Source organism: Pseudomonas silensiensis, assembly GCF_050434865.1.
In the GTDB taxonomy this organism is placed as follows: Bacteria; Pseudomonadota; Gammaproteobacteria; order Pseudomonadales; family Pseudomonadaceae; genus Aquipseudomonas; species Aquipseudomonas fluorescens_W.
The window spans coordinates 1-56,939 of sequence record NZ_JBNDJH010000019.1 but is presented as its reverse complement, the minus strand read 5'-3'; the positions used below and the strand labels follow the sequence as shown (position 1 = coordinate 56,939).

At 58.6% G+C, this 56,939-nt stretch carries 53 protein-coding genes, 1 tRNA gene and 1 pseudogene (1 of these 55 running past the window's edge); 32 read left to right on the top strand and 23 right to left on the bottom strand.

From position 1 onward, the window contains the following. A protein-coding gene (locus QF010_RS23950) for a Tc toxin subunit A-related protein (protein ID WP_429534078.1) crosses the window boundary here: on the top strand, positions 1 to 1,303 show its final stretch. It extends 2,771 nt beyond the left edge of the window; only the last 1,303 of its 4,074 coding nucleotides appear in the window; its start codon lies beyond the left edge, outside the window; its stop codon occupies positions 1,301 to 1,303. Then, positions 1,296 to 5,333, top strand: coding sequence for a hypothetical protein (locus QF010_RS23945; protein ID WP_429534077.1), 4,038 nt, complete (start codon positions 1,296 to 1,298; stop codon positions 5,331 to 5,333). Before QF010_RS23950 ends, QF010_RS23945 begins: the two co-directional genes overlap by 8 nt. Before the next feature lie 8 nt (positions 5,334 to 5,341). Here the strand turns inward: QF010_RS23945 and QF010_RS23940 are convergent, their stop codons facing one another. Genes QF010_RS23940 through QF010_RS23915 form a run of 6 tightly spaced genes read right to left on the bottom strand, consistent with a single transcriptional unit; the run spans position 5,342 to position 12,058 of the window. Further along, positions 5,342 to 6,673, bottom strand: a complete 1,332-nt coding sequence (locus tag QF010_RS23940) for a DUF58 domain-containing protein (protein ID WP_429534076.1) — start codon at positions 6,671 to 6,673, stop codon at positions 5,342 to 5,344. Next, positions 6,670 to 7,671 carry an AAA family ATPase gene (locus QF010_RS23935; protein ID WP_033057568.1) on the bottom strand — a complete coding sequence of 334 codons (1,002 nt, stop codon included), beginning with the start codon at positions 7,669 to 7,671 and terminating at the stop codon, positions 6,670 to 6,672. The genes QF010_RS23940 and QF010_RS23935 overlap by 4 nt, the downstream gene beginning before the upstream one ends. After that, positions 7,668 to 8,831, bottom strand: coding sequence for a DUF4350 domain-containing protein (locus tag QF010_RS23930; RefSeq protein ID WP_429534075.1), 1,164 nt, complete (start codon positions 8,829 to 8,831; stop codon positions 7,668 to 7,670). Before QF010_RS23930 ends, QF010_RS23935 begins: the two co-directional genes overlap by 4 nt. After that, positions 8,828 to 10,372, bottom strand: coding sequence for a DUF4129 domain-containing protein (locus QF010_RS23925; protein ID WP_429534074.1), 1,545 nt, complete (start codon positions 10,370 to 10,372; stop codon positions 8,828 to 8,830). The genes QF010_RS23930 and QF010_RS23925 overlap by 4 nt, the downstream gene beginning before the upstream one ends. Further along, the gene (locus tag QF010_RS23920) at positions 10,359 to 11,336 is read right to left on the bottom strand and encodes a stage II sporulation protein M (protein ID WP_033057573.1); all 978 of its coding nucleotides are present in this window, start codon (positions 11,334 to 11,336) and stop codon (positions 10,359 to 10,361) included. The genes QF010_RS23925 and QF010_RS23920 overlap by 14 nt, the downstream gene beginning before the upstream one ends. Further along, a complete protein-coding gene (locus tag QF010_RS23915; RefSeq protein ID WP_429534073.1) occupies positions 11,333 to 12,058 on the bottom strand; it encodes an RDD family protein in 726 nt (241 codons plus the stop codon). The genes QF010_RS23920 and QF010_RS23915 overlap by 4 nt, the downstream gene beginning before the upstream one ends. A gap of 183 nt (positions 12,059 to 12,241) precedes the next feature. On the opposite strand from QF010_RS23915, the gene sbcB reads away from it, so the two are divergent. After that, a complete protein-coding gene (sbcB, locus tag QF010_RS23910; RefSeq protein ID WP_033057575.1) occupies positions 12,242 to 13,672 on the top strand; it encodes an exodeoxyribonuclease I in 1,431 nt (476 codons plus the stop codon). Positions 13,673 to 13,771: 99 nt separating this feature from the next. On the opposite strand, the gene mvaT is transcribed toward sbcB, so the two are convergent. Beyond that, complete coding sequence (mvaT, locus tag QF010_RS23905; RefSeq protein ID WP_007945872.1) at positions 13,772 to 14,149, bottom strand: histone-like nucleoid-structuring protein MvaT; 378 nt, start codon at positions 14,147 to 14,149, stop codon at positions 13,772 to 13,774. 340 nt (positions 14,150 to 14,489) lie between these two features. On the opposite strand from mvaT, the gene purU reads away from it, so the two are divergent. After that, positions 14,490 to 15,338, top strand: a complete 849-nt coding sequence (purU, locus tag QF010_RS23900; protein WP_008147434.1) for a formyltetrahydrofolate deformylase — start codon at positions 14,490 to 14,492, stop codon at positions 15,336 to 15,338. 86 nt (positions 15,339 to 15,424) lie between these two features. After that, a complete protein-coding gene (locus QF010_RS23895; protein WP_197281742.1) occupies positions 15,425 to 15,601 on the top strand; it encodes a hypothetical protein in 177 nt (58 codons plus the stop codon). Here the strand turns inward: QF010_RS23895 and gpgF are convergent. The 5 genes and pseudogenes from gpgF to QF010_RS23870 form a co-directional block, all read right to left on the bottom strand. Next, positions 15,588 to 16,583, bottom strand: coding sequence for a glucosaminyl phosphatidylglycerol flippase (gpgF, locus tag QF010_RS23890; RefSeq protein WP_429510920.1), 996 nt, complete (start codon positions 16,581 to 16,583; stop codon positions 15,588 to 15,590). The genes QF010_RS23895 and gpgF overlap by 14 nt on opposite strands. Further along, positions 16,580 to 17,356 (bottom strand): N-acetylglucosaminyl phosphatidylglycerol deacetylase, encoded by a 777-nt coding sequence (gpgD, locus tag QF010_RS23885; RefSeq protein WP_429510919.1) that lies wholly within the window; start codon positions 17,354 to 17,356, stop codon positions 16,580 to 16,582. Before gpgD ends, gpgF begins: the two co-directional genes overlap by 4 nt. Next, entirely contained in the window at positions 17,349 to 18,470 is a 1,122-nt protein-coding gene (gpgS, locus tag QF010_RS23880; protein ID WP_429534072.1) for an N-acetylglucosaminyl phosphatidylglycerol synthase, read from the bottom strand. Before gpgS ends, gpgD begins: the two co-directional genes overlap by 8 nt. Positions 18,471 to 18,713: 243 nt before the next feature. Beyond that, positions 18,714 to 19,478: a methyl-accepting chemotaxis protein gene (locus QF010_RS23875; protein ID WP_409077343.1), complete on the bottom strand. Its 765-nt coding sequence runs from the start codon at positions 19,476 to 19,478 to the stop codon at positions 18,714 to 18,716. A 93-nt stretch (positions 19,479 to 19,571) separates the two neighbouring features. Beyond that, a pseudogene (locus QF010_RS23870) lies at positions 19,572 to 20,603 on the bottom strand (HAMP domain-containing protein); the annotation flags it as partial. Positions 20,604 to 20,792: 189 nt separating this feature from the next. On the opposite strand from QF010_RS23870, the gene QF010_RS23865 reads away from it, so the two are divergent. Continuing rightward, the gene (locus QF010_RS23865; RefSeq protein ID WP_033057615.1) at positions 20,793 to 22,280 is read left to right on the top strand and encodes a helicase HerA-like domain-containing protein; all 1,488 of its coding nucleotides are present in this window, start codon (positions 20,793 to 20,795) and stop codon (positions 22,278 to 22,280) included. 115 nt (positions 22,281 to 22,395) lie between these two features. Here QF010_RS23865 and QF010_RS23860 read toward each other — a convergent pair whose 3' ends face one another. Then, the gene (locus QF010_RS23860; protein ID WP_008147416.1) at positions 22,396 to 22,851 is read right to left on the bottom strand and encodes a DUF721 domain-containing protein; all 456 of its coding nucleotides are present in this window, start codon (positions 22,849 to 22,851) and stop codon (positions 22,396 to 22,398) included. Between the two features lie 307 nt (positions 22,852 to 23,158). Between QF010_RS23860 and secA the strand changes: the two genes are divergently transcribed. From secA to QF010_RS23840, 4 genes are all read left to right on the top strand, one after another. After that, the gene (gene secA, locus QF010_RS23855) at positions 23,159 to 25,894 is read left to right on the top strand and encodes a preprotein translocase subunit SecA (RefSeq protein WP_033057581.1); all 2,736 of its coding nucleotides are present in this window, start codon (positions 23,159 to 23,161) and stop codon (positions 25,892 to 25,894) included. A gap of 122 nt (positions 25,895 to 26,016) precedes the next feature. Further along, the gene (gene argJ / locus QF010_RS23850) at positions 26,017 to 27,234 is read left to right on the top strand and encodes a bifunctional glutamate N-acetyltransferase/amino-acid acetyltransferase ArgJ (RefSeq protein ID WP_008147411.1); all 1,218 of its coding nucleotides are present in this window, start codon (positions 26,017 to 26,019) and stop codon (positions 27,232 to 27,234) included. A gap of 92 nt (positions 27,235 to 27,326) precedes the next feature. Next, on the top strand, positions 27,327 to 27,959 hold the full coding sequence (locus QF010_RS23845) for a glutathione S-transferase family protein (protein WP_033057582.1): 633 nt from the start codon (positions 27,327 to 27,329) through the stop codon (positions 27,957 to 27,959). Then, complete coding sequence (locus tag QF010_RS23840) at positions 27,956 to 28,900, top strand: Nudix family hydrolase (protein ID WP_429534071.1); 945 nt, start codon at positions 27,956 to 27,958, stop codon at positions 28,898 to 28,900. The genes QF010_RS23845 and QF010_RS23840 overlap by 4 nt, the downstream gene beginning before the upstream one ends. A 109-nt stretch (positions 28,901 to 29,009) precedes the next feature. Here QF010_RS23840 and QF010_RS23835 read toward each other — a convergent pair whose 3' ends face one another. From QF010_RS23835 to QF010_RS23825, 3 genes are read right to left on the bottom strand one after another with little or no spacing between them, the layout of a single operon-like run. Beyond that, positions 29,010 to 29,591 carry a cob(I)yrinic acid a,c-diamide adenosyltransferase gene (locus QF010_RS23835; protein ID WP_429534070.1) on the bottom strand — a complete coding sequence of 194 codons (582 nt, stop codon included), beginning with the start codon at positions 29,589 to 29,591 and terminating at the stop codon, positions 29,010 to 29,012. A 2-nt stretch (positions 29,592 to 29,593) separates the two neighbouring features. Continuing rightward, a complete protein-coding gene (locus QF010_RS23830) occupies positions 29,594 to 31,630 on the bottom strand; it encodes a sensor histidine kinase (protein ID WP_033057617.1) in 2,037 nt (678 codons plus the stop codon). A 45-nt stretch (positions 31,631 to 31,675) separates the two neighbouring features. Continuing rightward, positions 31,676 to 32,593 (bottom strand): putative 2-dehydropantoate 2-reductase, encoded by a 918-nt coding sequence (locus tag QF010_RS23825; RefSeq protein ID WP_429534069.1) that lies wholly within the window; start codon positions 32,591 to 32,593, stop codon positions 31,676 to 31,678. 141 nt (positions 32,594 to 32,734) lie between these two features. Here QF010_RS23825 and QF010_RS23820 point away from each other — a divergent pair, with 141 nt between their 5' ends. Together QF010_RS23820 and QF010_RS23815 are read left to right on the top strand one after the other, a co-directional pair. After that, the gene (locus QF010_RS23820) at positions 32,735 to 33,220 is read left to right on the top strand and encodes a YajQ family cyclic di-GMP-binding protein (protein ID WP_007906601.1); all 486 of its coding nucleotides are present in this window, start codon (positions 32,735 to 32,737) and stop codon (positions 33,218 to 33,220) included. A 187-nt stretch (positions 33,221 to 33,407) separates the two neighbouring features. Then, entirely contained in the window at positions 33,408 to 34,250 is an 843-nt protein-coding gene (locus QF010_RS23815) for a mechanosensitive ion channel family protein (protein ID WP_033057589.1), read from the top strand. Positions 34,251 to 34,314: 64 nt separating this feature from the next. Here QF010_RS23815 and QF010_RS23810 read toward each other — a convergent pair whose 3' ends face one another. After that, complete coding sequence (locus QF010_RS23810) at positions 34,315 to 35,655, bottom strand: OprD family porin (protein WP_033057590.1); 1,341 nt, start codon at positions 35,653 to 35,655, stop codon at positions 34,315 to 34,317. Between the two features lie 913 nt (positions 35,656 to 36,568). On the opposite strand from QF010_RS23810, the gene QF010_RS23805 reads away from it, so the two are divergent. Both QF010_RS23805 and QF010_RS23800 read left to right on the top strand, forming a co-directional pair. Continuing rightward, positions 36,569 to 36,994, top strand: coding sequence for an HIT family protein (locus QF010_RS23805; protein ID WP_033057591.1), 426 nt, complete (start codon positions 36,569 to 36,571; stop codon positions 36,992 to 36,994). 3 nt (positions 36,995 to 36,997) lie between these two features. After that, positions 36,998 to 37,204 carry a SlyX family protein gene (locus QF010_RS23800; protein WP_033057593.1) on the top strand — a complete coding sequence of 69 codons (207 nt, stop codon included), beginning with the start codon at positions 36,998 to 37,000 and terminating at the stop codon, positions 37,202 to 37,204. 70 nt (positions 37,205 to 37,274) lie between these two features. Here the strand turns inward: QF010_RS23800 and QF010_RS23795 are convergent, their stop codons facing one another. Then, complete coding sequence (locus tag QF010_RS23795) at positions 37,275 to 37,877, bottom strand: cold-shock protein (RefSeq protein ID WP_008147390.1); 603 nt, start codon at positions 37,875 to 37,877, stop codon at positions 37,275 to 37,277. Positions 37,878 to 38,443: 566 nt separating this feature from the next. On the opposite strand from QF010_RS23795, the gene QF010_RS23790 reads away from it, so the two are divergent. From QF010_RS23790 to nadA, 18 genes are all read left to right on the top strand, one after another. Then, positions 38,444 to 38,803, top strand: a complete 360-nt coding sequence (locus QF010_RS23790) for a ribbon-helix-helix domain-containing protein (RefSeq protein ID WP_033057594.1) — start codon at positions 38,444 to 38,446, stop codon at positions 38,801 to 38,803. A 115-nt stretch (positions 38,804 to 38,918) separates the two neighbouring features. Beyond that, positions 38,919 to 39,140, top strand: coding sequence for an FmdB family zinc ribbon protein (locus QF010_RS23785; RefSeq protein WP_010457489.1), 222 nt, complete (start codon positions 38,919 to 38,921; stop codon positions 39,138 to 39,140). 122 nt (positions 39,141 to 39,262) lie between these two features. Further along, positions 39,263 to 41,038 carry an aspartate--tRNA ligase gene (gene aspS / locus QF010_RS23780; protein WP_033057595.1) on the top strand — a complete coding sequence of 592 codons (1,776 nt, stop codon included), beginning with the start codon at positions 39,263 to 39,265 and terminating at the stop codon, positions 41,036 to 41,038. 123 nt (positions 41,039 to 41,161) lie between these two features. Beyond that, positions 41,162 to 41,908: a YebC/PmpR family DNA-binding transcriptional regulator gene (locus tag QF010_RS23775; protein ID WP_033057597.1), complete on the top strand. Its 747-nt coding sequence runs from the start codon at positions 41,162 to 41,164 to the stop codon at positions 41,906 to 41,908. Between the two features lie 127 nt (positions 41,909 to 42,035). Further along, positions 42,036 to 42,560, top strand: a complete 525-nt coding sequence (ruvC, locus tag QF010_RS23770; protein ID WP_008147379.1) for a crossover junction endodeoxyribonuclease RuvC — start codon at positions 42,036 to 42,038, stop codon at positions 42,558 to 42,560. 115 nt (positions 42,561 to 42,675) lie between these two features. Continuing rightward, complete coding sequence (gene ruvA, locus QF010_RS23765) at positions 42,676 to 43,293, top strand: Holliday junction branch migration protein RuvA (protein WP_059182263.1); 618 nt, start codon at positions 42,676 to 42,678, stop codon at positions 43,291 to 43,293. After that, positions 43,294 to 44,355, top strand: coding sequence for a Holliday junction branch migration DNA helicase RuvB (gene ruvB, locus QF010_RS23760; RefSeq protein ID WP_008147374.1), 1,062 nt, complete (start codon positions 43,294 to 43,296; stop codon positions 44,353 to 44,355). A 127-nt stretch (positions 44,356 to 44,482) separates the two neighbouring features. After that, positions 44,483 to 44,950, top strand: a complete 468-nt coding sequence (gene ybgC / locus QF010_RS23755; protein WP_008147372.1) for a tol-pal system-associated acyl-CoA thioesterase — start codon at positions 44,483 to 44,485, stop codon at positions 44,948 to 44,950. Continuing rightward, the gene (gene tolQ, locus QF010_RS23750) at positions 44,940 to 45,635 is read left to right on the top strand and encodes a protein TolQ (protein ID WP_008147369.1); all 696 of its coding nucleotides are present in this window, start codon (positions 44,940 to 44,942) and stop codon (positions 45,633 to 45,635) included. The genes ybgC and tolQ overlap by 11 nt, the downstream gene beginning before the upstream one ends. A 23-nt stretch (positions 45,636 to 45,658) precedes the next feature. Continuing rightward, positions 45,659 to 46,111: a protein TolR gene (gene tolR, locus QF010_RS23745; RefSeq protein ID WP_161807482.1), complete on the top strand. Its 453-nt coding sequence runs from the start codon at positions 45,659 to 45,661 to the stop codon at positions 46,109 to 46,111. After that, a complete protein-coding gene (gene tolA / locus QF010_RS23740) occupies positions 46,111 to 47,190 on the top strand; it encodes a cell envelope integrity protein TolA (RefSeq protein WP_429534068.1) in 1,080 nt (359 codons plus the stop codon). Before tolR ends, tolA begins: the two co-directional genes overlap by 1 nt. 17 nt (positions 47,191 to 47,207) lie before the next feature. Continuing rightward, positions 47,208 to 48,488 (top strand): Tol-Pal system beta propeller repeat protein TolB, encoded by a 1,281-nt coding sequence (gene tolB / locus QF010_RS23735; RefSeq protein WP_166675809.1) that lies wholly within the window; start codon positions 47,208 to 47,210, stop codon positions 48,486 to 48,488. A 52-nt stretch (positions 48,489 to 48,540) separates the two neighbouring features. Further along, entirely contained in the window at positions 48,541 to 49,038 is a 498-nt protein-coding gene (gene pal, locus QF010_RS23730; protein WP_003178634.1) for a peptidoglycan-associated lipoprotein Pal, read from the top strand. A 6-nt stretch (positions 49,039 to 49,044) separates the two neighbouring features. Further along, positions 49,045 to 49,884: a tol-pal system protein YbgF gene (ybgF, locus tag QF010_RS23725; protein WP_033057602.1), complete on the top strand. Its 840-nt coding sequence runs from the start codon at positions 49,045 to 49,047 to the stop codon at positions 49,882 to 49,884. Between the two features lie 165 nt (positions 49,885 to 50,049). Next, a complete protein-coding gene (queE, locus tag QF010_RS23720) occupies positions 50,050 to 50,697 on the top strand; it encodes a 7-carboxy-7-deazaguanine synthase QueE (RefSeq protein WP_033057618.1) in 648 nt (215 codons plus the stop codon). A 1-nt stretch (position 50,698) separates the two neighbouring features. Further along, positions 50,699 to 51,391, top strand: a complete 693-nt coding sequence (gene queC, locus QF010_RS23715) for a 7-cyano-7-deazaguanine synthase QueC (protein WP_033057619.1) — start codon at positions 50,699 to 50,701, stop codon at positions 51,389 to 51,391. A gap of 63 nt (positions 51,392 to 51,454) precedes the next feature. Further along, positions 51,455 to 51,530 (top strand) — tRNA-Lys (locus QF010_RS23710). Between the two features lie 272 nt (positions 51,531 to 51,802). Next, positions 51,803 to 52,861, top strand: a complete 1,059-nt coding sequence (gene nadA / locus QF010_RS23705) for a quinolinate synthase NadA (RefSeq protein ID WP_008146918.1) — start codon at positions 51,803 to 51,805, stop codon at positions 52,859 to 52,861. A 63-nt stretch (positions 52,862 to 52,924) separates the two neighbouring features. Here nadA and QF010_RS23700 read toward each other — a convergent pair whose 3' ends face one another. The 5 genes from QF010_RS23700 to QF010_RS23680 all read right to left on the bottom strand — a co-directional run. Continuing rightward, a complete protein-coding gene (locus QF010_RS23700) occupies positions 52,925 to 53,413 on the bottom strand; it encodes an RDD family protein (protein WP_429510913.1) in 489 nt (162 codons plus the stop codon). Between the two features lie 96 nt (positions 53,414 to 53,509). Next, positions 53,510 to 53,722: a cold-shock protein gene (locus tag QF010_RS23695; RefSeq protein WP_003175786.1), complete on the bottom strand. Its 213-nt coding sequence runs from the start codon at positions 53,720 to 53,722 to the stop codon at positions 53,510 to 53,512. Between the two features lie 403 nt (positions 53,723 to 54,125). Beyond that, complete coding sequence (gene gcvT / locus QF010_RS23690; RefSeq protein ID WP_033057606.1) at positions 54,126 to 55,250, bottom strand: glycine cleavage system aminomethyltransferase GcvT; 1,125 nt, start codon at positions 55,248 to 55,250, stop codon at positions 54,126 to 54,128. A 38-nt stretch (positions 55,251 to 55,288) separates the two neighbouring features. Beyond that, positions 55,289 to 56,665: an L-serine ammonia-lyase gene (locus QF010_RS23685; protein ID WP_033057607.1), complete on the bottom strand. Its 1,377-nt coding sequence runs from the start codon at positions 56,663 to 56,665 to the stop codon at positions 55,289 to 55,291. Between the two features lie 163 nt (positions 56,666 to 56,828). Further along, positions 56,829 to 56,939 (bottom strand): hypothetical protein (locus QF010_RS23680; protein WP_429534098.1); only part of this gene is annotated, 111 nt, incomplete at its 5' end.

Sequence of the window (56,939 nt, the reverse complement as noted above, 5' to 3'; positions counted from 1 at the left end):
CATGGAAAATCTGTATCTGTCAAAACAATTGTCGTTGACGGCCTCAAGCATCAAACCCGCCGGCGCGGTGCTTGCTTCAATGCCCAACATTTTCGGTTTTTCGAATGGTGGGCATCGTCTCGAGAAAACTGTCGATGCGGTTGTCTTCGGATTGGGCGTCGCCTCGTCGGTGGTGCAAATGGACGCAGACAAACAGGCCGCCACTGAAGGCTACCGCCGTCGCCGCGGTGAATGGGAACTGCAACGTGATCAGGCGTTGGCGGAAGTCCGTGCAATCGATGAGCAAGTCACTGCACAGACCTGCGCCGTGCAGGCTGCTCAAACCAGCCTGGAGCAAACCCTCAGGGCCAACAGTCAGTCGTTGACGGTTTACAACTTCCTCAAGAAGCGTGCGACCAATGCCGAACTGTTCGGCTGGTTGCTCGGCCAGTTCAAGGCGTTGCACTACCAGGCGTACGATGCGGTCGTCAGCTTGTGCCTCAGCGCCCAGGCCTCGCTGAGCGCCGAAACCGGCGATTACGACGCTCAGACTCCGTTGCCCCAAGTCTGGCTGGACAACCGCCACGGTCTGACGGCAGGCGAGCACCTGCGCGGGCATTTGCTGCGCATGGAACGTGAGTATCTGCAACGGTATGAGCGACGGCTGGAATTGGTCAAAACCGTTTCGCTTCGGCAATTGTTCGAGGACACGATCGATCCGCAGCCGGGTTTTGCCACCTGGACGGATGCATTGAAACAATTGAGGGATAAAGGAACGCTGGAGTTCAGGCTCACGCAGTTGCTTTTTGATCGTGACCATCCGGGGCATTACTGCCGGCAAATCAGCTCGGTCGAGGTCGATCTGCCGGTGCTGACCGGGCCTTTCCAGGATGTGCGGGCCACTTTGCTCCAGGTCGGCAGCATGATCGCGACCAAGGCATCGACCCCGTCGGTGAGGTATTTGCACAAACCTGACGGTGCCGTGGCCCCCGCCGACGTGCAAATCAACCTGCGCAGCGGTCAGCAAATAGCTTTGTCGGCAGGACTGGCCGACAACGGCATGACCGCGATGAAACCTGATGAAGGCTTGCTCAACCCCTTCGAAAATACCGGGGGGGTATCTCGCTGGAAGTTGAACTTTCCATGGCCGAAAAAAGAGTCACAGCTCGCCATGCTGCTCTCTTTGACGGACGTCATTGTGCGCATTCGCTACACGGCCAAAGCCGGGGAGCCGACGTTCATTCGAGCCGTGGAAGACCTGGTGACCCGAGCCGAGATGCCAGCCCAGCGCTTTAACGTTGAAGGAGCAAGCCGTCATGGGTAAACCAATTATTCTGGCCAATGAGAATCTGGTGCTCGATGGCGAATTCGAGAAGGGATTCAGTCATTGGAAAAAGGGCCCGGTCAATCAGGACTGGCTGGGTACGTCGAGCGAAACTTATGAAGGCATACTGATTAGCTTTCTGAAGGCCGGTAATAAGTCTTCGGTCAGTCAGTCATTGACGATTCCAAAAGATCCGGGTGCTCAAGCTCGCTATGTCCTCAGTTTCCTGTGCGAGATGCGGCATACCGAAGCGGGCAGATTGGTAGTCAGTATCGACGGGCAGCAAGAGACGTTGGAAATCCTGTTGTTGCCGGGTAAACCCCGGGATCTGGAGGAGGATCAGGCGCGTTTGAAGAGCGGCCAGCCGCTGGTATTCAAGCCGATCGAATACGAAGTCGACCTGGATCTGCCGTTCCTCGGCCAAGACACCATCACCGTCAGCGTGTTCAGCCCGCCCAACGAGCTCGGGGACTACACGTCGCAGGTGTGTATTACCCGGATCAAGCTTCTGTTGCATCTGGAGCCGGCGCAGATGCAACGGCTGATCCTTGACGATGAACCGGTGCTACCGTCGGGGACTTTGCACTTATGCCTTGGGGCTGCCGCGAGCTTTACTCACCAGCTGAAGTTCGACCTCGCACCAGACAATACCTGGCTGGGCACCAAGGCCGCGTTGACCAGCAACGACAACCCGCAAGAGGCGATTGTCACAACGCCTGGCTGGGGCGTTGATCATCCGATTGAGGATCAATGGCGGCTCGATTGCCCGTGGATCGGAGATGAAGAACCCTACCTCTTTTCGATAAACCTGCTTAACCAGTACACCGCCGAACCTTACCCGATCACGGTGTCGCTGGGGCATCACCGCTTGGTGTTTCGTGATGTGCAGGAAGCGGCTTACTACCCGATTCCGGGGCAAAGCGTTTGTCTGGGGGTTCGAGTGGCGTCGTATTACACCGGTCAGTTTCTCAGCGGACGGACGGTGAACTGGACGGTCACCGCAACCGGCGTCAAAAGTGCTGCCGTCACCAATACCGATGGCTGGGCATACTTCCCTTTTGAGCCGACGGATGCGGGTGAATACGACATCCAGGCATCGGTCGACAGCCCGTATTACGCCACTGGCGTCGTGACTCAAATGCTGACGGTGCGGGTGTTAGCGACGGATCCGTGGAAGGAGGTCCTGGCGGTTGTCGAGGAGCAGGGGACGCCTTGGGAGGAAAGGATCGGCTATCCCAATCGGGGTTCAACCTATCAGGTTCACGTGAAACTGCCCGCGGTATTGTCGGGAACGGATGTGTGTCTGCACTGGAGCGGCGATTCTGTTGAACAATTGGGGGTTACCGTCAATCCGGCGCTTGAAACGCCGGTGCCGGTCGAAGGCTCCGACGTTCTCTGGACACTGACGAGTGAGGACCGTCTTGACGGCCGGTTTGAGCTGTCGCTGGTCTGCTCGAAGTTGTTGCTGCCATCGCCGAAAAAACGCATGTCACTGGCGCGTAACCTGGTGAAGATCGGTGACGTGCGTGAAGCCAACAAGTTTCCGGTGGTGGATGAACAGGAACGTGTGCTGCTGAGGGTGCAGGTGTTGCATGTCGTGGCTAGCGGCGACGGTGGTCCTGTCATCAATGCGCTGGTTGACTGGGAGACCCCCGAAGCAACCGTTTCCACTGTTACGGGTAGAGGCGGCTGGGCCAGTTTGCTGTATACGCCTAAACGCGCTGAGCCTCACGACATCACTGCCAAAGTCAGGGCTCACACAGAGGCGGTGCCAATAGAACAGCCTTTCAATGTGAAGCCGCTGGCGACCAGTCCATGGAAGAGCGAGGTCAAGATCCTGCTCGATAACGTCGAGGTTGATCGGGTCGCGCTTGGCGTGCTCTGCCGACGTGGTCAGACACATACTCTGAAGGTCGAGCCTGTCTCCGGCAGCTCATGGGTTGGCAAAAACATCAGTTTGCACTGGCGAGGTGCAGCGCCTGATATCGGATTGGTGCCTGGTGACCTTGGAACACCCAAACCCCTGCTGGCAAGCGGTGTGGAATGGACGCTTGTCTCGGAGGCGAATACCAGTCTAAGCAGTCTGTTTGAACTGGAACTACGCCTTGACGGGGTTTCAACCGTTCGAGAGTTGTCTGGGCGGTTGGTGTCCGTGGATCTGACAGAAGAAGTGAGCCTGGTACTGGATCAGGTCCCGGCAACGCTTGACGGTCAGACGCTCTATCCCTGTCTGGGTGCGCTTCATCGCTTGAACGTGCAGCCCAATGCGTTGAGCCCGTTGGTGGGGTTGATGTCATCGCTGACGTGGTCGGGGACACCTGCCGAGCAGTTGGGTGCAACTGTAAAACCCGCTTTGAACCTCCCTCAACCCATCAGCGACGCGGGCGCACTCTGGACGTTGGACTTTACCGCCAGCGAGAAGCCTGGCCAATTTGCCCTGGCGTTGGCACTGCCTCAGCTGGATTTCGTTGCCACAGCCAAGCCGATGGCACTGGCGCATAACAAAGTCAGGATTGAGACGTTTCGTGAATCGCCTGTGGACCCGGTCGTCGGACAAGACCCTGCCTGGCAGTGGGTTCGGGTGTTCTCTCATTTCACCGGGAATGCCGTGGATCAGGTGCCGGTGACATGGACGACATCAGAGAGCTCAAGTGAGGCGAAAACCGATGACGATGGCTGGTCTGGTTTTGCTTATGCGCCCGCAGCCGGTAATTTGGAGCATCGGGTAGAGGCGTTGGTAGTGAGCCCTTACGACGGTTATCAAGAGCAACGCGCCATGACGGTCACTGCGCTGGCGAGCGATCCGTGGGAAGGGCTGAGGGTCAGTTTTGACAAGCAACCCTTCCAGCCTTGGGGCGAAAAAACCTGGTTCCCGCGTCGCAAGGGGGAGCATTCTGTCGATCTGGAGGCCGCCAGTAACAGTCCATTGTTTGGTCATCCCTTGACGCTGGGAATGACCGGCACCGGACCTGCCGAACTGGGGATCAGGTTTTTGTCGGAAGGGCTTGGCGTGCCCCGGCCATTCTACGACGCGGGATTGCAGTACCTATTCAACGTTGGCGATTTGAAGGATGGCAGTTTTGCGTTGCGCCTGTCGTCGGAGCGACTGGCAAGCCTGTCGCCGGCCAATGCGATGTCGTTGGGTGAGGGCTCTCAAGTGGTGAAAATCGCCGAGCGTCAGCGTGTCAACCAGACGCTGCTGTGGGGCGCGGAGGTGTCGGAACAGATCACCGTTGTCTCGAGAATAACCGGCAAACCGATGTCGGGCCTGACCGTGACCTGGCGCAGCCCTGATCTTGGCGTAACCACATCGATCACCAATTTTTACGGGGTGGCGAAGATTCGTTTCATGCCAGCCACACCGGGTGCGTTTGAACTGACGGCGTCGGTCGGGGATGCGCTGAATTCGGATTCGGTTTCGTTGCCGTTTTACCTGAGTGAGCCTCGTCAGATAAAAGAGTTGGTCAGCGATGATCCGCCCGGTTATCCGGGGCAAGAAAGGACCGCCCGGGTTTTGGTGATTTCAGCCAACACGGATGAGCCCTTGGTGAATGTCGAGGTGATGTGGGAATACGACAACACGTCCTTGGCGCCAACACTGACCGATGCGGATGGAAAGGCCACGGTTCGCTTCACCCCGGGGGTGTCGGGTGAGGCTGTGTTGTGGGCATCGGTGAAAGGGGGCCAGGCTGGATGGGATACGAAATCGTTGGTATTAACCGTTCTTGAAGCGAGTCATGCGGCTGTCGAGTCCGTTGTCGCGTCGGTGAATCCGGTTCCGGTGAACACGTTTGTCACGATGACTGCGCAGATAGTGGACAAGGAAACCCGTCAGCCAATGTCAGGCAGGGGCATTCTGGTTTCCAATAATGGCGCGCCATTCACCGATGCCACTACCGACCACAACGGAAAATACCTGAGCTATTGGAGGCCGATGGACACATCGGATGTCGTGTCCCTGGCCGTCAAGGTTGAGAATTCTGATGGTTCCTCGGACATTGGCGCCGTAGATGTCACGGTAGTGGACTGATTGAAAAATCAAAACGCGGCGCTTCTTTTCCAGCTCAGATATTGCGTCACCAGTTCGGCCCCCAACTCTGAGGGCCGAGCATCTACAACGGGAACTCCATGAGCACTCAACCGCTCATGGAGCTCCGCCCGTTCATTCAAATATTCCACCGTCCCGCAATAGGCCAGCGCCTCCGGCAATGTTTGCACCGGCGTATGCCGCAGCGTGTCGAGCACGTCCTCACGCAGACTCGCCACTAGCACCCGATGCTGCTTGCTCAGGCGTTTGACGGCGGTCAGCAGTTCTTCATCGTCTTCATCCCGCAAGTTAGTCACCAGCACCACCAGCGCCCGGCGTTTTTGGCGGGCCAGTAACTGGTTGGCGGCGGCCTGGTAATCAGCGGGGCGTTGGGTGCTGTTGAGGTCGTAGACGGTGTTGAGCAGGACCTTGAGTTGTTCAGTGCCTTTGACCGGGGCGAGGTAATGCGGTCGGTCGTTGGCGAAGGTACTCAGGCCCACTGCGTCGCCTTGGCGCAGGGCGACGTAACTGAGCAGCAGACAGGCATTGAGCGCGTGGTCGAAGTGCGACAGCTCATCGTCCTGGCTGCGCATGCGCCGGCCGCAATCGAGCATGAAGATGATTTGTTGATCGCGCTCGTCCTGGTATTCGCGGGCGATGGGTGTGCGTTGGCGGGCGGTGGCTTTCCAGTCGATCTGGCGCAGGCTGTCGCCTTCGCGGAATTCGCGCAGTTGATGAAACTCCAGGCCCAGGCCGCGTCGTTGGCGTTGGCGCACGCCGAGTTGGCTGAGCCAGTTGTCGACCGCCAGCAGTTGGCCGCCGTACAGGCGGGCGAAGTCCGGGTAGACGCGGGTGTTGTCGACCACGTTGAGCAAGCGTTTGTCGGACCACAGCCCCAATGGGCTCGGCAGGTTGATTTCACAGAACTCGAAACTGAAGTGCCCGCGTTTGAGAGGGCGCAATCGATAACCGATGTGGCTGTGCTGGCCGGGTTGCAGGTCGACCGACAGGGGAAGGTATTCGAAGCTCAGGCCTTCCGGCACATGGTCGAAAATTTGTACGGTCAGTGGCTGAGCGAAGTCATGTTTGAGCTCCAGTCGCACTTCACCCCATCGACCGAGTGCAAGACTGCCGGGCATTTTTCGCTGGAGGCGGGGGGAGGGCAGGCGTTTGAGGCGGACGACGTCGAGTATTGCCAGGGCCAGCAGTGCTAGTAGCAATCCCCAATTGATCGACAACAGGCTCGATGGAACCGCGAATTCCAATGCCCGCAACGCGCCCAGCACGATGCCGATGGCTAGCAGCAATGCAAGCCAGATCAGTAACAGGCGCGAGGGTTTCACAGGCGTGGCGCCGGCACTTGGTCGAGCAGTTGCTTGAGCACTTGATCGACGTCCAGCCCTTCGATGTCCAGCTCCGGCGCAATCCGCACACGGTGACGCAACACCGCGAGGGCGCAGCCTTTGATGTCATCCGGAATCACAAACTCGCCGCCACGCAACAACGCTCGCGCCCGAGCGCAACGCACCAGGGCAATGGAGGCCCGAGGCCCGGCACCGAGGATCAGGCCCGGCCAGTTGCGGGTGGTGCGGGCCAGGCGCACGGCATAGTCGAGCACCTGATCGTCCAGCGGCAAATCGCTGGCAATGCGCTGCAAGGCCAGCACGTCCTTGGCTTGCAACACCGTGCGCAGGGGTTGCACATCGAGCATGTCGGCCCGGGTCGAGCGACTGACCTGGCGGACCATGTTCAGCTCCTGATCGGCGTCGGGGTAGTCCATGCGCACCTTGAGCATGAAGCGATCAAGCTCTGCTTCCGGCAGCGGGTAAGTGCCTTCCTGTTCGATGGGGTTTTGTGTGGCGAGCACCATGAACGGTTGCACGATGGGCAGGGCGCGGCCTTCGAGGGTGACTTGCCGTTCTTGCATGGCTTCGAGCAGCGCGGCCTGGGTTTTCGCCGGGGCGCGGTTGATCTCGTCAGCCAGTAAAAGGTTGGTGAATAAAGGACCTTTGCGCAGTTTGAATTGCTCGGTCTGCATGTCGTACACCGCATGCCCGGTGACGTCGCTGGGCATCAGGTCCGGGGTGAACTGGATACGTGCGAACTCGCCGCCGAAGCAGCGGGCGAGGGCGCGAACAAGCAGTGTCTTGCCCAGCCCAGGCACGCCTTCGAGCAGCACGTGGCCGCCGGCGATCAACGCGGTGAGGACGTCGTCGATCACGGTGTTCTGGCCGATCACTGCTTTTTGTAATTCGGTCCGTACCGCTTGGGCCAGTTGGCTGGCGCGTTGACGTTGCTGCGCCGTGTGGCTCAGTGTGCCGGGCTCGATCTGTTCACTCATAAGGCGTTCCTCAAGGTTTGCAGGTGGGCGACCTGACGGCTGAATTCAGCGCTGGATAGCCGCTGCTTCGGTCGCGGGCTCATGGCCTGGCTGATAGCGCGTGTGGGTTGGCCGGTCAGGCGTGCGAGCACCAGCCATTGTTCGGCAACGCCGAGTTGCTCGAAACCGGGATGACGGCGTCGCACACGACGCAAGATGTCGTGCTGCAAGGCTTGCATCAGGTGCTGCTGACCGTTGCGGCGCAACATGAAATCAGCGCTGGCGCGCAGGTGTTCCTGTAGTTGGCGGCGGGCTCTCGGGGCCGATTCCAGCAGCGGACCCTGGCGTACGCCGACGTGCCAGAAGCCAAGACCGATCAGGGCGATCAGGGCGACCAGCGCCTGAGGGAAATAGCGCAGGAGCAAGGTCAGAAGACTGTCGTGATCGGTGTTGAACAGCAGGGTCACGTTCGTGTCCGCGGTCAGGTACCACAGCAGCCAGGCGTTGTCGTACTGGTCGATGGCCGGGTTTTTCCACAGGTCGGCGTCGGTGACCACGGTGATCGAACCGAGCCCGTGATTGAGCTGCATCATGTGCGTGGCCTTGCCGCTGTTGGCCCAGGCTTGCGCGAGGTTTTTCGGGTCTTCGAGATGGAATGCGGTATCGAAACTGGCGTAGGCCGGCGCGTTTTCGTCTTCCAGATACAGCTTGGTCAGCTTGGGATAAGGATCGTCGTCGCTCCCGGGCGGCGGGTCCTTGAGGTCTTTGCTCAGCGACTGGTGCAACTGCACCCGGTCGAGCAGCAGGTCATTGCTTTGGCCGGTCTTTTCATCCCACAGCGACTGGGCAACAAACAAAAGGCGTCCGCCGGCCCGGGTCCAGTTCAGCACTTGATCGATCTGGCGCGGGGTCATGTTGTACCGGTCCCCGAGCAACAACAGGCTGTGCTGACGCGGCTCCAGGGTGGGCAGAATGTCGAGGCTGTTGGCGTGGCTCACCGACAGGCCCTGTTTGCGCAAAAAATGCTCGGCGGCGAGATAAGGGTTGGCCTGGGCTTCGGGCGAGGGGCCGTGATCGATAGCTGTCTGATAGGGCGTCGCCTTGACGTACAGATAAACACTCAGCGCGATCAATAGCACGGCGATGAACACGCCGACCGCCAGCCAGCGTTGCCGGTTCAATGCACCGCTCCCGGGCCGAACAGGGCTCGCCAGCCGTCACAGAGTTCCTGTTGCAAATGCGCGGGAGGCAGGCGATGCCCGTAGGCCATGTTCTGCCAGTGCCCGGTCAGGTTTTTACTGAAGGCCAGCAAGGCAGGTTGTTGCAGGTGTTCGATGCGCTCCAGGACCTGGCCTTCGGTGTCGGCGGGTTTCAGCGCCATGTTGAAGTCGTGCAGCAAGTGGCTGAGCAGACCGCGATAGAGCAATCCGAGGGCCTCGCGAGGGTGGGTTTGCCAAAGGCGTTCGGCGCTGGCGGCGATGTCGGCGGGCAGGGTTTCGCGGTTGAGGTCCAGGCCAAAAGCCTGTTGCGGTAACGGCCGCGCGACCTTGCGGTTCAAGGCCGGTCGACGGCTGACGAAGGCTTGCAACCAGTCACGGTAATGCCAGATCAATAAACCAAGGGCACCGATCACGACACCCCACAACACAACTTCAATCAGCCTGGCTGCTGCGCCGAAGCGTTGGTTGTCCAGAAGCTTGAGCAGCGCCTCCAGCCATTCGGTTGATGGGTCATCGTCCGCCGTATCGGCGGCAGGTTTGTCCTCGCCAAACCGATAGCGCGTGACCGATTCCTTGTTCTTGAACGGAGGCTGATCGAGGATCGCCTTGATGCTGTCCCGGGATGCCTGACTGGTCAGTGGCTGGTCCAGCAAGCGTGGGCTGTCGAGTGAAATGACTGGCTCGGCTGCCCACACGGTTTGTGTTGTCGGCATCAACAGGAACGCCGCCAGCAACAGGGTGACGGCGACGCTGGTCAGGCGTTGGCGCATACGACGGAAGACCAGTTCGATATCCCAGGCCTCCAGCACCGTGCGCCGATTCAGATAGAGGCTGAAACCGCAGGCGACATAAACCGGCTCCCAGACAATGAGCACCAATGCATAAAAGGCATTGGTCAGGTGTTCCAGCCATCGCCAGTCTTGTGTGGCGGCGGTGATCAAGGTCTGCCAGCTCCAATCAAGCTCGACCTGTTGCGGCAAGAACATATAGAACAGCACCATCAGGCCGATCCACAACGCGCTTTCCAGGTGTACGCCGATGATGGTCAGCCACCGCGCGGCACCGGCGTTGCGCTGCAACAGCACCTGCAAGCGCTGTTGTCGTGGCTGACCACTCAGCCCTTCGAGTTGCATCACCGGCATCAGGAAGCTGCGACTCAGGCTCAAGCGCCGCCAGGTCAGACTCTCCAGCAGTTGCGGTTTGAGCAGCCGCGGAAATTGGCGCAACGCCTGCTTCAGCGTGGGCGTTTCGCCAAACATGGCTTTGGACAAGATGTACAGCGGCAGGCGGTCGAACGCCGGTTTCAGCCACCAGAAGATGAACACGGCGAGGGAGGGCGAATCCCACAGCGCCCAGCTGAGCAGGGCGAAAACCGGCAAGGTCACGATGGCCCAACTGGTCATCAGCAGGCGCCGGTGTCGCTGACTCAGCAGGACGCCCAGGTCCATGGCTTCCCAGGTTGTGCGCGGGCGGATGACAACCGTGGCGTCACTCAGGCGCATGGCGGGCCCGTCCGGCAAACAGCAGATAAGTCGCCACCAACAACCAGAGCGCAGCACCGACCAGGTACTTGGTCATTGGCGCGACCCCGACCGTGGACGACCAGTAAGCTTCGATAAACGCCGCAATCAGCAGAAACAGCATGACCCCGCAAATCAGCAGCACGCTCTTGCGTGCCGCCAATCGCAGGGCTTCGGAGCGGGGCAGGCGTCCCGGCGCGATCAATGCCCAACCCAGTTGCAGGCCGGCGGCACCGGCCAGGGCAATCGCACTCAGTTCGAAGGCGCCGTGACCAACCACGAATGACCAGAAGGTTTGCCCGTAGCCGATGTGCGTCAAATGCCCGGCCACCGCACCAATCATCAAACCGTTGAAGAACAGGAAAAACGCGCTGCCCAGGCCAAACAGCAAACCGCTGGCGAAGGTCTGAAAGGCGATGCCGATGTTGTGCATGATGTAGTAACCGAACATCACCCAGTCTTCACTGGCCGCCCGTTCCGCCGAGCGCCCCAGATGACCGGCCTCGGGGTCGTACATGCCTTGCATCTCGCTGACCTGCTCGGCCGGGATCAGGTTGTAGACCAGGTCGGGGAACAGGTACACCAGCAGTGCAATGCCGATCAGGCTGCCAAAAAACATCAGGCCGGCGGCGAGTACGAAGCGCCACTGTTCGCGCACCAGTCGCGGGAAGTCAGCCAGGATGAAGCCCAGCACGTTGGCACCCAGTCGACTGCGGTGGCGATAAAGCTGTTGATGCCCGCGCAGCACTTGTTGCTGTAGCGAGTCGATCAGAAAGCTGCTGTAACCACGTTCCCGAGCCAGTGCCAGGTGTTGGCAGAGACGACGATAATCACTGGGGAAGCCGGCGACTTGTTCGGCTTCCTTGCCTTGCTCCAGTTGTTCAAGCACAAGAGTAAATTGCTCCCATTCCGCCTTGTGGCGACTTTCGAAAAGGCTTTGCTTCATGTGGGACCCAACAAGCCGCGGGCGATGCCGTTGAGTTCGTCCACGGCACCTGGCGCCGACACTTGCAACGGTTGCGCGAGTAAGGCCGCCAGCTCTTTGACCCGTGCTTCAGAGAGTTCACCCTGACGCTCGGCAAACCCGAGGATGGCGCGTTGTTCGGTCAGCGTCAGCGTAAAAGCCGGGCGCCGGGGCTGAGCGGTGGGCAGTTGTGGTCGGGCGAGTGGTTGTTCGCGGTAGATCACCAGCGTGCCGGCGGCCAGATCGCCGAGGCGCTTGAAGGTGGGATGTTGCAGGCAACTGATGGCCCCGAGGAAATAGCCGAACGGAAGCATGTCGACAAATCGCAGCAGGTTGCGCAGCAGCGAAGCCGACCAGCCGATCGGCGTGCCATCGTCCTGCACCACCCGCAGGCTCATCCAGTGCTTGCCTGGCGAACGACCCTGATTGAGCACTTCGAACAGCACCATGTACCACCAGCTCACCACGAACAACAGAATCGAGCCGAGCCCTGCACCGAGTTTTCCGAGGAATGCCAGGACAATAAATAGCAGGCCGACGATCAACCCGCGCAGCGCCAGATCGATGGAGAACGCCAGCGCACGAACCATCAACCCGGCAGGGCGCAGTGGCAGGTCGATGCCTTCCGGCGTTTCGACTTGGTACCGCGTATCCAGTGGCGGGGACAGCGTCGCTTTCCTTGGCAGTGCTGTGGTCTCGAGCATGGGCAACCTTGATGTGGCCTGTTCGGGATTCGATGTCCGTCCGATGCTAGCAGCCTCTCGGGGGAAAACGACATAACTATGTATTGCACGGCAAGTGGCCAGAGGTGATTGAATGACGAGATTACTGGCCGGGGCGGGATGTGAACGCCTAGACTTCGCCGATCTTCAGTTCAGGAATAGCCCGTGACCTCTATCTTCTGGTACGACTATGAAACCACTGGCATCAACCCCCGTTGCGACCGCCCACTCCAGATGGCGGGGATTCGCACTGACTTCGATCTCAATGAAATAGACGAGCCGGTCAACCTTTACTGCCAGCCCAGTGAAGACATCCTGCCCCATCCGGCGGCCTGTGCGATCACGGGTATTACGCCTGGCCGACTGGCCGAGCAAGGCTTGAGCGAAGCCGACTTCATGACCCGGGTGCACGCCCAGCTCGCTGCGCCCGGCACGTGTGGGGCGGGGTACAACACGTTGCGTTTCGACGACGAGATGACCCGTTACAGTCTTTACCGAAACTTTTTCGACCCTTATGCGCGCGAGTGGCAGGGCGGTAACAGCCGCTGGGACCTGATCGATGTGGTGCGTGCAGCCTATGCCTTGCGCCCTGACGGCATCGTTTGGCCGACGGACGACGAGGGGCGGATAACGCTCAAACTCGAACGCCTGACTGCCGCCAATGGCATTGATCACGGAAATGCTCACGAAGCGCTATCGGACGTTCGAGCCACCATCGCCCTGGCGCGTCTGATCCGGGAAAAGCAGCCGAAGTTGTATGACTGGTTGTTTCAGTTGCGCGGTAAACAAAAGGTGATGGATCAGATTCGGTTGTTGCAGCCGATGGTGCACATCTCCGGGCGCTTTTCAGCGGCGCGCAGTTATGTCGGTGTGGTCCTGCCCCTGGCCTGGCACCCGCGCAACAAAAACGCATTGATTGTCTGTGACCTGCACCTGGACCCTCAGGGTTTGCTCGATCTTGATGCCGACACCTTGCGTCAACGGCTGTATACCCGCCGCGATGACTTGGCCGAGGGTGAGTTGCCGGTGCCGCTCAAACTTATCCACATCAATAAATGCCCGGTGGTGGCGCCGTTGTCGGTACTTCGCTCTGAAGATCAGCAACGTTTGGGGCTGGATATGTCGCTCTACCAAGAGCGCACGCTGCGGCTAAGTGACGCACAAACAGTTTGGCGAGATAAAGTTCAGGCGATTTACGCCAGCGAAGATTTCACCTCGAGCCAAGATCCTGAGCAACAGTTATACGATGGTTTTATCGGTGATCGGGATCGGCGTCTTTGTGAGCAAGTCCGGTCTGCCGACCCTGCTCAATTAGCGCAACAACAATGGCCTTTCGATGATGAACGATTGCCTGAATTATTGTTTCGATATCGCGCACGCAACTTCCCCGATACGTTGAGTTTCGAAGAGCAAGAACGCTGGCGAATATTCTGTCAGCAACGTTTGTCAGCACCCGAGTGGGGGGCGCCAAATACGCTGGAAACTTTTGAAGAGGCCGCCGCCCAATGGAGTATTACGGCTACATCGTTTCAGCGAGAGGTGCTGAATGAATGGCAGAATTATGTCCAGGAATTACGCAAACGTTTGAATCTTTGAAATCGAAAATGTCCGGGTGCTGAATCCCGGGCATAAAAAAACGCCAGCAGATGCTGGCGTTCTTTTTTGTCGCGGATGGTCTGCGACAAGCGCTACGGCTTAGCCCAGCAGGGTAGCCCAGCCTTCAACCACGTCACCGCCCCACTTGGCTTTCCACTCTTTCAGAGTTTTGTGGTTGCCACCTTTGGTTTCGATGACTTCGCCGTTGTGCGGGTTTTTGTATTGTTTAACTTTGCGAGCACGCTTGGTGCCAGTAGTTTTTACTGCGCCGCCGCGTGGTGCTTTGGATTTGGACTCTGGATCCAATAGCGCAATGATGTCACGCAGAGACTTGGAGTACTCGCCCATCAGGGTGCGCAGTTTGCCTTCGAATTCCAGCTCGGTTTGCAGTTTGTCGTCTTGGGACAGGTTCTTCAAACGGGCTTGCAGCTCTTTGATAGCTTCTTCGGTGGCGCGGTATTCGTTGATCAAGGACATGAGGACTACCTTATGTTGAGGCGCTGGATGGCAGGTGACAGTGCGGCAATAATAGTCAGGGTGTTTCATCAAGTAAACATTTAACCGGAGTTTTATTTAAATTAGTTACGGTGAATAGGGAATAAATTGCCGGTGCAGTTAAATAGTGTGATGCAGTCATCACAGATGTTCACAATTGGGCACTTGAAGATTGGCAACATGAACACCATCGCGCGGGTAGCGGGTGCTGCCAGAACCTGTGCCGCCCACCTTTGTGCCGGCCCAAACGTCATCAATACTGCAGTTTTGCTGCGCAATCGCTAGAATGGCCGCCTTTGCGAAGTTCTGGAGTTTGACCCTCATGCGCACTTTTCGGCTGGTGATTGCTTGCCCGGACCGCGTCGGCATCGTTGCTAAAGTCAGTAACTTTCTGGCGTCACATAACGGCTGGATCACTGAAGCGAGCCATCACTCGGACAATCTCAGTGGCTGGTTTTTCATGCGTCACGAAATTCGTGCCGATTCGCTGCCCTTCGGTATCGATGCCTTTCGCGAAGCGTTTGCACCGATTGCCGAAGAGTTCTCGATGAACTGGCGCATCACCGATACCGAGCAGAAAAAGCGCGTGGTCCTGATGGCCAGTCGCGAGTCTCACTGCCTCGCCGACTTGTTGCACCGCTGGCACAGTGATGAGCTGGATTGCGAAATTTCCTGCGTGATCTCCAACCATGACGACTTGCGCAGCATGGTCGAGTGGCACGGGATTCCGTATTACCACGTACCGGTCAATCCACAGGATAAAGAACCGGCATTCGCCGAAGTCTCACGCCTGGTCAAACAGCACGACGCCGAAGTGGTCGTACTTGCCCGCTACATGCAAATACTGCCGCCCGAGTTGTGCCGCGAATATGCTCACAAGGTCATCAACATTCACCACAGCTTCCTGCCGTCGTTCGTCGGTGCCAAACCGTATCACCAGGCATCGATGCGTGGCGTGAAGTTGATTGGCGCTACTTGCCACTACGTGACCGAAGAACTGGATGCCGGTCCGATCATCGAACAGGACGTTGTTCGCGTCAGCCACAGTGACAGTATCGACGACATGGTGCGTTTCGGTCGGGACGTCGAGAAGATGGTGCTGGCCCGTGGTCTGCGTTATCACCTGGAAGATCGGGTGCTGGTGCACGGCAACAAAACCGTCGTGTTCTGACAGCCACACAACACGGTTGAAATTCGAAGGGCCTGGGCGTTCAATCGCTTCAGGCCCTTCGCCGTTTCTGCACTGAGGACATGACCATGGCCGATCCACTCGACAAAGCGACATCCAAGGCGCCTGCCACATTGGGAGAGGGCTGTTTGAGCCGCTACGACCCGGATGACATGAACCCCGAAGACGGCACGGAGTTTCCCGGTGCCGCCGAGTTGTGGGAACAGTTGCAGAACGAGCCCGACGATAAAATCAAGCCTGTTTGAACTTCATCAACTTCTTCAGCAGCGGCCGCCCAAGCATCAGCAAAAACACCGGGCCACCAACCACCAGATAAAAGTAATAAGTCACCGCCCGCCAGATCAGAATCGCCGCCGCCGCGGTGGATTTTCCCACCATTGGCGCCAGCAGCGCCGCCGACGTCAACTCCGCCGCCCCGGCACCGCCCGGCAACAGGCTGAATTGCCCCGCGCTCAGCGAAAGCATCTGGATCAGAAAGCTCCAGGCCCACTGCAAATCCGCCCCGAGCCCACGCAATGCCAGATACAGCACGCTATAGCGCAAGACCCAATGCAGGCAGGTCAGGGCAAACACCGTGATGAGCGTCTGAAAGGGCAGCTTCAATGTGTCGGTGAACGCCGCCAGAAAGTGCAGGAGTTTTCGCGCCCAGCGCAGGCGTGTGGTGGTTTTGACATTCAGGCGAGCGAGCAACCGACCGCTCAGACGAATCAGCACTCGATGGTAGCGGGCGACCACCACGCAACTGAACAACCCGCCGAACATTGAAATGGCGCTGACGGTCAGCAGCCATTCCATGCGTTGGCTGAGGTGCTGGAACAACGCATAAATCAGGATCCCGCTCAGCGCGCAGAGAAAAAACAGCAAATCGCTCAGTTGATCCATGGCAAACACGGCGCTGCCCCTGGCTGGCCGGACGCCATTGCGTGCCAGCAGCGCCATGATCGTCAGCGGCCCGCCGCTGCCGCCGGGGGTAGCGCAATAGGCGAACTCGGCGGCCATCACCACCCCGAGACTTTTTAGCGGGCCCACCTTGTCACGCTGATCCCCGAGCAACAGGCGCAAGCGCATCGTGTTCAGCACCCAGCACAGCAGGATCATGCCGAACATGATCAGCAGCCATGTCAGCGGAAAGCTTCGCAGTCGATACCAGGTTTCGTTACCGCCCAGCAGCGACGGAATCAGCACCGCAGCGAGCAGCGCGACGAGCAGCAGAATCCCGCGACTCATGCGGCGCGACCCATACGGTCGCTTTGCAGCGCCAGCCAGCGCGCCTTGGTCATCGGTACACGTCCTTCGTCGAGCAAGCGCTTGAGGGTTTGCAGCCAGTAAGTGCGCGAGAACTCGTGGCGCATATCGACCGGGTGCAAGCCAAGACGAATCACCGGTGCTTGCTGCCAGCGTTGTTCGCGTTGATCGCTGACGAGCTTCGACAACCCCCGACGCCAGGCACTACGCGCACTCCAGACCAGGCCCGGCGCGTCGACCGCGGTGAAGTCCGGCAGACGATACAGATGCTGCGAATCGCTGGTGTATCTCAGGGGTAACTGGCGCAAGGCCTGGCGCGTCCCTTCGCTCATCAACCAGGCCGGAGCGACGAAGCCTTCCAGCGGCCAGAGATAACGGTGGAACACTTCGATGCCGGCGCGCAGGCGGGCGAGGGCGGCTTCTTGAGACAGGCTGTAAAACTCGCCTTCGTGGGTGTAGATCCGGCGCATGAACCAATCTCGTGGTGTGTGGGGGGGCGGATCTTCATCGCAATGAAAGTAACCGTGTAATGCCAGTTCGTCACCTCGGGCGATACGGCTGTTGAGCAAACGACGAAATCCCGGATGCTCCTCCAGATCGTTGTGCTTGTGGAAATCGGGCACCACCAACCAGGTCATCGGCACCTCGCCCAAGGCGTCGACGGTTTCAACAAAGGGTTGATAATCGGCCCAGGTTTGCGGTGCGACGTCGTGCAGCACGAGTAACAGGCTGGGCGGGTTCATGGGCTCAACCATTGGCGGTCAGCGGCCAGTGGCTGCCGAGCACCGCGTGATAATGCCCCAGCAGGCTGTTGACCACCGTGTCCCAGGAGTACTGCCGCTCGACATGGCTGCGGGCCTGTTTGCCCAAAACGACGCTGCCCGAACTGAACAGCTCGCGGACCGCGTTGGCCATCGCCAATGGATTATTCGGCGGGCAGAGCAGGCCGCATTGTTCGGTGATGATTTCCTGAAAGGACCCGGCCGCCACGGCCACCACCGGAATGCCACTGGCCATGGCTTCAAGAACCACCAGGCCAAAGGTTTCCTGGTCACCGGCATGCAGCAGCGCATCGGCGCTGGCCATCAATCGCGCCAAGTGTACCGCCGTACAGAACTCACCGATCACGGTAACGTTGTCGGGCACTGCGGCCGGCATCGACGAACCTACCAGCAGCAGGTGATAGCGTCGGCCCAGGTGTTTCATGCAGTCGAGCAGCACCGGCAGGTTTTTTTCCTTGGAGCCGCGCCCGGCGAAGATCAGCAGATGAGTGTTCTCATCAATGCCCAATTCGGCCCGCAAACCCGAGTCTCGTGCAGTGGGATTGAAGGTTTGCAAGTCGACGCCCAGCGGTTGCACGAAAACGTTCTTCACCCCCAGCCCGATCAGTTTGTCGGCCATGACCTGGCTGGGCGCCAGAACCCGATCGAAGTTGCCATAGAGCTTGCTGACATAGGCTTCGACGTTGGTGGTGACCCAGTTGCCCATGCGATTGCTGACCAGCAGCGGCAGGTCTGAATGATAAAAACCGATCACCGGGACATCGAGTTGCCGCCGGGCGTCGAGGGCCGCCCAAGCGGTGAGATAGGGGTCGCCGACCTCGATCAGGTCAGGCTGTAAATCCTGCAGAACATTGCGCCAGGGCGCTAGACGGAGGGGGAAACGATAACCCTTGCCGAAGGGCAGGGCGGGGGCCGGAACCGTGTAAACGCCATCCTGTTCGCTCAAGTGAGCCCCAGGGATCAGCAGACTGTGGCGAATGCCCGGCTTGATGCTCAGGCGACGGTGCTTTGCATCCAGATACGTGCGCACGCCACCGCTGGCAGGGGCGTAGAACATGGTTATGTCAGCGATATGCACGATGAACATCCCTCCGGTCCGTTGAGCTCCCTTGGTTGACCTTTATGAAGGATAGATGTTCGGTTGGGGTTTTGTGGCGGGGCGTCGATCGCGCCCCCTCACCCTAACCCTCTCCCAGAGGTAGAGGGGACTGACCGAGTTGTTCTTAGAGCTACATCGACCTGAAAGTCCGAGTCGAACTCAGGTTTGAAAGGCTTGAAGATCGACTCCCTTTCCCCTCTCCCCACTGGGGAGAGGGCGGGATCTTGAAGTTTAAATACGGAAACTGCCCACCAACTGCTTCAGCCGCGCCGCCTGCTGCTCAAGATCGGCACACGCCCGCAACGTCGACTGCAGGTTTTCCACCCCTTCCTGATTCAGTGTGTTGATCTCGGTAATGTCGACGTTGATCGACTCCACCACCGCCGTCTGTTCCTCGGTCGCCGTGGCCACCGACTGGTTCATCCCGTCAATCTCGCCAATACGCAACGTCACGCTGTTCAACCGCTCGCCGGCCAGGTTGGCGATTTCGACGCTGTCCTGACTGTGGCGCTGGCTGTCGCTCATGGTGCTGACGGATTCGCGGGCGCCGACTTGCAGCTCCTCGATCATGGTCTGCACCTGTTGCGCCGATTCCTGAGTGCGGTGCGCCAGGTTGCGCACTTCATCGGCCACCACGGCAAAACCCCGACCGGCTTCACCGGCACGTGCTGCTTCGATGGCCGCGTTGAGCGCCAGCAGGTTGGTTTGCTGGGAGATGCTGGTGATTACTTCGAGAATCTGCCCGATGTTCACGGTTTTGCTGTTCAGCGATTCGATGTTGGTGCTCGAGGCGCTGAGCATGCTCGACAGCTGATTCATCGCGACAATGCTGCGATCCACCACTTGCTGGCCATCTTCGGCCAGGCTGCGGGCATCGCTGGCCTGGCTCGAGGCTTGTGCGGCATTGCGGGCGATTTCCTGAGCGGCGGCGCCGAGCTGGTTGATCGCTGCGGCCACGCTGCTGGTGCGCGAAGCCTGTTGGTCGGAGTTGAACATCGACGAGTTCGAGGCGGCCACGACACGCAGAGCCACTTCGTTGACTTGCCCGGTGGCCGACGACACTTCGCGGATCGAACCGTGAATGCGTTCCACGAAGCGGTTGAACGCGGTACCGAGGACACCGAATTCATCGTTGTTCACGATGGTCAGACGTTTGGTCAGGTCGCCTTCGCCGTCGGCGATGTCTGCCATGGCGCGGGTCATGACGTGCAGCGGCTGGATCAGGATGCGGATCAGCATGCCCAGCAGAGCAATGATGATGGCCACGGCAATGACCGTCGCAATGAGCGCCGAGGCGCGGAATTCGCTGAGTTTGGAGAAGGCTTTGTCCTTGTCCACTGACAGGCCGATGTACCAGTTGACTGAGGACAGCCCTTTGATCGGTGTAAAGGTCACGATGCGAGTTTTGCCGTCGACGTCTACTTCACTGAAGTCGCTGCTGATGCGCGGGGTGTTTTTCGGGTACGCCTCGCTCAGGGACTTCATCACCAGCGCTTTGTCCGGGTGGACCAGGATTTTTCCGTCGGCGCCGACCAGAAACGCATAACCCATGCCGTCGAAGTCCAGTGCGTTGAGGCTGTCGGTGATCACCTGCAAGCTCAAGTCACCACCGACCACGCCAATGTTTTGACCGTCCTTGAGTACGCTATTAACGATGGAAATCACCAACTGGCCAGAAGCCAGGTCGATGTAGGGTTCGGTCAGGGCAGAACCGCTGGTGCTTTGCGCGCTCTTGTACCAAGGACGGGCACGAGGGTCATAACCGTCGGGCATCTTGCTGTCCGGGCGGATGATGAAGGTGCCATCTTTGTTGCCCAGGTAGGCGCCCATAAAGGTCGACGACACGGCCTTCTGTTCCAGCAGGTTGGAAACATTGGCTGTATCTGCGTTCAAGGCAACGGTTTGCGACAGGTTTTCGATCAGCAGGCTGCGGCCGGCCAGCCAGGTTTGAATGTTTTTCGCGGTGACGCTGCCCATTTCCTGCAAGTAATTGTCCAGATCGCGGCGTATCGCATTGCGCTGCAAATAGTCGTTGTACAGCGTGAACGAGGCGAAGGCGGCAATGACGATGAGGGCGGCGGCCAGCAGGATTTTATGGCTGAAGCGCAGATTTTTGTTCATGGCTTGAGGGGTCCGCTAAGGTCTTATTGTTCGGGGCGCGTTGCTGTGAATGCGCGCAAAATGAGTGCGCAATGGAGCGAGTCGGTAATTCCTGCTCTCCATAGGGGAATGTCGGACCTTGCTTTCAATTGGGTCTCTCGCTTATTCCTATCGGCCGTGAAGGATCAAAGATTAACCATGGGTGACAAAATGCCTGACTCATTACAACTCGTTATCGGTGCCGATCTCGCCGGGCAGCCCATTGCCCAGGCCATGCGTCTGGCGAACCGTCATGGTTTGGTCGCGGGCGCTACCGGGACGGGCAAAACCGTCACCTTGCAACGGATGGCCGAAGCCTTCAGCGATGCCGGCGTGGCGGTGTTCGCCGCCGATATCAAGGGTGACCTGTGTGGTCTGGGCGCCGCCGGCAACCCTCAAGGCAAAATCGCCGAGCGGATCGCCGGGATGCCCTGGCTGAACCACACGCCTCAAGCGTATCCGGTGACCCTGTGGGACATTCACGGTCAGTCCGGTCATCCGTTGCGCACAACCTTGAGCGAAATGGGGCCGTTATTGATTGGCAGTCTGCTGGAGCTGACCGACAGTCAGCAATCGGCGCTGTACGCCGCGTTCAAGGTGGCGGACCGTGAAGGGCTGTTGCTGCTGGACCTCAAGGATCTGAAGGCACTGCTCAATCACCTGCGTGACAACCCCGAATTGCTCGGTGAGGACGCCGCGCTGATGACCACCGGTTCCAGTCAGGCGCTGTTGCGGCGTCTGGCGACCCTGGAACAGCAGGGCGCCGAAGCGCTGTTCGGTGAGCCGGCACTGCAACTCGAAGACATTCTGCAGCCGACCGCCGAGGGCCGCGGGCGCATTCATCTGCTCGATGCCAGCCGTCTGGTGCACGAAGCGCCGAAGGTCTACGCAACGTTCCTGTTGTGGCTGCTGGCCGAACTGTTCGAGCAACTGCCAGAGCGCGGCGATGCGGACAAACCGCTGCTGGCGTTGTTTTTCGACGAAGCACATTTATTGTTCGCCGGTACGCCCAAGGCGTTGCAGGATCGTCTTGAGCAAGTGGTGCGGCTGATTCGCTCGAAAGGTGTTGGCGTGTATTTCGTCACCCAATCGCCGGGCGACTTGCCGGATGACGTGCTGGCTCAGCTCGGTTTGCGCATTCAGCATGGCCTGCGCGCGTTCACCGCCAAGGAGCAGAAATCCCTGCGAGCAGTGGCTGAAGGCTTCCGGCCGAACCCGGCGTTCGATGCCTTGTCGGTGCTGACCGAGCTTGGGATTGGCGAGGCGCTGGTCGGCACGTTGCAGGACAAGGGCACGCCGGAGATGGTCCAGCGGGTATTGGTGGCACCGCCGCAATCGCGGATCGGGCCGTTGAGCGAGACTGAACGTACAGCGCTGATCGCGGGGTCGCCATTCAAAGGGCGGTATGACAAACCCGTTGATCGCGAATCGGCTTATGAAGTGTTGATGGGGCGTAAGGGTCTGACACCTGATCCCGAGGCGACGCCGGCCAAACCTGCACCCGAGGAACCAAGCTTTACCGAACAGGCTGGGGAGTTTCTCGGTACGGCGGCCGGACAGGCGTTGAAATCAGCGATGCGACAGGCGGCTAATCAGTTGGGCCGACAATTGGTGCGCGGGCTGATGGGCTCGCTGCTCGGCGGAAGTAAACGCCGCTGAATAACTTTTGAGTTGACACATCCCCTGTAGGAGCGAGGCTTGCCCGCGAAGAGGCCCGTGAGGGCGCTAAAAGCTTCGCGGGCAAGCCTCGCTCCTACAGGGGAATGTAGTGATTTCAGGTCTTGGGTTTGGCGTGAGCCGCCAACCGTTCCAGCGCTGCCCGCAGATTCGGGTCGCTGATCCCGTCGGCTGTGGCCTGAATGGTCGCGCCTGCATCAGTCGACAAGCTGATGGTGTGGCCAGCCGCCCCTTGCTGAACGGTCGGTGGCTGTACCTTGAACAGAATCCGCGTCAGGCTGGCGAATTCGTCGAACATCTGTAGTTGCCGTTGCAGACGCTTTTGCTGATAACGCAGGCGGGTTGCCCAATGACCGTCGGTCACTATCAGCAACAGACTGCCTTCGCGCCACGACGCCACATGGCAATGCTCGCGGGCGGCGGGCTGCAATTGGCTTTCCAGCAGACGTTGTAAATGACCCAGGCGTTGAGCGTGGCCGAAGATGGCTTTCAGCGGTTTGGCTTCGCGAAGCAGGACGGCGGGTGCTCTGGCCGTAAGAGGGCGAAATGCCATGATCAGACACCTGAAGTAACAGAGCTGCCATGGTAGCAGAAAGCACCGGATGCACCCGAGCCATTGCTTTGCGCGCGCTTTACCCATTAAATCAACAAGTAACTTCTGCCGCGAATGGCTTGAAGTTGTGCAAAAAGCCCTTATTTTAAGTGAGCCCCGTTATAGCGCAGTGCATGCATCGTGGAACAACGCCACTTTCCTCACCATCGTTTCCGGGTAGAATGCTCGTTCGCATGCGGCCATGAGGGCTGCTCGGGCGACTCACGGGGCCGCCCTCCATCCCTTTAGTGTGGAAGATCCTGCCGATATGTTTGCGCCTTTGTTAAAGAAACTTTTTGGAAGCAAGAACGAGCGTGAAGTCAAACGCATGCTCAAGACGGTGCAACTCGTCAATGCCTTCGAAGAGCAAATGGTGGCCCTTTCGGACGATCAATTGCGTGCCAAGACAGATGAGTTCAAGGCCCGCATCGCCAAAGGGGAAACCCTCGACAAGCTGCTGCCAGAAGCCTTTGCGGTCGCCCGCGAAGCCGGCAAGCGCATCATGGGTATGCGCCACTTCGACGTCCAGCTGATCGGCGGCATGACCTTGCATGAAGGCCAGATCGCGGAAATGCGTACCGGTGAAGGCAAGACCCTGGTGGCAACACTGGGCGTTTACCTCAACGCACTGTCCGGCAAGGGCGTGCACGTTGTGACGGTGAACGACTACCTGGCCCGTCGTGACGCCAACTGGATGCGTCCACTCTACGAATTCCTCGGAATGTCGGTCGGTGTTGTCACGCCGTTCCAGCCGCCGGAAGAGAAACGTCTGGCTTACGCTGCCGACATTACCTACGGCACCAACAACGAATTCGGTTTCGACTACCTGCGCGACAACATGGCGTTCAGCATGGAAGAAAAATTCCAGCGCGAACTCAATTTTGCCGTGATCGACGAAGTCGACTCCATCCTCATCGACGAAGCCCGTACCCCGCTGATCATTTCCGGTCAGGCCGAGGACAGCTCCAAGCTGTACATCGAGATCAACAAACTGATCCCGCAGCTTGAGTTGCACATCGAAGAAGTGGAAGGCGAAGTCACCAAGGCCGGCCACTACACCGTCGACGAGAAGACTCGTCAGGTTGAGCTCAACGAAGCCGGTCACCAGTTCATCGAAGACATGCTGACCCGCGTTGGCCTGCTGGCCGAAGGCGAGAGCCTGTACTCGGCGCACAACCTTGGTCTGCTGACCCACGTTTATGCCGGTCTGCGCGCTCATAAACTGTTCAATCGCAACATCGAATACATCGTGCAGGATGGCCAGGTCGTTCTGGTCGACGAACACACCGGTCGCACCATGCCGGGTCGCCGTCTGTCCGAAGGCCTGCACCAGGCTATCGAAGCCAAGGAAAACCTGAACATTCAGGCCGAAAGCCAGACCCTGGCCTCGACCACGTTCCAGAACTACTTCCGTCTGTACAACAAGCTGTCCGGCATGACCGGTACTGCTGACACCGAAGCGTTCGAATTCCACCAGATCTACGGTCTGTCGGTGATGGTTATCCCGCCGAACAAACCGCTGGCGCGTAAAGACTACAACGACCTGGTGTTCCTGACCGCCGAAGAGAAATACGCGGCGATCATCAATGACATCAAGGAATGCATGACCCAGGGCCGTCCGGTGCTGGTGGGTACTGCAACCATCGAAACGTCCGAGCACATGTCTGCGCTGCTGCAGAAGGAAGGCATCGAACACAAGGTTCTGAACGCCAAGTTCCACGAAAAAGAAGCCGAGATCATTGCCCAGGCCGGTCGCCCAGGTGCACTGACCATCGCCACCAACATGGCCGGTCGTGGTACCGACATCCTGTTGGGCGGTAACTGGGAAGTGGAAGTGGCCACCCTGGAAGACCCGACCCCTGAGCAGATTGCCCAGATCAAGGCCGACTGGCAGAAACGTCACCAGCAAGTGCTCGAATCGGGCGGTTTGCAGGTGATTGCTTCCGAGCGTCACGAATCGCGCCGTATCGACAACCAGCTGCGTGGTCGTGCCGGTCGTCAGGGTGACGCCGGTTCCAGCCGTTTCTACCTGTCGCTGGAAGACAGCCTGATGCGCATCTTCGCCTCTGATCGGGTGAAGAACTTCATGAAGGCCCTGGGCATGCAGCCTGGCGAGGCGATCGAGCACCGCATGGTGACCAACGCCATCGAGAAGGCTCAGCGCAAGGTTGAAGGCCGCAACTTCGATATTCGTAAGCAACTGCTCGAGTTCGACGACGTCAACAACGAACAACGTAAAGTGATCTATCACATGCGTAACAGTTTGTTGGCCGCCGACAACATCGGTGAAACCATCGCCGACTTCCGTCAGGACGTGCTCAACGCTACCGTCAGCGCGCACATTCCACCGCAATCGCTGCCTGAGCAGTGGGACGTGGCCGGTCTGGAAGCGGCGTTGCAGAGCGACTTCGGTGTGGCGTTGCCGATCCAGAAATGGCTCGACGAAGACGATCACCTGTACGAAGAAACCCTGCGCGAGAAGCTCATGGCCGAGCTGCTGGCCGCGTACAACGAGAAAGAAGAGCAGGCGAGCGCCGAAGCGCTGCGCACCTTCGAGAAGCAAATCGTTCTGCGTGTGCTCGACGACCTGTGGAAAGACCACCTGTCGACCATGGATCACCTGCGTCACGGCATCCACTTGCGTGGTTACGCACAGAAGAACCCGAAGCAAGAGTACAAGCGCGAGTCCTACACGCTGTTCTCCGAGCTGCTGGATTCGATCAAGCGCGACTCGATCCGTGTGCTGTCCCACGTTCAGGTTCGCCGCGAAGATCCGATCGAAGAAGAACAACGCCTGCGCCAGGAAGCCGAAGCGCTGGCTGCGCGCATGCAGTTCCAGCACGACGAAGCTCCGGGGCTTGAGCAACCGGAACTGCTGGGTGAAGAGGTCGATGTCGCCCTGGCCATCGCGCCGGTACGCAATGAACAGAAGCTGGGCCGCAACGAACTTTGCTACTGCGGTTCGGGCAAGAAGTTCAAGCATTGCCACGGGCAGATCCAGTAAAACCCGTTTCATACGCTGAAATACCCGCGCCGCGACCGGCTTATGCCGTCGCGGCGTTTTGCCATTTAAACCACCGTTCTTCCTGAAAGCGGTGCTGACATCATTTATTAAGGAGCGCATTCATGGCTGTTGGTCTTGGTCCTTTGCCTACGTTGCACCCGGTTGCCGGTTTTGAACTCGGTATCGCCTCGGCTGGCATCAAACGCCCGGGGCGCAAGGATGTTGTGGTCATGCGCTGTGCCGAAGGTTCCACGGTCGCGGGCGTGTTCACCCTGAACGCTTTTTGCGCGGCTCCCGTGATCCTGGCCAAGCAGCGCGTGCAAGGTCCGGTGCGTTACCTGTTGACCAATACCGGCAATGCCAACGCCGGCACTGGCGAACCAGGCCTTGCCGCCGCCGAGCGCACCTGCGCCAAACTGGCTGAGCTGACTGGCGTCGACGCCAGCCTGGTGCTGCCGTACTCCACCGGTGTGATCGGCGAGCCGCTGCCGGTCGAGAAAATCGAAGGGGCTCTGCAAGCCGCCCTCGACGACCTGTCGGTCAACAACTGGGAAGCTGCCGCCACCGGCATCATGACCACTGACACCCTGCCCAAAGGTGCCAGCCGCCAGTTCCAGCATGACGGCGTGACCATCACCGTCACCGGTATCAGCAAAGGCGCGGGCATGATCCGCCCGAACATGGCGACTATGCTCGGCTACATCGCCACCGACGCCAAAGTCTCCCGCGACGTGCTGCAAAACCTGCTGCTGGACGGTGCCAACAAGTCGTTCAACCGCATCACCATCGACGGCGACACCTCGACCAACGACTGCTGCATGCTGATCGCCACCGGTCAGGCTGCACTGCCGGAAATCACTGAAGCCAGCGGTGATTTGTTCGCCAAGCTGAAACAGGCCGTGTTCGAAGTGTGCATGGACGTGGCCCAGGCCATCGTTCGCGACGGCGAAGGCGCGACCAAGTTTGTGACCGTTGAAGTCAACGGCGGCGGCAATCACCAGGAATGCCTGGACGTCGGTTACACCGTGGCTCACTCGCCGCTGATCAAGACCGCACTGTTCGCCTCCGACCCGAACTGGGGCCGCATTCTGGCCGCCGTGGGCCGTGCCGGCGTACCGAACCTGGACGTGAGCAAGATCGACGTGTTCCTCGGTGAAGTGTGTATCGCCAGCCGTGGCGCTCGTGCATCGACCTACACCGAAGCCCAGGGCGCGGCCGTGATGCAGCAGGAAGAAATCACGATCCGTATCGAGCTGGGTCGCGGTGATTGCAGCGAAACCATCTGGACCACCGACCTGTCCCACGAATACGTGAAAATCAACGCCGAATACCGTACTTAAGACCGAGTCGCGGCCTTCGCGAGCCTGCTCGCGAAGGCGGTTTGTCAGTCACCACAAGACTGGCCTGCTTCCCTCATCAAAAGGTCCCGAACATGAGCCTGCACCTGATCATCGGCGACAAACTGCATTCCTCCTGGTCCCTGCGCGGCGCGTTGGCCCTCGACCTGGCCGGCGTTCCTTACACCGAAGAACTGATCAAGCTGAACCAGCCGGATACGCGTGAGCGTCTGCTCAAGCACTCGCCGACCGGCAAAGTCCCGCTGTTGAAAACCGAACACGGCACCATCGCCGACTCCCTGGCGATTGCCGAGTATCTGGCAGAGCAGTTCCCCGACGCCGGCCTCTGGCCCAAAGACACCGCCGCCCGCGCCCAGGCCCGTTCGGCCTGTGCGCAGATGCACAGCGGTTTCTTCGCCATGCGCGGCAACATGCCATTCGACCTGAGCCACGACGCAGCGCTGTCGCCGACCCCGGCTGACGTCCAGGCCGACATTGAGCGGATGTTGGCGTTGTGGGCCGAGTGCCGTGCCGCCGCCACCGAAACCGGTCCGTACCTGTTTGGCGGCGCGACCCTGGCCGATGCCTTCTTCGCACCGATCGCCGTGCGCCTGCGCACCTATCAGGTAAGGCTGCCCGCAGCGGACTCGGCCTACGTCGAAACCATCTACCAATGGCCAGCCTTCAAGGCGTGGCAGAAGGCGGGTCTGGAGGAGGTCGGGCAGTGAAGCGAGTACACGTAGCCGCCGCTGTCATCCGCGATGGCAGTGGCAAGATCCTCATCGCCCGCCGTGCCGACACCCAGCATCAGGGGGGCCTGTGGGAATTCCCCGGTGGCAAGGTCGAGGCCGACGAGTCCGTCGAAACCGCCCTGGCTCGCGAGCTCCATGAAGAGTTGGGCATCGTGGTCAACGCGGCTCGCCCGCTGATCAAGGTCCGGCACGACTACCCGGACAAGCAAGTGTTGCTGGACGTTTGGGAAGTGTCGGCCTTTACTGGCGAACCGCACGGCGCCGAAGGCCAGCCGTTGGAATGGGTCGCGCCCCGCGATCTGCTGAACTACGAGTTCCCGGCGGCCAACCAGCCGATTGTCGCGGCTGCACGGTTACCGGCGCAGTACCTGATTACCCCGGAAGATCTGGAAACCCCGGCCTTGCTGCGTGGTATTCAGAAAGCCATTGCCGGCGGCATCAAGCTGATCCAGTTGCGGGCACCCAACGGCTACGATCCGAAGTACCGCGATCTGGCGGTGGATGCGGCGGGGCTGTGTGCCGGCAAGGCGCAGTTGATGATCAAGGGGCCGTTCGAATGGCTGGGAGATTTCCCGTCCGCCGGTTGGCACATCACCTCCGCGCAACTGCGTAAATATGCGGCGGCTGGTCGCCCGTTACCGGCGTCACGCTGGCTGGCGGCGTCCTGCCATAACGCTGAAGAGCTGGCGTTGGCCGAACAGATGGGGGTGGATTTTGTAACCCTGTCACCCGTGAAGCCTACCCTGACGCATCCGGGGGCTCAGCCGCTGGGTTGGGAGCAGTCTTGCGCGTTGATCGAAGGTTTCAGCAAACCGGTGTTCTTGCTCGGTGGTGTTGGCCCGGCAGAGCTTCAAAAAGCCTGGGAAGCGGGTGCACAGGGTGTGGCGGGGATTCGGGCTTTTTGGCCCCAGGCCTGATTCGGCAGTGAAGCCGCTGGCCCCTTCGCGGGCAAGCCTCGCTCCTACAGAATCACACGAGACCTGTAGGAGCGAGGCTTGCCCGCGAAGGCGTCTTTGGATACGCCGATCAAACCTCTGGTTTGGCCGCCGGCTGCCAGAGAATCTCGGCAATCCCCTGCCGCTTGGCAATCAACCGCGCCACCACAAACAACAAGTCCGACAACCGATTGATGTACGCCAACCCAACCCCGGCCAACGGTTCGACAGCATTCAAATGCTGACACCGCCGCTCGGCACTGCGCGCCAGGCTTCTGCACACATGAGCCTGGGCAATCAACGCCGAACCACCCGGCAGAATGAAATTCTCCAGCGGTCCCAGTTCTTCATTCCACACATCGATCGCGGCTTCCAGACGTTCGACTTCTGTCGTGTTCAGTGCCTGATACACCGGCATCGCCAGTTCACCACCCAAGTCGAACAATCGATGCTGGCAAGACGCCAAAACCTCGATCACCTCGTTCAATCCCGGATAGGTGCCACTTTCCGCCGCCAACCCGGCCAATAGCACACCCACCTGGCTGTTCAGCGTATCGACTTCGCCAATGGCTTCGATCCGCGGATGATCCTTGGGCACGCGGCGGCCGTCGCCCAGCCCGGTTTCGCCTTTGTCGCCGGTGCGGGTGTAAATCTTGGACAAGCGAAAGCCCATGGTTACCTCGATAGCTGATTGAGTTCTTGAGAGACGAGCGGGGTGCCCGCCAAGGGCAGGCGCAAGGTGAAACACGTGCCTTGGCCCAGGGTCGATTGCACTTCCATCTGACCCTTGTGGTTGTTGGTAATGATGAAATACGAGACCGACAGGCCAAGGCCGGTGCCCTGACCGATTTCCTTGGTGGTGAAAAATGGCTCGAAGGTGCGTTTGCGCACGCTCTCGCTCATGCCGATGCCGTTGTCCTCCACCTGGATTTCCGCCCACGGCGGATTCAGTTTGGTGCGCAGAATGATCCGTCCCGGCTCGCGGTCGTCTTCGCGTTGGTGAATCGCCTGGGCGGCGTTTTTCAACAGATTGAGCAGCACTTGCTCCAGTTCGTTCGCGGTGCCGGGCACCGGGCCCAACGCTGGATCGAACTGGCGAATGATCGCCTGGCCCTTGAAGTCGAAACCGATCGCCAGGTCGAAGTCGTTGCTGGCGATTTCCACCGCCTGATCGATCAGCGCCGGCAGGTCGCACGGGGCCATTTGCCGGGTACTGCGGCGACTGAAACTGAGCATGTGCGTGACAATCTTTGCCGCCCGGGCGCCAGCTTGTTGAATGCCGTCGAGCAACTGTGGGACTTCGCGCGCTTGCAGGTATTTGTTGACCGTTTCCAGCGAGATTCCGGTTTGCTCGGCTTGTTCGAGGTTCTTTGGCAGATCAGGCGAAAGGCGTCGGCGAATGTTCTGCACGTTGTGCAGGATCGCGCCTAACGGGTTGTTGATCTCGTGGGCCATACCCGCAGCGAGGCCACCGACCGAGAGCATTTTTTCCGACTGCACCATCATTTCTTCCAGCGACAGGCGCTGAGTGATGTCGTCGATCCGGATCACCACACCACGCCCGGCACCGCCCATCAGCGGGTAGAACGTCAGCGCGTAGTGCTTGGGTTCTTCGTCCTTGAGCCACGTCACCCGTTCAATCTTGGCCACTGTGTGCTGCTCGACGGTTTGCTTGAGCTGTGGCAGAAACGGCTTGAGCGGTTCGAAGGCAAGGAAGATCGGCTGGTTCAAGGCTTCGTCGAGGCGCGTGCCGGAGAGGGCGCTGGCCTCCTGATTCCATTGGGTCACGTAGAGCTGTTCATCGAGGGCGATCAGCGCCGAGGGCATGGAATCGATGATGCTGTTGAGGTAGTTCTGGAAACCGGTGAGCTTCTTCTCGATCTTGCTGCGCACCTGGACTTCGAGTTCCAGCTTGCGATTGGTATGCCGGGTTTCTTCGGCCAGCCCCTGAGCCTGGTCATACGCAGCCTGGGAGTCATCCCGGGCCCGCTTGAGTTGCTGCTCGCGGGCTTCGATCCGCGAGAGCATGGTGTTGAACGCCTCGGCGAGGCTGCCGATTTCGTCATGGTTGCCGCGGGAGGCGCGCAGGGCGTAGTTCTCTTCCCGGGTCACTTGCCGGGACAGCTCTTCCAGTTGATGAATTGGGCGGGTGATCAGGCGTTTGATCTGCCGGGCGATCACCAGCCACAACAGCACACTGAAGATCAGAATCCCGAGGCTGGCGGTCAGGGTCCCGGTGTAGAACGCCATCGGCAGTTCGCTGCTGGCGACCAGTAACAGGTGGCCGGGCGCGGTGCCGGGGCGGGGCAGGGTGATGATTTGATTGCTGCGAAACTCGGTGGCTTGCCAGGATTCAATGTGCCGGTAACGCGTTGGCAGGCTCAGATTGTCGCCATGCTGCAACTGCGCCAGACGCTCGCCCTTGCCGTCATAAAGGGCCGCCGCGCGCAACGGTGAATAGCTGTTGAGCTCATTAAGCAGGCGTTCGGCGCTTTGCGGTGACTGCAAGGCTTCGGACACCAGGCTGGGGTTGGACACCAGGCGGCCGATGGTCTGCAAGGCCTGAGGGGCCATGCTTTCCTGGGAGATGTAGTACGCGGCGCTGATAAAGGTCAGGTTGGCGACCAGCAGGACGGTGGTTAACAGCACCAGCAGGGCGGCCAGCAATTTCTGGCCGACCGGAAGGTTTTCAAGGCGCTGGCGCAATGGCATCAGGTTCATCGCTGAATAGGAACAAGTGGCCAGCGTAGCCGCTGCTCAGTCGCTGGGCAATCCAAGGCTGTGCAGATGGGTGATCAACCGTTGCTCAAGTTGATTGAGGTGTGGCAGGTTGAGTTGATGCCTCGCGGCGACTTTGCAGGCATGACCCAATAGATAGCTGATCTCGGTCCGGCGCTGGTTCGCGACGTCCTGGTACATCGAAGAGTAGTTGGCGGCGGTCGCGTGAATCACCCGTTCGACTTCCTGTTGAAGGTCTTCGGCCGCTGCCGGTTGACCGCAGCGCTCAAGCAACTCGGTCAATTCGCCGCAAAGGGTGGCGACTTCGCAGTGGTGCTCCTGTAGACCGCCGTTACGGCAATCGTGCAGCACGGTCAGCGGATTGATCGCACAGTTGAGCGCCAGTTTTCGCCACAGCCGGGTCAGAATGTCGGTGCTCCACTCGTGGGGAATACCGGCGGCGCTCACGTCATCCAGCCAGATCGGCGCCACGGGATGCCCGGCATCCCCCAGCCAGGTGTAACCGTGGCCGGCGAATACCACGCGCCAGTCGCCATCGCGAAAGGCACCTTCGGTACTCGACGCATAAATGCAGCGCGCTTGCGGGACCTGTGTGGCGACGGCGTCCTGGCTGCCAAGGCCGTTCTGCAACAGGATCAACTCGGCGTCGGGGGCCAGACGCGGTGCCAGTTGGGCCACGGCTTTCTCGGCATCGTAGGCTTTGCAGGCCACCAGCAGGCGGTTGATCGGTTCATTGTTGTCGGGTGTCTCGGCGGGCACTGGATAGCACTGCGCTTTACCGTGTTCGACCAGCGTCAACCCACCCGCCGCCTGATACGCCTGCAAGCGCGCAGCGTCCCGCACGATCAGCTTGACCGGCACACCGGCCCGCGCCAGTCGAGTGGCCCATAAGGTGCCAAGGCTGCCGGCGCCCAGAACATGCCAGGTGGTGGACATCAGCTTTTTGCTCTGTTTATCGCGCGCATGGGAGGCTCGCAGTGAATGATGGGAAAGACCCGTTATAATCAGCGCGGATTTTAACCGCAAGCCAGGCATGCTCCATCGTGATCGAGCATGCCCTTTTATTGGAGAGATTACATGCCGTCGTTCGACGTGGTATCCGAACTGGACAAACACGAAGTCACCAACGCGGTCGAAAACGCCGTCAAGGAACTCGATCGTCGTTATGACCTGAAAGGCAAAGGCACCTTCGAGTTCAAGGAAAAGGACCTGACCGTCAACCTGACTGCTGAAGCCGATTTCCAGCTCGAAGCGATGATTGAGATCCTCAAGCTGGCCCTGGTCAAGCGCAAAATCGACGTGCAGTGCCTTGAAGTCAAGGATGCCTATGCGTCGGGCAAACTGATGAAGCAGGAAGCGGTCCTCAAGGAAGGCATCGACAAAGAGCTGGCGAAGAAAATCGTCGCTCATGTCAAAGACGCCAAGCTCAAGGTTCAGGCTGCCATTCAGGGTGAGCAGGTGCGCATTACCGGCAAGAAGCGTGACGACTTGCAGGAAGCCATCGCGGCCCTGCGCGCCAAGACTTTCGATATGCCGCTGCAGTTCAACAACTTCCGCGACTGACCTTTCAGGCGGGAACCTGTGGGAGCGAGCTTGCTCGCGATTGCGGTGTGTCATTCAACAGTGATGTCGACTGATACGCCCTCATCGCGAGCAGGCTCGCTCCCACAGGGATTGTGTTTAACCTGGTGGCAATTTCCTGCCGCTCATTTTTTCGCGTGCCGGGTAGCCGGAAATCAGGAGAATGTAGATGGATTTGAATACTGAAGTGGACAACCTGGTCAAGGCGTCTCAAGCCTGGATTCCGATGATCATGGAATACGGCAGCCGCGTGCTGCTGGCGGTGATCACCCTGGCCATCGGCTGGTGGCTGATCAACAAGGTCACGCAAAAGCTCGGTGGCCTGCTGGCGCTGCGTAACGCCGACCTCGCGCTGCAAGGCTTCATCAGCAGCCTGGCAAACATCATTCTCAAGGTTCTGCTGATCGTCAGCGTGGCATCGATGATCGGGGTGGAAACCACTTCATTCGTCGCAGCTATCGGTGCGGCAGGTCTGGCCATCGGCCTGGCCTTGCAGGGCAGCCTGGCGAACTTCGCCGGTGGTGTGCTGATTCTGTTGTTCCGCCCGTTCCGCATTGGTGACTGGATCGAAGCCCAAGGTGTTGCCGGTACGGTCGACAGCATTCAGATCTTCCACACCGTCCTGCGCACCGGCGATAACAAAACCATCATCGTGCCGAACGGCAACCTGTCGAACGGCATCATCACCAACACTAACCGTCAGCCGACGCGCAAAGTTGTGTTTGATGTAGGTGTTGATTATGAAGCGGACCTGCAGAAGGCCCGTCATGTTTTGCTGGACCTGGCCAAAGATGAGCGTGTTTTGGCTGACCCGGCACCTCAGGCAGTGATTTCTACCCTGGGTGACAGTTCGATCACTGTTTCCCTGCGAGTGTGGGTGAAGACGGCGGATTATTGGGATGTGATGTTCATGTTCAACGAGCAATCCCGTGATCGATTGAAAACGGCCGGTATCGATATCCCGTTTCCACAGCGGGTGATTCGAGTGGTTCAGGAATCTGCGGTGCAGTAAGCAACAAAAAAGGCCCATCCGAAGATGGGCCTTTTTTTTATTACCGCGAACTAACTTTCGGCAATTACAGAACCGAAATCGGGTAGTCGACGATCAGGCGGAACTCTTTGATATCGCCTTCACCTTCCTCGGCGTTAGCAGTGTGCCATGCTTGACGAATACGGAAGGACAGATCTTTTGCCGGGCCAGTTTGTACGACGTACTTGGCTTCCAGGTTGGTTTCGTGGTGACGGCCATCTTCGCCATACAGACCAGTGTACGGGCTGCCTGCTGGAGTGTTGGTACCGTCGATGTTCCAGCCTTTCACGTAACGGGTCATGAAGCTCAGACCTGGAACGCCATACTCAGCCATTTTCAGGTCGTAACGGATCTGGGCAGACTTCTCGCCTGGGGCGTTGAAGTCAGAGTACTGGATGGAGTTGGCGAGGAAGATCGAGTCGCCGCCGCGGTTAGTGGCACCACTGTGACCACCTACACCGATGTAGTCGAACGGCGTGTCGCCGTTAACTTTCTGGAACGCCAATGTAATGGTGTGTGCTTTCAGGAACGAGAAAGCGGCTGCCAGGGAGTAGGCGGTGTTGCTGATTTCGCCTGCTTTAGCGTCACCGGTGTCGGTGGTGCGGTAGATGTTACCGTCCAGGTTAACCGACTCATCGCCACCCATTGGGATGGTGTAGTTCAGGTTGGCGTAGTACTGGTTCCAGATGTCTTCCAGCTTGGCGCCGTACAGCGATGCGCTCAGGTTGTCGGTGATGCCGTACTTGCCACCGAAGTAGTCGATGGAGTTGGCTTCCACGCCAGCGTAGGTTGCCCACAGGCCGCCGTCGCGAGCGTTTTTGTCCTGGCTGGTCGACGAGTAGAAATGACCGGCTTCGAGGTCAAGGTCTTTGACTTCGCTGCTCTGCAGTTGGAAACCGCTGGCAGTTTGCGGAAGGACGCGGGAGCCACCAACAGCGAACACTGGAGCAGTGCTTGGCTGCATGTCGCCGACTTTCAGCTCGGTTTTGGAGATGCGGAATTTAGCGGCCGCACCGGATTTGCCTTGGCTGTCGTTGACATGGCCATCGGAGTCGCGGCTCATGTTGCCCGTGCCGCCAGTACCGTCGCCACCGTCCAGTTTGATCGCCAGGTAACCGAACGCATCAACGCCGACGCCTACGAGACCTTGGGTGTAACCGGAGCTGTAGTTAGCCCAGAAACCCTGGGTCCAGTCTTTCTGATCGTTTGAGCCATTTTTGCGGTCACGGTTGAAGTAGTAGTTGCGAAGATTCAAGTTCAACTTGGAGTCTTCAACAAAACCCTTGGCTTCAGCCTGGTCACTTACAAAAGGTGCGGCCGTAGCCAATTGAGTACTGGCTGCTGCTGCAACTGCCAGTGCGATCATGCTCCACTTCATCACGCGCATCGTGATTTGCTCCTTTGGTTTTAGAAGAGTACTGCCGTCCCACCTGATTTATTATCTGGGCGGCTCTTTCTTTTTGTGTCGGCGCAAACTTATATCACGCCGACCATGTTGGCGATACTTGCGTATCTAACCTTTCAGCTTCTTTACGACCCTGTCGCAAACAGCTTGGTAGATGTCGCAAATTTACAGCCTCAATGCAAGCGGGCTGGCAACTTTAGCGTTGTTTTCCAGGGCCTGAGCATTGGTAAAAAGAGTCCCTGGTGAAACGCTTGAATCTCCATCGGGCAACCCTGCCACTGTTTTTATTTGCCTTAAGGCTTCCACTTCCAGCGGACGCTTTAGAGGCGATGTAGGTGTAATGCAACAAGCGTGCACAAATCAGAATCCTGCTGCTTTTTTTTCTGAAAGCCTGCGTGTCGCTGTAAAAACCTCATAAAACCGGGGTGTTCAAGCACGTTTTGTTTGGGCTTGACGCCATGGTTTGCATCGTGTTGTACCCTCATGGTCGACTGCGTGACAACCAAAAATGTTACCGGTTCACCCCACCAGTGAGTAAATGGGGGATGCCTGACCGACTCAGCGTAGACGCACTGTGCGGTTTTGGTGCAAAAAATTTTAATCGCTGTACTGAATTCATACAGTGCGGCTGTTTGCCAAGCGCGAACGCGTCGTTATTTTTCAGTCAGTTCGGCGTTTTTTGCATGGAGGTTGGTTCTGTAATGGTGCGCCCTGATCGAAAATGACTCATGTCGGGGCGCGCGACCAGTCGTTCGTATTTTCTCGGGGAAGCTTCGACAATGGTTCGTCGTGAAGCCAGCGACGTTCGCAGGTATGCTGCCGTCCTGTCGCTTGGTGCGCCGTCTCTCGGGATGGACGCTAAGCTGAAATTGATGACCAGGCGGGAGTGCGCGCAGTGTTCGCTTTAGATCCACGGCTTCAACAAGACACGTTACCGATCGGTGATTTCCCACTGTGCCGGTTGCTGCTGTCCAATGATTCGAACTACCCCTGGTTCATTCTGGTGCCACGTCGCGACGATATCAGTGAGATATTTCAGTTGGATGTCGCCGATCAACAGCAGTTGTGGCAGGAAACGACCGCACTGGCGGAAACGCTCAAGGACTCGTTCGACGCGGACAAGTTGAATGTCGCGGCCCTGGGTAACGTCGTCAGTCAGTTGCACATGCATGTGATTGTGCGCAAGCGTGAGGATGCCGCCTGGCCAGCGCCGGTCTGGGGTAAACACCCGGCCAAGCCTTATAACCCGGAGCAGATCGCGTTGATTCGCGAGCGGTTGCGCCTGGTATTGACCGATGATTTTACGTTTCTGGAGGGTTGAATCATGAGCCTGGAAGAACGCGTTACCGATCTGGAGAGCCAGCTGGCGTTTCAGGATGACACCATCCAGGCATTGAGTGATGTGCTGGCGACGCAGCAGCGTGCGGTTGAGCGCCTGCAACTGCAAATGACCGCCTTGCTCAAACGGCAAGAGGAAATGGCCGGTCAATTCGAGACGTTTGAAGAAGAAGCGCCACCGCCGCATTACTGAGTGTGACCAACAGGCAGGCAATAAAAAACCGCGATCAGCCAGGCTGTTCGCGGTTTTTTTTAGCCTTGAATCAGCGGCGCGGCAGAGCGGCGATCACATCTTCGGCTTGCAGGCCTTTGTCGCGATTCATAACGGAGAACTCCACGCGCTGGCCTTCGACCAGAACACGATGACCTTCGCCACGAATGGCCCGGAAATGCACGAAAATATCATCGCCGGAATCACGGGAAATAAAGCCGAAGCCTTTAGAGGTGTTGAACCACTTTACGGTACCGGTATCGCGGTTGCTCATGTCATAGCTTGGCGAGGCGGCGGCCGGTGAAGATTTGTAGAAGCTGATGGCCAGGTGCAGAAGAACGGCAATCAGGGCAGCGACCAGGCTGAACAGAACAGCAGGTTGACCGGCAATGACAGGCATTGGCGCGATCAGCGTCAGGGTTTGCAGGACGACAGTCAGAACCAGCAGGGCGCTGACCAGGTTTTGCAGTTGATGACGCGGGCCTTTGTTCCAGTAAGGGATAACAGGAGCGAGGGTGAGGTTGAGCAGGCCGAAAAAGGCCAGGTACAGCGCATCAGGTTGTTGCAGGTAAGGTACGGCTTCGGATCGCAGGCTAGGGATGAAGGACAACAGCAAGGCTGCTGCGCCCATTAGCAGGTGGACAATTTTCAACATTTTGAGTAACTCACGTTAAGACGGATCACAAGGAAGAGCTGATTGAGCACGGTTCGCTTCAGAACAATAAGAGGCGTTGGACACGTACCCGGTATCAGCCTATGCGCAGCCCCCGGAAAATAGGCGGTAGCGACACACTGTCTATTTAACAGCAAAGCCTGCAGCTACTCAAATCAGGCAGTCCAGCGGTGCCCTGAGGGGCGATTTGTCGCAGGTAACCCGAGAATACGGGGGTGTCGGCAGGCTTGCTGGAGTGGTCCTGCACCCATGGGTGAGTTCATCACCTTTAAGGGAACGCATGGCAATCGACGCGGATTGCGCTCTTGGGGTGCTGTTCGCGCCCGGTCCTCTCGTAACTTTTAGTGTCTTCTGTTGAACGATATTGCGCCCAGGCGTGTAGGAAATTATCTAGAGTAGGACGGTCTCCATGATCGCTCTTCCGTTGTTGGCTTATCCTACGTTGATGGTCATAAAGTCATCTGGATATAACTTTGCGCCTGCGCTTTTATAGAGAAACAGCTTGTTGCTCTTATAAAAAGCAAGGATGGCAAAGGAGTGTCAACGATATGGTTTACGAAGACAGGCGAAGCGAGGGGAGTGGCGGTCCAGTCAAGGATATAAGGATCGATCCATTTGTCAGTGAATTTGATATGGGCCTGGCCCAGCCTTTATCCCGATCAGTGCGGTTGAATGGTTTTGCAACCTGTTTGCGGCTTGAACAGGTCTATTGGGATATTTTGGGTGACATGGCCAAGGTCAACTGCTGTACGGTCAGTGCGCTGTTGTCCCATGTGGACCGCGAGGTGCATTTGCGTCACGGCGGGGTCAAGAACTTCACCGGGCTGGTGCGGGTTGTGTGCGTCGTGCACAGCCTGAAGGAAGGCGGCTGCGTCGCCATGCCTCAGCCACAGGGGTGGAATGGGTAGAGTGTCGGTCTGTGCAGTCTTACGGCTGCACAGGCTGCATTTAATGGATATAATCCCGCTCTTTGCCGCAAAACCCAGCGTGTGCGGTAGCAATCTGATCGCCGAGACAACCCCCATGCCGATGTACGACTATCAATGTGCTTCCTGTGGTCATCAGTTGGAAGCCATTCAAAAGATCAGCGCAGCACCGCTGGTCGACTGCCCTGCCTGCCAGGCGCCAGAGCTTAAGAAGATGCTGTCCATGCCGGGCTTCCGCCTTAGCGGCACCGGCTGGTACGAAACCGATTTCAAGACCGGTTCCAAGAAGAATCTGGCCGGCGGCGACAAAGCTGACTAGGGTCTTGAGCCTGAGTTGAACGACACGAGCGAGCTCTTGCATCGTCTGGCGCCTTTCACAAGGGCAGGATATGAGCAAGGTCTCCAACCGAATTTCGAATTACGAGAAGCGAAACCACTACCATGATGCGCAGCCATTATTGCGGCCAACTGAACGAAAGCCTGGAAGGCCAGGAAATTACCCTTTGCGGATGGGTTCACCGTCGCCGTGACCACGGTGGGGTGATTTTCCTCGATATCCGTGATCGTGACGGTCTGGCCCAGGTGGTGTTCGACCCGGACCGCGCTGAATCCTTCGCCGCCGCCGATCGCGTGCGCAGCGAATACGTGGTCAAGATCACCGGCAAGGTTCGCCTGCGTCCGGCCGGTGCCACCAACGCCAACATGGCGTCGGGCATGATCGAAGTGCTGGGCTACGAGCTGGAAGTACTGAACGAAGCGGAAACCCCGCCGTTCCCGCTCAACGAGTTCTCCGACGTCGGCGAAGAAACCCGCCTGCGTTATCGCTTCCTCGACTTGCGTCGCCCGGAAATGCTCGAGAAGCTGCGTCTGCGTTCGCGCATGACCACCAGCATCCGTCGCTTCCTGGACGAGAACGGCTTCCTCGATGTCGAGACGCCGATCCTGACCCGCGCCACGCCAGAAGGCGCTCGCGACTACTTGGTGCCGAGCCGTACTCACGCGGGTAGCTTCTTCGCGTTGCCGCAATCGCCACAGCTGTTCAAGCAGCTGCTGATGGTCGCCGGCTTCGACCGTTACTACCAGATCGCCAAGTGCTTCCGCGACGAAGACCTGCGCGCCGACCGTCAGCCGGAATTCACCCAGATCGACATCGAGACCAGCTTCCTCGATGAAAAAGAGATCATGGGCATCACCGAACAAATGATCCGCAACCTGTTCAAGGAAGTGCTGGACCTGGAGTTCGGCGACTTCCCGCACATGACCTTCGAAGAGGCCATGCGTCGTTACGGTTCCGACAAGCCGGACCTGCGTAACCCGCTGGAACTGGTTGACGTTGCCGATCAACTGAAAGAAGTCGACTTCAAGGTCTTCAGCGGCCCTGCCAACGACCCGAAATGCCGCGTTGCCGCTCTGCGCGTTCCTGGTGCGGCGAGCATGCCGCGCAAGCAGATCGACGACTACACCAAGTTCGTCGGCATCTACGGTGCCAAGGGCCTGGCGTACATCAAGGTCAACGAGCGCGCCAAGGGCGTTGAAGGTCTGCAATCGCCGATCGTCAAGAACATCCCTGAAGCCAACCTCAATGTGATCCTTGATCGCGTTGGCGCGGTTGACGGCGACATCGTGTTCTTCGGTGCCGACAAAGCCAAGATCGTCAGCGAAGCCCTGGGCGCGCTGCGGATCAAGGTCGGTCACGACCTGAGCCTGCTGACGTGCGAGTGGGCACCGATGTGGGTTGTCGACTTCCCGATGTTCGAAGAGAACGACGACGGCAGCTTCACTGCCTTGCACCACCCGTTCACCGCGCCGAAGTGCACCCCGGAAGAACTGGAAGCCAACCCGGCGACCGCTCTGTCCCGTGCCTACGACATGGTCCTGAACGGCACCGAGCTGGGTGGCGGTTCGATCCGTATCCATCGCAAGGAAATGCAACAGTCGGTGTTCCGTCTGCTGGGTATCAGTGAAGCGGAACAGGAAGAGAAATTCGGCTTCCTGCTCGACGCCCTGAAATACGGCGCGCCGCCGCACGGTGGCCTGGCCTTCGGTCTGGACCGTCTGGTGATGCTGATGACCGGCGCCCAGTCGATCCGTGAAGTAATCGCCTTCCCGAAAACCCAGAGCGCCGCTTGCGTCATGACTCAGGCCCCGGGTGTGGTAGATGCCAAGGCATTGCGCGAACTGCACATTCGTCTGCGCGAAACGCCTAAAGCTGAGTAAGGCTGGCCAGAAGGGCGCATCTTCGGATGCGCCCTTTCTTTATAGAATGGTCGAGATTTTTATTTGCCGGCTGGCGCGTCATGGCGCGGCGGGCAATGTTTCAAAGAGAATTCGGAGCGAGATATGGCGGGTCATTCCAAGTGGGCGAACATCAAGCACCGCAAAGAACGTCAGGATGCCAAAAAGGGCAAGATTTTCACCAAGTGGATTCGTGAACTGACCGTTGCTGCCCGTCAGGGCGGTGGTGATCCGGGTTCCAACCCGCGTTTGCGTCTGGCGCTGGACAAGGCCCTTGGCGCGAACATGAGCCGCGACATCATCGATCGCGCGGTCGCCCGCGGCGCCGGTGCTGCCGACACCGACGACATGGTCGAGCTGACCTACGAAGGTTACGGCCCGGGTGGCGTGGCGGTGATGGTCGAGTGCATGACCGACAACCGCAATCGCACCGCTGCCGCTGTTCGCCATGCGTTCAGCAAGTGCGGCGGCAACCTCGGTACGGACGGTTCGGTGGCCTATCTGTTCGAGCGCAAGGGGCAGATTTCCTTCGCGCCGGGCGTCGATGAAGATGCGCTGATGGAAGCGGCGATGGAGGCGGATGCCGATGACGTGGTAACCCACGAAGACGGCTCCATCGACGTATTCACCTCGTTCGCCGGTTTCTACTCCGTGCGTAACGCGCTGGAAGCGGCCGGTTTCAAAGGTGATGATGCGGAAATCGTGATGCTGCCGACCACCAGTGCCGAACTGGACCTGGAAGGCGCCGAGAAGGTGCTCAAGCTGATCGACATGCTTGAAGACCTGGATGACGTGCAGAACGTTTACTCCAACGCGGACATTCCAGAGGCAGTCGCCGCACAGCTCGGTTGATTGATCTGCAATACTCTTGAAGCCGGAAGTGCAGGCCGTGATGAATTCACCGCCACGCACGTCCGGCTTCTGCCTTTACGCCGTGCAAGTGTTTGCCGGCGGGCATCATTTTGAAGCTGCAGGCGTTATGACTTTAATTCTTGGTATCGACCCCGGTTCGCGCATTACCGGTTATGGCGTAGTGCGTGATACCGGGCGAGGTTGCGTGTACGTGGCGTCGGGCTGCATTCGCACAGGTTCCGGCGAGCTGCATGAACGCCTGCAAATCGTCTATCGCGGTGTGCGCGAAGTCATCCAGACCTATGGCCCGGTGACCATGGGCATCGAAAAGGTCTTCATGGCGCGCAACGCCGACTCTGCGTTGAAACTTGGCCAGGCTCGCGGCGCAGCTATTGTTGCCGGGGCGGAAGAAAGCCTGGAAATCGCTGAGTACACCGCGACCCAGGTCAAACAGGCGGTGACCGGGACCGGCGCGGCGAATAAAGAGCAGGTGCAAATGATGGTCATGCACATGCTGAAACTGACCAGCAAGCCGCAAATTGATGCCTCGGACGCCCTGGCCATTGCCATTTGCCATGCTCATACCCGTTCCAGCCTGTTGCCGCATGGCCTGGGTACGGCACGCAGTCGTGGCGGGCGCCTGCGTCTCTGATAGCATCAGCAATCATTTTTATGGAACGAGGGTTTTGCGCCTGTGCCGTCGGCGCAAAACCGCTTGTTCTGTCAGTCGCCAGCACTGATCTGGCCAACGCTCAAGGATCTGAAACGTGATTGGACGCTTGCGCGGCACACTGGCTGAGAAACAGCCGCCGCACCTGATTCTGGATGTAAACGGTCTGGGGTATGAGCTGGAAGTGCCCATGACCACGCTTTATCGCTTGCCGTCGGTCGGTGAACCGCTGACCTTGCACACCCATTTAGTCGTACGCGAAGACGCGCAGTTACTCTATGGCTTCTTCGGCAAGCGTGAGCGAGACTTTTTTCGCGAGTTGATCCGTCTCAATGGTGTAGGGCCGAAATTGGCCCTGGCCCTGATGTCGAGCCTGGAAGTCGATGAACTGGTCCGTTGTGTGCAGTCCCAGGACACCTCGGCACTGACCAAGGTGCCGGGCGTGGGCAAGAAGACGGCCGAGCGTTTGCTGGTGGAACTCAAGGATCGCTTCAAGGCCTGGGAAACCGTACCGGCGATGTTCGCGTTGGTACCAAACCAGCCGGGTGGGCCGGATGCGCCAGCGCCGGTCGCTACCGCCGAAAATGACGCGGTCAGCGCGCTGATCTCCCTGGGCTACAAGCCGCAGGAAGCCAGCAAGGCGATTTCTGCGATCAAGGAGAAAGGATTGAGCAGTGAAGACCTGATTCGTCGTGCCCTGAAGGGAATGATCTAAGTGATTGAAGCTGATCGTCTGATTGCCGCCACACCTGGCCCTCGTGACCGCGAGGAAGTCCAGGACCGCGCGATTCGCCCTGTCAGCCTGGCCGAATACATTGGCCAGCCGACCGTTCGCGAGCAAATGGAGTTGTTCATCCAGGCGGCTCGTGGGCGCAATGAATCCCTGGACCACACGCTGATTTTCGGCCCGCCGGGCCTGGGTAAAACCACCCTGGCCAACATCATCGCCCAGGAAATGGGGGTCTCGATCAAGAGCACCTCGGGCCCCGTGCTTGAGCGTCCGGGTGATCTGGCTGCGCTGCTGACCAATCTTGAGCCACACGACGTGCTGTTCATCGACGAAATCCATCGGCTCTCGCCGATCGTCGAAGAAGTGCTGTACCCGGCCATGGAAGATTTCCAGCTCGACATCATGATCGGCGAAGGGCCGGCCGCGCGCTCGATCAAGCTTGATCTGCCGCCGTTCACCCTGGTCGGTGCGACGACGCGGGCGGGGATGCTGACTAATCCGCTGCGCGACCGTTTCGGCATCGTCCAGCGCCTGGAGTTCTACAACACCGCTGACCTGGCAACGATTGTCAGTCGTTCGGCTAACATCCTCGGCTTGCCGCTGGACCCGGAAGGCGCCTTCGAAATCGCCCGCCGTGCCCGTGGTACGCCGCGGATCGCCAACCGCTTGCTGCGCCGGGTTCGGGATTTCGCCGAAGTACGCGCCAAGGGCCACATCACCAAACCGATCGCGGACCTGGCCTTGAACCTGCTGGATGTCGACGAGCGTGGTTTCGATCATCAGGATCGACGTCTGTTGTTGACGATGATAGAGAAGTTCGACGGTGGGCCGGTCGGGGTCGATAGCCTCGCCGCAGCCATCAGTGAAGAACGCCACACCATTGAAGACGTGCTGGAGCCATACCTGATCCAGCAGGGCTACATTATGCGCACGCCACGGGGGCGGGTGGTGACTCGGCATGCGTACCTGCACTTCGGTTTAAACATCCCGTCACGATTGGGCGAGATGCCCGTGGTAGACGAGTTCCTCGATGCCGTGGACGATTAATAACCTTTGCGCGCTGATTTATTCGGGGTTTGTGCGGTCGTAGGACCGTACTTTCGCCAGAAAGCCGTGAATCAATGAAAAACAGTTGCCTGGCCGGATTGGCAACCTGAGGAGTAAGCACTAGAGTATGCGCGCGCAAAACGGGCTTGAGCCTTTCGCACTTCGTTGTCGCGTTTATTACGAGGACACCGATGCGGGCGGCATCGTGTATTACGTCAATTACCTCAAGTTTATGGAACGGGCTCGAACCGAGCGGCTCCGGGAGCTGGGCTTTGCCCAATCCCAGCTTGCAGGGGAGGACCTGTTGTTTGTCGTGCATTCCAGCGAAGCGCGTTACCACGCGCCGGCGCGACTGGATGACGAACTGCTGGTAAGCGCTGAAGTAATCGAATTGAACCGTGTCAGCCTGCGCTTCAAACAGCAGGTCAGGCGAGCCACGGATAATGCGCTGCTCTGCGAAGGGCAGTTTTTGGTGGCCTGTGTGCGCACTAACAGTTTGAAACCCCGGGCCATTCCCGAAGCTCTACGTGCGGCCTTTGCCGACGTGAGCGGCGCGGGTACACACTCAAAGCAGGAGATAAAGCGTGGAAGCTAACGTCGTCGACCATTCCTCCATGTGGAGCCTGGTCAGCAATGCCAGTATCGTGGTGCAACTGGTAATGCTGATCCTGGTAGCCGCATCGGTGACCTCATGGATCATGATCTTTCAGCGCAGCAACCTGCTGCGCGCCGGTCGACGTGCCCTGGAGAGCTTTGAAGAGCGCTTCTGGTCGGGTATCGACCTGTCCAAACTCTACCGTCAGGCCGGCAGCAACCCTGATCCGGATTCAGGCGTAGAGCAGATCTTCCGTGCCGGTTTCAAGGAATTCTCCCGTCTGCGCCAGCAGCCAGGCGTTGACCCGGAAGCGGTCATGGAAGGCGTGGCCCGTGCCATGCGCGTCGCCATTTCCCGCGAAGAAGAAAAGCTCGAGCAGAGCCTGCCGTTCCTCGCGACCGTAGGTTCCGTCAGCCCGTACATCGGTCTGTTCGGTACTGTCTGGGGGATCATGAACTCCTTCCGTGGTCTGGCAACTGCCCAGCAAGCGACCCTGGCCACTGTGGCTCCAGGTATCGCCGAGGCACTGATTGCTACCGCGATCGGTCTGTTCGCCGCCATCCCGGCCGTTATCGCTTACAACCGTTTTGCTGCTCGCAGTGAAACCTTGCTGGGCCGTTACTACACCTTCGCCGATGAATTCCAGGCGATCCTGCACCGCAAAGTGCACACCAGCGAAGAATAAGCAGGTAATTTCCAATGGCTTTAATCGCTCGAGCTCGCAAAAAGCGCAAGCCGGTTGCCGAGATGAACGTGGTGCCTTACATCGACGTGATGTTGGTGCTGCTGGTCATCTTCATGGTGACCGCGCCGATGCTCAATCAGGGCGTGAAAGTTGATCTGCCCAAGGTTTCCAGCGAAGCCTTGCCGCAGGACAACAACACCCAGGTCCTGACCATTTCGATCAAGGCTGACAAGACCTACTACTGGAACCTTGGCAGCGAAGTCGACACTGAAAAGCAACAGGACAAGGCCATGACCTTGCCGCAGATGACTGACGCCGTGACCAAGATCATTCGCGCCGGCACTGAAGGTGGCAAGCGTACCCAGGTGTTCATCCGCGGCGACAAGACCGTCGACTACGGTTCCGTCATGGGCGCCATGGGCGGGTTGCAGAAAGCCGGGGTCGGTAATGTTGGCTTGATTACCGAGGCACCCTGATGCAGCAAATGCGAGAGCCGTCCGCCTCGGAAAGCTACTTCTGGCCTAGTGTCTGGGCGCTTGTCTTGCACGTGCTGGTTTTTGGCATGCTGTTCGTCAGTTTCGCCTTCACGCCCGAACTGCCGCCGGCCAAGCCGATTGTCCAGGCGACTCTGTACCAACTGAAATCGAAAAGTCAGGCGACCACCCAGACCAATCAGAAGATTGCGGGTGAGGCGAAGAAATCCGCCGCGCGCCAGACCGAAGTCGAACAGATGGAACAGAAAAAGATCGAGCAGGAAGCGATCAAAGCCGCGGAACAAAAGAAGGAAGACGCGGCTCAAAAAGCCGAAGAATCCAAAAAGGCCGACGAGACGAAGAAAGCGGAAGAGGCAAAAAAGGCTGATGAAGCCAAGAAAGCCGATGAAGCGAAGAAGACCGCCGAAGCCAAAAAGGCCGAAGAGAAACAAATGGCTGATATAGCCAAGAAGAAAGCCGAAGAAGACGCCAAGAAAGCAGCTGAAGAAGAGGCCAAGAAAGCGGCCGCTGAAGAAGCGAAGAAAAAGATCGTCGAAGACGCGAAGAAGAAAGCCGCGGAAGACGCCAAGAAGAAATCTGAAGCTGAAGACGCGAAGAAGAAAGTCGCCGAAGACGCGAAGAAGAAAGCTGCTGCCGATGCTGCGAAGAAAAAATCGCAGGAAGCGGCACGTAAATCCGCCGAAGACAAAAAGGCTCAGGCCCTGGCAGATTTGCTTTCCGACACGCCGCAGCGTCAGCAAGCCTTGGCGGATGAGAAGGGTGACGAAGTCGCCGGCAGTTTCGATGATCTGATCCGTGCTCGTGCAGCGGAAGGTTGGGCTCGTCCACCTTCGGCCCGCAAAGGCATGACAGTCGTGTTGCAAATCGGCATGTTGCCGGACGGTACGGTGACTTCGGTCAGCGTGGCCAAGTCCAGTGGCGATGGTCCGTTCGACGCGTCGGCTGTTGCGGCGGTCAAGAATATTGGACGTTTGACAGAAATGCAGGGAATGAAGCCGAGCGATTTCGCTCCGTATCGTTCATTCAAGATGACATTCACACCTGAGGATCTAGCCTTGTGAGAAACCTTCTTCGAGGAATGCTTGTCGTTATCTGCTGCATGGCAGGGATAGCGGCAGCCGATGAAAAAAACATTCTGGTCACCAGCGGCAGTGATCGGGCCACCCCGATTGCAGTCGTTCCGTTTGGCAACCAGGGCGGCAGCGTGCTGCCGGACGACATGGCCGAAATCATCGGTAACGACCTGCGCAACTCGGGTTACTACTCGCCGATTCCAAAACAGAACATGATCAGCCAGCCAAGCCAGGCCAGCGAAATCATCTTCCGTGACTTCAAGGCGCTGGGTGCCCAGTACGTCATGGTCGGCAGCATTGCTCCTGCGGGCGGTCGCCTGCAGGTTCAATACGCACTGTTCAACGTCGCCACCGAGCAGCAAGTGCTGACCGGCAGCGTGTCGGGCAGCGTCGATCAACTGCGCGACATGTCGCACTACATCGCGGACCAGTCGTTCGAAAAACTCACCGGTATCAAAGGTGCGTTCTCGACTCGTCTGCTGTACGTGACAGCCGAGCGTTTCTCCGAGAAGAACACTCGCTACACGCTGCAACGTTCGGACTATGACGGTGCCCGTGCCGTGACCCTGCTGCAATCGCGCGAGCCGATCCTGTCGCCGCGTTTCGCACCGGACGGCAAGCGCATCGCTTATGTGTCGTTCGAGCAGAAGCGTCCGCGTATCTTCATGCAGAACATCGACACCGGTCGCCGTGAGCAGATCACCAACTTCGAAGGCCTGAATGGCGCGCCAGCCTGGTCGCCGGATGGCAATCGTCTGGCATTCGTACTGTCGAAAGACGGCAACCCGGACATCTACGTGATGAACCTGGGTTCGCGTCAGATCACGCGTGTCACCAACGGTCCTGGCATCAACACCGAACCGTTCTGGGGTAAAGATGGTTCGACCATCTACTTCACCTCGGACCGTGGCGGCAAGCCTCAGATCTACAAAACCAGCGCAGGCGGTGGTGGTGCGGAGCGTGTGACCTTTATCGGTAACTACAACGCCAACCCTAAACTTTCGGCTGACGAAAAGACCCTGGTGATGATCCATCGTCAGGAAGGTTTCACTAATTTCAAGGTGGCGGCCCAGGATTTGCAGCGAGGTAGTGTAAAGATCCTCACTGATAGCACTCTGGACGAGTCGCCTACTGTTGCGCCCAACGGCACCATGGTAATCTACGCCACCCGCCAGCAGGGCCGGGGAGTCTTGATGCTCGTGTCCATTAATGGACGCGTAAGGCTCCCGCTTCCTACCGCACAAGGCGAAGTCAGAGAACCTTCCTGGTCCCCTTACCTGAACTGACGCGGCGCTACACGTTGTACTTAACACATTGGGGTTCATTAGGAGTTTCACGATGGAAATGCTGAAGTTTGGTAAATTTGCTGCGCTGGCTCTGGCCATGGCTGTAGCTGTAGGTTGCTCGTCCAAAGGCGGCGACAATGCCGGTGAAGGCGCTGTAGATCCAAACGCTGGTTACGGCGCAAACACTGGTGCAGTTGACGGCTCCCTGAGCGAAGAAGCTGCTCTGCGCGCAATCACCACTTTCTACTTCGAATACGACAGCTCGGACCTGAAGCCAGAAGCCATGCGCGCTCTGGACGTTCACGCCAAAGACCTGAAAGCAAACGGCGCTCGCGTTGTTCTGGAAGGCAACACCGACGAACGTGGTACTCGTGAGTACAACATGGCACTGGGCGAGCGTCGTGCGAAAGCCGTTCAGCGTTACCTGGTACTGCAAGGTGTTTCCCCAGCTCAGCTGGAACTGGTTTCCTACGGCGAAGAGCGTCCAGTTGCTACCGGCAACGACGAGCAGTCCTGGGCTCAAAACCGTCGCGTCGAACTGCGTAAGTAATTCGTCATGCGAACGTGCCGTCGTGCTGTAACTGTTCTGGCTCTCAGCCTCGCACCGCTTGCGGTGTGGGCTGCGGTTCCTGTGGTCGATAATGACTCCGGCTATACCAATAGCGGGACTAATAATCCGCCTGCAGGTTACGGTACGAACGGCGCCTATGCCGGGGGAGGGGTTTCGGCCCCTGTCTCGGCACAGGGCGAGCTGTTCAACCAACTGCAATCAATGCAGGAGCAGATCTCGCGCCAACAAGGCATCATCGAAGTTCTGCAAAATGATGTAGCGCGCATGAAGCAAGAGAACCTGGAGCGATATCAGGATCTTGATCGGCGCATAGGAACCGGCGTTGCACCAGCCGCGACTCCTGATAATTCTTCCGCCGGTGGCAGCTTGAATGCCCCCGGTGCAGCAGCGGGCGCAGCCGCAGGAGCGGCAGCCGCTCAAGCGCCTGCCGCGGGTAGCGAACCGGCTGATCCGGCGAAGGAAAAACTGTATTACGATGCAGCCTTCGACCTGATCAAAGCCAAGGATTTCGACAAGGCCAGCCAGGCTTTCGCCGCATTCCTGCGCAAATACCCGAACAGTCAGTACGCGGGTAATGCCCAGTACTGGTTGGGCGAAGTGAACCTGGCCAAAGGCGATCTGCAAGGTGCGGGTCAGGCTTTTGCCAAGGTTTCACAGCTCTATCCCAAGCACCCAAAAGTGCCTGATTCGCTGTACAAGCTGGCAGATGTAGAGCGCCGCCTTGGTCATCCCGACAAGGTCAAAGGCATTCTGCAACAGGTCGTGTCGCAATACCCGGGCACTTCCGCCGCTCAGCTGGCTCAGCGGGATCTGCAAAAAATGTAAGGTTGCTTGACCTGTTTCGAAGAAACCCGCGCTTGTCGCGGGTTTTTTCGTTAGAATTCACCCCCTTTTTTGAAACACGCTTTTTGGGATCTACGCGGTGGCGGGGTTCCTTGAAGTGCCTGACGGAGGCGGACAGCCTGTTTAGCTGTTATGCCCGTGGCGACTATGCAAGACACATTGAGAATCACCGAAGTTTTCTACTCGTTGCAGGGTGAAACGCGGACTGCCGGGCTGCCCACTGTTTTTGTGCGCCTGACCGGTTGCCCATTGCGTTGCCAGTACTGCGACAGCGCCTACGCGTTCACTGGCGGAACCATTCGCACGCTCGACGACATCCTCGAGCAAGTGGCCGGTTTTCGCCCGCGTTACGTCTGTGTTACCGGCGGCGAGCCGCTGGCACAACCCAACGCCATCCCATTGCTCAAGCAGTTGTGTGACGCCGGTTACGAAGTGTCACTGGAAACCAGTGGTGCGCTCGACATCTCGGCGGTAGATTCCCGGGTCAGTCGCGTTGTCGACCTGAAAACGCCGGGTTCGAAAGAAGCCCATCGCAACCGCTACGAGAACATCGAACTGCTCACGCCCAACGATCAGGTGAAATTTGTCATCTGCTCGCGGGAAGACTACGACTGGGCTGTGTCCAAGCTGATCCAGTACGGTCTGGATCAGCGTGCCGGCGAAGTCCTGTTCTCGCCAAGTCACCATGACCTGAATGCTCGGGATCTGGCTGACTGGGTGGTGGCGGACAACCTGCCAGTGCGTCTGCAATTGCAGCTGCATAAATATCTTTGGAATGATGAGCCGGGGCGCTGAAATGACTGAACAACTGAACACTACCGAAAAACGTGCAGTCATCTTGCTGTCCGGCGGCCTGGACTCGGCGACTGTCGTGGCCATGGCTCGCGCTGAGGGTTACAGCTGCTACACCATGAGCTTCGACTACGGTCAGCGGTCTCATGCCGAACTGCACGCCGCTGAACGTGTTGCGCGCGACCTGGGTGTGGTCGAACACAAGGTGATCGGACTGAACCTGAACGGTATCGGCGGTTCGGCACTGACCGATAGCAGCATCGATGTGCCGGAAGTGCCGGGTGAAGGTATTCCGGTGACTTACGTGCCAGCGCGCAACACCGTGTTTCTGTCCTTGGCTCTTGGCTGGGCCGAAGTGCTGGGCGCGCGTGACATCTTTATTGGTGTGAACGCCGTGGATTACTCCGGGTACCCAGATTGCCGTCCCGAGTTCATCGAGTCTTTCGAACGCATGGCCAATCTGGCGACCAAGGCCGGCGTAGAAGGGAACGGTTTCCGCATTCAGGCGCCATTGCAGAACCTGAGCAAGGCGCAGATCGTCCAGGCTGGCGTGAAGCTGGGTGTTGATTACGGGCTGACTGTTTCCTGCTATCAGGCCGACGATAAAGGCCGCGCATGCGGTAAGTGCGACAGCTGCCGCCTGCGTGCAGAAGGCTTTGCGGCAGCCGGAATCAGCGACCCAACACCTTATTTTTGATTTATTTCAAATTAGGTGTTGAATAGTCCTTAAAAATCAGTATTATACGCGCCACCACACAGCGGGTCGTTAGCTCAGTTGGTAGAGCAGTTGGCTTTTAACCAATTGGTCGTAGGTTCGAATCCCACACGACCCACCATTTTTGTAGCAGTTTTAAAAGTCTGGAAGGCCCACGCAAGTGAGGATTTCCGGATTTTTTTTTGCCCGCGATTTGAGCTCGGCTCGCCGCGGGGCTGCACCGCATCACGCAGGTCAGAATCATCTTTTGCATCCACGGGATATTCTGTAGCCTTGCGCAGCTCCAACGTTGTCCGTGCCTGATGATACTCACTCTCCCGGCGGTACCCTGAAGGGTCCGGAGCCGGGTGTATACTCGACTTTCGCGCGAAAGCGCTTGCAGGTCTTGCGAACATGACGCAGATTTCCGAACGCCTTCTGGTTCAAGCCCACCTCGACGCCAAGCAGCCCAAGCCGCTGACTGCCGAGGAGGAGGCCTATTACCGTGCCGCCATCGCTGCCGAGCTCAAGGCTCAGGACGCGGTGCTGGTTGCTCACTTCTATTGCGATCCGGTTATTCAGGCCCTGGCCGAAGAAACCGGCGGTTGCGTCTCCGACTCGCTGGAGATGGCCCGCTTCGGCAATGCTCACCCGGCCAAGACCGTGGTGGTCGCCGGTGTGAAGTTCATGGGCGAAACCGCCAAAATCCTCAACCCTGAAAAACGCATCCTGATGCCAACCCTGGAAGCGACCTGCTCGCTGGACCTGGGTTGCCCGGTGGACGAGTTCTCGGCGTTCTGCGATCAGCACCCGGAACGTACCGTGGTGGTGTATGCCAACACGTCGGCGGCGGTCAAAGCCCGGGCGGATTGGGTAGTGACTTCAAGCTGCGCGCTGGAGATCGTCGAAAGCCTGATGGATAACGGCGAGACCATCATTTGGGGCCCGGATAAACATTTGGGCACTTACATCCAGCGTCAGACCGGCGCGGACATGCTGCTGTGGGACGGTGCCTGCATCGTTCATGAAGAGTTCAAGTCCAAGCAGCTCGAAGACATGAAGGCGCTGTACCCGGACGCAGCGATTCTGGTGCATCCGGAGTCGCCGACTTCAGTGATCGAGTTGGCGGATGCCGTCGGCTCCACCAGTCAGTTGATTGCGGCAGCGCAGAGCCTGCCGAACAAGACCTTTATTGTCGCCACTGATCGCGGCATCTTCTACAAGATGCAGCAGCTGTGCCCGGACAAGGTCTTCATTGAAGCGCCAACGGCCGGTAACGGCGCAGCGTGCCGCAGTTGCGCACATTGCCCGTGGATGGCGATGAATACCCTTGAGCGCACGCTCAAGAGCTTGAAGGAAGGGACTAACGAGATCTTTGTCGATCCCGCGCTGATTCCACAAGCGATTCGGCCGCTCAAGCGCATGCTCGACTTCACACAGGCAGCGCGGATGAAATTGGCCGGCAACGCCTGATTCGCTGACAGTGAGCCAAAAAAAACGCCCCGATTCGATCGGGGCGTTTTTGCATCTGCTGGATTACTTGGTTTTCTTTGGAATCCGCACGAGCTGGGTATTGGAGTAGATGTCATGCCAGCTGCGTTTCTGTTTGTCGAACAGCGACCAGAAGAAACCCAGCCCGACGCACAGCAAGGACGCAATCGACACCACAAAGCGCAGCAACGCCTGCCACAGGCTGATGGATGAGCCGTCGGCGTTTTGCACGCGGATGCACCAGACCTGCATCCCCAAGGTCTGACCGGACCAGGTCCAGAACTTGGCGAAAAAGCCGAACAGCACAAACAGCAGCACCGTCGACAGCAATGGATCGCCGTCCAGCGCGCCGGCTTCGGTCAGGGTGCGCATTTTGTCTTCGCCGATGAGCGCCATCTGGATCATCTTGTAAATCCCGCTGGTGACGATCAGCAGGGCGGTGCACAACAAGAAGTCGTAGAACATCGCTGCCAGGCGACGGCCCAGGGTGGCGGCGGGAAAGTCGCCCTGGGGTTTGAGCAGGTGTTTCGACATGGCAGCCTCTGGACGGAAAAAAGAAGCCATTTTACGGATTTACGCGCACAAAAAAGCCCCTGATGTCAGCATCAGGGGCTTTTTCGTTACAGAAGATCAGGCTTCTGCTTGTACTTCGTCAGCCTGCATGCCTTTCTGGCCTTGCACAGCAACGAAAGTCACTTTCTGGCCTTCTTTCAGGCTCTTGAAGCCGTTGCCCTGAATAGCGCGGAAATGTACGAACAGATCCGGACCGCTTTCTGGAGTGATAAAACCAAAACCTTTCTCGTCGTTAAACCACTTGACGGTACCGCTCTGACGTTGGGACATTTCTTATTTCCTTTGACGCAAAAAATTAATGACAGCCTCCTTCTTGTGAAAGAGTACTGGGGCTGGTTGCAGGAGAGTAAGAAGACGTCGAACGGGATGTAGCTAACTTGTAGGCTACTGCCCAGGTCACGATTCCAAGCGACCCATGCAAACACAGTGAACAAACTCTACGCCAACTACGGGAGAAAAAACAAGCCCTGTGGAGGGCCCGGATTTGCTCGCGCCGGGGCGTTATGCCGCAACTAGTGTTGGCTTATGCAATCGCCGTGTTCAATTGTTTTCGATCGTTATAAGCAAAGTTCATAAACGAAGCTGACTGGTAAAGTAATGCACTGTTTCATGGCGGTTGCGTTACACATTAGTGCACGGTTAACGCAACCGCGTTACTTATAGAAACAGTCAATCAGCCGCGGTAGTAGCGTTGTGGAACAAATGGCATTTTGCTTACAAGCAAAGGCACCTTTTTCCCACGAACAATTGCCCATACCGGCGTATCGAGAGCGATATAAGCACTGTCGACGTAACCCATCGCCAGAGGGCCGCCCAAGGTCGGACCGAAGCCACCGCTGCAAACCGCACCAATGATCTCGCCTGATTCATTGACGATCTCTGCACCCTCGCGCACCGGCGTACGTTCCTGTGGCAACAGGCCAACGCGTTTGCGGCTGACACCGGCTTGTTGCTGTCCGAACACGGTTTCTGCGCCGGGGAAGCCGCCAGCACGAGCGCCATCAGCACGACGAGGTTTGGAGATAGCCCACAGCAGGCTCGCTTCGATCGGGGTGGTCTCGGTGTTCATGTCGTGGCCGTAGAGGCACAGGCCGGCTTCCAGGCGCAGGGAGTCGCGAGCGCCAAGGCCGATGGCTGCTACTTCAGGTTCGGCCAGCAGGGCGCGAGCCAGGGCTTCGGCGTTGGCGGCCGGTACGGAGATTTCGTAACCGTCTTCACCGGTGTAGCCCGAACGGCTGACAAAGCAGTCCACACCCAGCAGTTTCACGCGGGTGAACTGCATGAAGGTCATCTTCGCCACTTCAGGCGCCAGGCGCGCGAGTACGGTGACGGCAGCCGGACCTTGCAGCGCCAACAGGGCGCGTTCCTCGAACAGCGGCTCGATGGTGCACTGGTCGCCAATGTGTTTGCGCAGATGCGCCAGGTCCTGGTCCTTGCAGGCGGCGTTGACCACCAGGAACAGTTCGTCGTTACCCAGGTTGGCGACCATCAGGTCGTCAAGGATGCCGCCGGTCTCGTTGGTGAACATCGCGTAGCGCTGCATGCCCACCGGCAGGTCGATGATGTCGACCGGCACCAGGGTTTCCAGCGCCTTGGCAGCATTGGCGCCGGTCAGACGGATCTGGCCCATGTGCGAGACATCGAACAGCCCGGCCTGATCACGGGTGTGCTGGTGTTCTTTCATCACGCCGAGCGGGTATTGCACCGGCATGTCGTAGCCAGCAAACGGCACCATGCGGGCGCCGAGTTCGATGTGCAGTGCGTGCAGCGGGGTTTTCGACAGTTGTTCGGTGGACATATTCAGCTCCTGAAAAAGTGTGCGGATGCGCGTAAGCATCAGCACTCGATAATGTTGACCGCCAAACCGCCACGGGCGGTTTCCTTGTATTTGCTTTTCATGTCGGCGCCGGTCTGGCGCATGGTGCGGATGACCTTGTCGAGGGAGACGAAGTGTTGACCGTCGCCGCGCAGGGCCATGCGTACCGCGTTGATGGCTTTCACCGAGCCCATGGCGTTGCGTTCGATGCAAGGCACTTGCACCAGCCCGCCAATCGGGTCGCAGGTCAGGCCGAGGTTGTGTTCCATGCCGATTTCGGCGGCGTTTTCCACTTGCTGCACGGTGCCACCGAGGACTTCACACAAAGCACCGGCGGCCATGGAACAGGCTACGCCGACCTCACCCTGACAGCCGACTTCAGCGCCGGAGATCGAGGCGTTTTCTTTATAGAGAATGCCGATCGCGGCCGCGGTCAGCAGAAAACGCACGACGCCGTCTTCGTTGGCGCCGGGGATGAAGCGCATGTAGTAATGCAAAACAGCGGGGACGATCCCAGCCGCACCGTTCGTAGGCGCCGTCACCACGCGCCCGCCGTTGGCGTTTTCTTCGTTGACCGCCAGTGCGTAGAGATTGACCCAGTCCAGCACCGACAGCGGATCGCGCAGTGAAGACTCCGGGTTCTTGCACAGTTGCCGATGCAGCGCGGCCGCCCGCCGTTTGACCTTCAAACCACCCGGCAGGATGCCTTCGTTGCGGCAACCGGCAGCGACGCAGTCCTGCATCACTTGCCAGATTTTCAGCAGACCGGCGCGGGTTTCCGCTTCCGGGCGCCAGGCGCTTTCGTTGGTCAGCATCACCTGGCTGATCGACAGACCATAGGTGGTGCAGTGAGCGAGCAGGTCCTTGGCGCTTTTAAACGGGAAGGTCAGTGGTGTGGCGTCTTCAACGATGCGGTCGGCGCCGGCGGCGTCTTCATCGACCACAAAACCACCGCCGACCGAGTAGTACTCGCGGCTGCGGATTTGCAGGCCCGCGGCATCGAAGGCGCGAAAGATCATGCCGTTGGGGTGATAGGCCAACGGTTTGCGGATCATCGCCAAATGTTCTTTCTCATTGAACGCAATGCTGTGTTCACCGAGCAGGTTCAAGCGACCGTTGCCACGGATTTCTTGCAGACGGGCGGCGACGGTTTCGGTGTTCACGGTATCCGGGTGTTCGCCTTCCAGGCCCAGCAACACAGCCTTGTCGCTGCCGTGGCCTTTACCGGTGGCGCCGAGTGATCCGTAGAGCTCGACTTTGACGCAGGTGGTTGCGGCCAGCAGCCCTTCACGGCGCAAACCTTCGGCGAAACGTGCCGCAGCACGCATCGGGCCGACGGTGTGGGAACTGGAGGGGCCGATGCCAATCTTGAACAGGTCGAACACGCTTAAAGACATGGTTGTTCTCCGGTTTCTTGTTATGAGGAGCACCACGAACCCGTAGGAGCGAGGCTTGCCCGCGAAGAGGCCATTACGGCCGCTAAAAGCTTCGCGGGCAAGCCTCGCTCCTACGGAATCGGTGTGTCCTTGTGGAGGCGAGTAAACCCGCCCCCCTATTCGTTTAAGCGTAGCTTTCGATCGACGGGCAGGCGCAGATCAGGTTGCGGTCGCCAAACACGTTGTCGACGCGACCGACCGGTGGCCAGTACTTGCCTTCGATCAGCGACGCAAC

What these genes read in the sequence shown, in the direction of transcription:
- QF010_RS23775 (WP_033057597.1), top strand. Translation starts at nt 41,162, where the DNA reads ATGGCGGGTCATTCCAAGTGGGCGAACATCAAGCACCGCAAAGAACGT.
- QF010_RS23785 (WP_010457489.1), top strand. Translation starts at nt 38,919, where the DNA reads ATGCCGATGTACGACTATCAATGTGCTTCCTGTGGTCATCAGTTGGAA.
- QF010_RS23875 (WP_409077343.1), bottom strand. Translation starts at nt 19,478, where the DNA reads ATGTTCAACTCCGACCAACAGGCTTCGCGCACCAGCAGCGTGGCCGCA.
- mvaT (WP_007945872.1), bottom strand. Translation starts at nt 14,149, where the DNA reads ATGTCCTTGATCAACGAATACCGCGCCACCGAAGAAGCTATCAAAGAG.
- QF010_RS23820 (WP_007906601.1), top strand. Translation starts at nt 32,735, where the DNA reads ATGCCGTCGTTCGACGTGGTATCCGAACTGGACAAACACGAAGTCACC.
- QF010_RS23695 (WP_003175786.1), bottom strand. Translation starts at nt 53,722, where the DNA reads ATGTCCCAACGTCAGAGCGGTACCGTCAAGTGGTTTAACGACGAGAAA.
- queE (WP_033057618.1), top strand. Translation starts at nt 50,050, where the DNA reads ATGCAAGACACATTGAGAATCACCGAAGTTTTCTACTCGTTGCAGGGT.
- queC (WP_033057619.1), top strand. Translation starts at nt 50,699, where the DNA reads ATGACTGAACAACTGAACACTACCGAAAAACGTGCAGTCATCTTGCTG.
- tolA (WP_429534068.1), top strand. Translation starts at nt 46,111, where the DNA reads ATGCAGCAAATGCGAGAGCCGTCCGCCTCGGAAAGCTACTTCTGGCCT.
- QF010_RS23795 (WP_008147390.1), bottom strand. Translation starts at nt 37,877, where the DNA reads ATGTTGAAAATTGTCCACCTGCTAATGGGCGCAGCAGCCTTGCTGTTG.
- gcvT (WP_033057606.1), bottom strand. Translation starts at nt 55,250, where the DNA reads ATGTCCACCGAACAACTGTCGAAAACCCCGCTGCACGCACTGCACATC.
- QF010_RS23920 (WP_033057573.1), bottom strand. Translation starts at nt 11,336, where the DNA reads ATGAAGCAAAGCCTTTTCGAAAGTCGCCACAAGGCGGAATGGGAGCAA.
- QF010_RS23815 (WP_033057589.1), top strand. Translation starts at nt 33,408, where the DNA reads ATGGATTTGAATACTGAAGTGGACAACCTGGTCAAGGCGTCTCAAGCC.
- QF010_RS23810 (WP_033057590.1), bottom strand. Translation starts at nt 35,655, where the DNA reads ATGCGCGTGATGAAGTGGAGCATGATCGCACTGGCAGTTGCAGCAGCA.
- aspS (WP_033057595.1), top strand. Translation starts at nt 39,263, where the DNA reads ATGATGCGCAGCCATTATTGCGGCCAACTGAACGAAAGCCTGGAAGGC.
- purU (WP_008147434.1), top strand. Translation starts at nt 14,490, where the DNA reads ATGCGCACTTTTCGGCTGGTGATTGCTTGCCCGGACCGCGTCGGCATC.
- QF010_RS23865 (WP_033057615.1), top strand. Translation starts at nt 20,793, where the DNA reads ATGCCTGACTCATTACAACTCGTTATCGGTGCCGATCTCGCCGGGCAG.
- argJ (WP_008147411.1), top strand. Translation starts at nt 26,017, where the DNA reads ATGGCTGTTGGTCTTGGTCCTTTGCCTACGTTGCACCCGGTTGCCGGT.
- QF010_RS23800 (WP_033057593.1), top strand. Translation starts at nt 36,998, where the DNA reads ATGAGCCTGGAAGAACGCGTTACCGATCTGGAGAGCCAGCTGGCGTTT.
- QF010_RS23925 (WP_429534074.1), bottom strand. Translation starts at nt 10,372, where the DNA reads ATGCGCCTGAGTGACGCCACGGTTGTCATCCGCCCGCGCACAACCTGG.
- QF010_RS23790 (WP_033057594.1), top strand. Translation starts at nt 38,444, where the DNA reads ATGGTTTACGAAGACAGGCGAAGCGAGGGGAGTGGCGGTCCAGTCAAG.
- gpgF (WP_429510920.1), bottom strand. Translation starts at nt 16,583, where the DNA reads ATGAGTCGCGGGATTCTGCTGCTCGTCGCGCTGCTCGCTGCGGTGCTG.
- tolB (WP_166675809.1), top strand. Translation starts at nt 47,208, where the DNA reads ATGCTTGTCGTTATCTGCTGCATGGCAGGGATAGCGGCAGCCGATGAA.
- gpgD (WP_429510919.1), bottom strand. Translation starts at nt 17,356, where the DNA reads ATGGTTGAGCCCATGAACCCGCCCAGCCTGTTACTCGTGCTGCACGAC.
- secA (WP_033057581.1), top strand. Translation starts at nt 23,159, where the DNA reads ATGTTTGCGCCTTTGTTAAAGAAACTTTTTGGAAGCAAGAACGAGCGT.
- ybgF (WP_033057602.1), top strand. Translation starts at nt 49,045, where the DNA reads ATGCGAACGTGCCGTCGTGCTGTAACTGTTCTGGCTCTCAGCCTCGCA.
- QF010_RS23835 (WP_429534070.1), bottom strand. Translation starts at nt 29,591, where the DNA reads ATGGGCTTTCGCTTGTCCAAGATTTACACCCGCACCGGCGACAAAGGC.
- ybgC (WP_008147372.1), top strand. Translation starts at nt 44,483, where the DNA reads ATGCGCGCGCAAAACGGGCTTGAGCCTTTCGCACTTCGTTGTCGCGTT.
- pal (WP_003178634.1), top strand. Translation starts at nt 48,541, where the DNA reads ATGGAAATGCTGAAGTTTGGTAAATTTGCTGCGCTGGCTCTGGCCATG.
- QF010_RS23935 (WP_033057568.1), bottom strand. Translation starts at nt 7,671, where the DNA reads ATGAGTGAACAGATCGAGCCCGGCACACTGAGCCACACGGCGCAGCAA.
- gpgS (WP_429534072.1), bottom strand. Translation starts at nt 18,470, where the DNA reads ATGTTCATCGTGCATATCGCTGACATAACCATGTTCTACGCCCCTGCC.
- QF010_RS23685 (WP_033057607.1), bottom strand. Translation starts at nt 56,665, where the DNA reads ATGTCTTTAAGCGTGTTCGACCTGTTCAAGATTGGCATCGGCCCCTCC.
- QF010_RS23895 (WP_197281742.1), top strand. Translation starts at nt 15,425, where the DNA reads ATGGCCGATCCACTCGACAAAGCGACATCCAAGGCGCCTGCCACATTG.
- nadA (WP_008146918.1), top strand. Translation starts at nt 51,803, where the DNA reads ATGACGCAGATTTCCGAACGCCTTCTGGTTCAAGCCCACCTCGACGCC.
- QF010_RS23860 (WP_008147416.1), bottom strand. Translation starts at nt 22,851, where the DNA reads ATGGCATTTCGCCCTCTTACGGCCAGAGCACCCGCCGTCCTGCTTCGC.
- ruvC (WP_008147379.1), top strand. Translation starts at nt 42,036, where the DNA reads ATGACTTTAATTCTTGGTATCGACCCCGGTTCGCGCATTACCGGTTAT.
- QF010_RS23700 (WP_429510913.1), bottom strand. Translation starts at nt 53,413, where the DNA reads ATGTCGAAACACCTGCTCAAACCCCAGGGCGACTTTCCCGCCGCCACC.
- QF010_RS23845 (WP_033057582.1), top strand. Translation starts at nt 27,327, where the DNA reads ATGAGCCTGCACCTGATCATCGGCGACAAACTGCATTCCTCCTGGTCC.
- QF010_RS23915 (WP_429534073.1), bottom strand. Translation starts at nt 12,058, where the DNA reads ATGCTCGAGACCACAGCACTGCCAAGGAAAGCGACGCTGTCCCCGCCA.
- QF010_RS23825 (WP_429534069.1), bottom strand. Translation starts at nt 32,593, where the DNA reads ATGTCCACCACCTGGCATGTTCTGGGCGCCGGCAGCCTTGGCACCTTA.
- QF010_RS23830 (WP_033057617.1), bottom strand. Translation starts at nt 31,630, where the DNA reads ATGCCATTGCGCCAGCGCCTTGAAAACCTTCCGGTCGGCCAGAAATTG.
- QF010_RS23945 (WP_429534077.1), top strand. Translation starts at nt 1,296, where the DNA reads ATGGGTAAACCAATTATTCTGGCCAATGAGAATCTGGTGCTCGATGGC.